Here is a 57,280-nt window from a genome sequence, read left to right as displayed (position 1 = left end):
GTCTATCTGCTCGGCGTGGCGATCGTCGCGCTGTTCTTCGGCCGCTGGCCGTCGGTGCTGGCGGCGGTGATCAACGTCGCCAGTTTCGATCTGTTCTTCGTTCAGCCCGAATGGTCGTTCGCCGTCAGCGACATGCAGTACCTATTGACCTTCGGCGTAATGCTCGCCGTCGGCATCATCATCGGTAACCTGACCGCCGGGGTGCGTTATCAGGCCCGGGTGGCGCGCTACCGCGAGCAGCGGGCGCGTCATCTGTATGAAATGTCGCGCGGGCTGAGCCGTGCGCTGACGGTGGCCGACATCGCCAACACCAGCCGCCACTTCCTCTCCAGCAGCTTCCAGGCGAAAACCGTGCTGCTGCTGCCGCAGGAAGACGGCCGCCTGCAACAGATGGTCGGCGAGGAAGGTGGGCTGCTGTCGGTAGATGAAGCCATCGCGCGCTGGAGCTTCGACAAAGGCCTGCCGGCCGGCGCCGGCACCGACACCCTGCCCGGCGTGCCTTACCAGCTGCTGCCGCTCAATACCCCCAAGCAGACCTTCGGCCTGCTGGCGATCGAGCCCAACAACCTGCGCCAGCTGATGGTGCCGGAACAGCAGCGGCTGCTGCAGACCTTCGCGGTGCTGATCGCCAGCGCGCTGGAGCGGCTGCACCTGGCGCGCAGCGCCGAAGAAGCCAAGCTGGACGCCGAGCGCGAACAGCTGCGCAACTCGCTGCTGGCGGCGCTGTCGCACGATCTGCGCACGCCGCTGACCGTGCTGTTCGGCCAGGCGGAAATCCTCACGCTGGATCTGGCGGCCGAAGGCTCCAATCACGCCACCCAGGCCAGCCAGATCCGCCAGCAGGTGCTGAGCACCACCCGGCTGGTGAATAACCTGCTGGATATGGCGCGCATCCAGTCCGGCGGTTTCAGCCTGCGTAAAGAGTGGCAGTCGCTGGAAGAGATCGTCGGCGCCTCGCTGCACATGCTGGAGCCGCTGCTCAGCCAGCATCCGATCGTGGTCGAGCTGCCGCCGGAACAGATCCTGGTGAACTGCGACGGCAGCCTGCTGGAGCGGGTGTTCACCAACCTGTTGGAAAACGCCAATAAATACGCCGGCGCCGAGGCCACCATCGGCATTCGCGCCCGCACGCTGCCCGAGTGGCTGGAAGTCGAGGTCTGGGATAACGGCCCCGGCATCCCCGCCGATCAGCTGCAGCTGATTTTCGACAAGTTTTCACGCGGCAATAAAGAGTCGGCAATCCCCGGTGTCGGCTTGGGGTTAGCGATTTGCCGTGCCATTATTGAAGTGCATGATGGCCGCATCTGGGCGGAAAACGGCGCCAACGGCGGCGCCAGCTTCCGCTTCGTGCTGCCGCTGGAAAAACCGCCCGAGATCGACGGCGACGCCTTCGATCTGTAATCAACGCAGGGGAAACGTGAGCATAACGCCAACCAACATTCTGATTGTTGAAGATGAAAAAGAGATCCGCCGCTTCGTGCGCACCGCGCTGGAGAGCGAAGGCCTGCGGGTGTTTGAAAGTGAAACGCTGCAGCGTGGGCTGATTGAAGCCGGCACGCGCAAACCGGATCTGATCATTCTTGATTTGGGCTTACCGGACGGCGACGGGCTGAGCTACATCCGCGATCTGCGGCAGTGGAGCGCCATTCCGGTGATCGTGCTGTCGGCGCGCAACGCCGAAGAGGACAAAATTGCCGCGCTGGACGCCGGCGCTGACGACTACCTCAGCAAACCGTTCGGCATCGGTGAGCTGCTGGCGCGGGTGCGGGTCGCGCTGCGCCGCCACTCCGCCAGCCAACAGGAAAGCCCGCTGGTGAGTTTTTCGGCGATCACTGTCGATCTGGTGAATCGCCGGGTGCTGCGCAACGACGAAGATCTGCATCTGACGCCGATCGAGTTTCGCCTGTTGGCGGAGCTGCTGGCCAACGCCGGCAAAGTGATCACCCAACGCCAGCTGTTGAGTCACGTCTGGGGGCCGAACTACGTGGAGCACAGCCACTATCTGCGCATCTACATGGGCCACCTGCGGCAGAAGCTCGAAGCCGATCCGGCCCGGCCCAAACACCTGCTGACCGAAACCGGCGTCGGCTATCGCTTCATGCCTTAACCCCGGCGGGCGCGGTGTGCCGCGCCTTTACGCCGCCGGGCCCTTCTTCAATCCGACCATAAATTCCTTAAACGCATCGCGCAGCGGAGCGAACACCGGGTGTTTGCGGTTTTCGATCATCACTTCGGAAAACAGCTTCAATCCTACGGCGAAGGCCGCGCTCTGCTCGGGGCCGAAGTTCAGATCGTCACGCGCCCGGATGCGCTCGACGATGTCGAGAATATCGTCGTGGTTGGTCACTTCAAAACTCAGCGGCGCTTTCTCGACGGGATTGCCCTGGCGATCGCTCAGGGCTTCAACGGTAATAGTAAAACGGTGGCCGGGCATCAGTTCTTCTCCTGCTGCGTGGGTTGAATATGCATTTCGCTTTCGATCGCCGCCACGGCGGTCAGCAACGCGGCGTTGATGCGCTCCACCTGCTGCGGCGTGAGATCGGCGCGCATCACGTTGCCGCGCAGCAGGCTGCGCAGGCGGTTCATGGCATCATAAATGCCTTCCGCCAGATTGCCGTGCCGATGATGCTCGCGGCCGGCGCCCGCCAGGCGCGCCAGAATGACGTCAACCACCTGTTGATGCTTTTGCAGCTCGCCCTCGCCCGCGGCGGTGATGCGGTAGCTTTTGCGGCCGTTGCCGGTGGTGAGCGGCTCAAGGAAATCCTGCTCTTCCAGCAGCGTCAGCGTGGGGTAAATCACCCCCGGGCTCGGCACGTACAGGCCGGATGACGCTTCCTCAATCGCCTTGATCAGCTCATAGCCGTGGCTGGGCTTGCGCGCCACCAGCGCCAACAGCACCAGGCGCAGATCGCCGTGCTCGAACAGACGGTGACGCCCGCCCCGGCCGCCGCGCCCACCCCGACCGTGCTCTTCGCCTTCGCCGCCGAAGTGATGGCGCCCACCGCGATGACGGCGGCCCTCTTCGCATTCATGATGGTGGTGGTGATGCCGGTGTAAACCTAATCGATGAAACATAGGGTGATACCTCGCTTTAACAGTGAACATCAATACGAGGTTGTTTAGATATATCTAAACAGCGTCGATAACGCTAATCTAGATCGATATATCTAAATGCGCAAGCGTGCGCCGATAAAAAGATATATCTAAATTTCAGGCATAAAAAAAGCGCTGTAAAAACAGCGCTTTTTATCAATCAAGAAAAGCGATTACTTGGCGGAAGCCAGCACTTCGCTGACGATCTCGACCGCCTCGTGCTCAATCTTCTCGCGGTGTTCCGCTCCGAGGAAGCTCTCGCAGTAGATCTTGTAAGCCTCTTCGGTACCGGAAGGACGGGCCGCGAACCAGCCGTTGTCGGTCATGACTTTCAGGCCGCCGATCGACGCACCGTTGCCCGGTGCTGCAGTCAGACGTGCGGTGATCGGGTCCCCGCCCAGCGTACTGGCCTTGACCATCTCCGGCGACAGTTTGGACAGCGCCGCTTTCTGCGCATGGGTTGCCGGCGCCTGGATGCGGTTATAGCTTGGTGCACCGAAGCGCTTGGCCAGATCGTCATAGTGATGCTGCGGGTTCTCACCGGTTACAGCGGTGATTTCAGCCGCCAGCAGGCACATGATGATACCGTCTTTGTCGGTCGACCACGGCTGGCCGTTGAAGCGCAGGAACGAGGCCCCGGCGCTTTCTTCGCCGCCGAAGCCCAGGCTGCCGTCGAACAGGCCATCCACGAACCATTTGAAACCGACCGGCACTTCCACCAGCTTGCGGCCCAAATCGGCCACCACGCGGTCAATCATCGCGCTGGACACCAGCGTTTTACCTACCGCCACATCGGCGCCCCACTGTGGGCGATGCTGGAACAGGTAGTTGATGGCTACCGCCAGATAATGGTTCGGGTTCATCAGGCCCTTCGGGGTGACGATGCCATGACGGTCGTAATCCGGATCGTTGGCGAACGCCAGATCGAATTTGTCGCGCAGCGCCAGCAGGCCGGCCATCGCCGACTCGGACGAACAGTCCATGCGGATGATGCCGTCGTGGTCCAGGTGCATAAAACGGAAGGTCTGATCGAGGGAATCGTTCACCAGCGTCAGATCCAGCTTGTAGTGCTCCGCCACGCGCTGCCAATAGGCGATGCCGGAACCGCCGAGCGGATCCACGCCCAGCTTCAGGCCGGCGCGTTGGATGGCCGGCATGTCGACCACCTCAACCAGGCCTTCGACATAAGGCTGCACCAGATCTTTGGCATGCAGGTGGCCGCTGTTCCAGGCCTTATCCAGCGACTGACGCTGAACGCCTTTCAGCTGCTGCGCCAGCAGTTCGTTGGCACGCTTTTCGATCACCGACGTCAGGTTGGTGTCGGCCGGGCCACCGTTCGGCGGATTGTACTTGATGCCACCGTCTTCCGGTGGGTTATGGGACGGCGTAATGACGATGCCATCGGCCTGCGCGCCGCCGCGGCGGTTGTGGCAAAGAATGGCGTGCGATACCGCCGGCGTTGGCGTGAAGCCGTTGTTTTCCTGCACGATCACATCGACGCCGTTGGCGGTCAGCACTTCCAGCACGGAAATGAAGGCCGGCTCGGACAGCGCATGGGTATCTTTGCCCACGTAGCACGGGCCGGTGGTGCCCTGCTGATGACGAACTTCGGCGATCGCCTGAGCGATGGCGAGGATGTGCGCTTCGTTGAAGCTGTGGCGCTGCGCGCTGCCGCGGTGGCCGGAGGTGCCAAACTTCACCGCGTGTGCGGCATTGCCGGCTTCCGGTTGCAGCACATAGTACTGCGACGTCAGCTGGGCTACGTTGATCAGATCGCTTTGGCGGGCGGGCTGCCCGGCACGTGGATTATTCGCCATCGACATATCTCCCTCATCCCTGTCGGTGACCGGGCAGATACGTCGCGCACGGCCAGCATGACGGGCTGTTCGCTAAATTAGACGGTACCGCAAACTTTCTCGATCAGTTCCGCCGGGAACTGCATCGCCTGCATGATGTGTTCGATCATGCTGCGTTTGCGGCCGGTATTGGTATTGGTGATCACCCAGTAAGGGGTGCCCGGTACATGCTTCGGCTTGGTGTGCGTGCCGTTGGCCAGCAGGGTCTGCTGATCGCCGGCGAAATAGGTGCGGGTACGGCCGGTCAACGCCTCGGTAGCGGCGGCGAAACCGGCGGCATCGAGGGTATACAGCGTGGACAGCACCAGCATGAAACGGTTGACCGCTTTGTTCTGCTCGGCATATTCATCCGACAGCAGCAGCTCACGCACGGCGCGTACGCGATCGCGTGGGCGCTGCGCCGGCGCCGCTTTTTCCAGCTCGACGGACTGCGGTGCACTGGCAGCAGGCAACGCGCGCACCGGCTGCCCGGCGGTGAATTTCAACATGCGGCGTAAAATATCGGACGCGCTTTCACCGATGTGTTGCGTGTGACTGGCAATATAACGGTAAAGCTCTTCGTCGACTTCAATAGTTTTCATCTTTATCCAATACTGTTTTTTCTACTTAGAACCTGAAGCCAGATCCTGCATTCAAGCCATGGGATTATAAGGTTAAAAGCGCTGGAGCGAACACAACAATGTGCCTCCGGACGGCAAATGCAGACTAATACCTATAGCCGGCACTGCCAAGCCCGCGCCGCGAAAATTCCGCATGATTCATCGTGCGATTCAATCATGATACCCTAATCTGAATCTCTCTCAGTATGAACTTCGCCATGAAATTACATTATCAACTGCTGGCCGCCGAGTCAGACGCGCTGCCGGTGCTGCTGATCCACGGGCTGTTCGGCAATCTGGACAACCTGGGCGTGCTGGCGCGCGATCTGCATAAACAGCACACCGTGATCAAGGTCGATCTGCGCAACCACGGCCTCTCCCCGCGCGCCGACGACATGAACTACCCCGCCATGGCGCAGGATCTGCTGGCGCTGCTCGACGAACTGCAGCTGGAGAAAGCGATCGTCATCGGTCATTCGATGGGCGGCAAAGCGGCGATGGCGCTGACCGCCATCGCGCCCGAGCGCATAGCCAGGCTGATCGTCATCGACGTCGCGCCGGTGGATTACCAGACCCGCCGTCACGACGAGATCTTCGCCGCGCTGAAGGCCGTCAGCGCCGCCGGCATCACCCAGCGCCAGGCGGCCGCCCAGCTGATGCGCGACTATCTGCAGGAAGAAGGCGTAATCCAGTTCCTGCTGAAGTCCTTCCACAACGGCGAATGGCGCTTCAACCTGCCGGTGCTGATCGAACGTTACGAAGACATCACCGGCTGGCAGGATGTGCCGGCCTGGCCGCACCCAATCCTGTTCATTCGCGGCGGCCTGTCGCCGTACGTGCAGGACAGTTACCGTGCAGACATCGCGCGCCAGTTCCCTCAGGCCCGCGCGCACGTCGTTGCCGGCACCGGCCATTGGGTGCACGCCGAAAAGCCGGAGGCGGTGCTGCGCGCCATCCACCGTTTTCTCGACGAAGCCTGAAAAGTGCGCTCATCTGGCGAAAAAACGCGCTAAAGATAACGGCTTAGCGCGTTTAGCCCGCAGTTAGGCATTGTCGCCGCTCCATCTGCTGGGGTAATATGGCGCGCTATAATTTTGCCGCCGCGCCAGCGCGTTCGCGAACGCCGGTTCGGGGGTGAATTTGGGTTAGGGTTTATTGGCCCGAAGTGTGTTAACCGATGCCTCCGGAAGCGTGCGAGCGCTTTTTGATGCAAACTCCCTTGCAGTACCGCTACCTATGGCAAAAGAACAAACGGATCGCACGACGCTGGATCTGTTCGCAGATGAACGCCGTCCGGGGCGCCCGAAAACCAACCCGCTTTCCCGCGATGAACAGCTTAGAATCAATAAGCGCAATCAGTTACGGCGCGATAAAGTGCGTGGATTGCGGCGCGTAGAGCTGAAAATCAACGCGGATGCGGTGGACGCCCTGAACAAACTGGCGGAACAGCGCAACATCAGCCGCAGCGAACTCATCGAGCAGATGCTGTTGGCACAACTGGCGGAAGAACAGCCGGAACATTGATCTCTTCGGCCGCACGCGCGGCGCGGCGTTAAGGACAACGCCGGATCGACCACGCTTTTCTTCATTCTCCGGCATCGCATAAATGCGATAAAACCCCGGCGCCACTTTCTGGCATGATACGCATTTACCGGTAAGAGACTGCGCCTGTCGGCGCCCGCCCCGGAGGCGAAAGGCTCTTGCCATGGCATCATTTTAATCGGCGTCAGCGGCGGCAGTGCCGGCGTCGAGTAATGCAATTACTTGAATTTAAAGGTTATACGCGATATGGCTACTGTAGGCATTTTCTTTGGCAGCGACACTGGCAATACCGAAAACATTGCCAAAATGATCCAGAAAATTCTCCAGAAACAGTTTGGCGACGACGTCTCTGAAGTGCATGACATCGCTAAAAGCAGCAAAGAAGACCTGGAAGGGTTCGATATCCTGCTGCTGGGTATCCCGACCTGGTATTACGGTGAAGCGCAGTGTGACTGGGATGATTTCTTCCCGACGCTGGAAGAAGTCGACTTCAACGGCAAACTGGTGGCGCTGTTCGGCTGCGGCGACCAGGAAGACTACGCGGAATACTTCTGTGACGCGATGGGCACCATTCGCGACATCATCGAACCGCGCGGCGCGGCCATCGTGGGCCACTGGCCGACCAAAGGCTACCACTTCGAGGCCTCCAAAGGCCTGGCGGACGACGACCACTTCATCGGTTTGGCGATCGACGAAGACCGTCAGCCGGAGCTGACCAACGAGCGCGTGGACGCTTGGGTCAAACAGATCGTCGAAGAGCTGAGCCTGGCCGATATCGTCGGCTAAGCCCCGGCACTGGCGAAAGGTTGAACAAAGGCCCTGTAAAGTGCATAGTGTGCCCACAGGGCCGTCATCGGCAGCAGGGATTGCTGCGATAGAAGCTACAGATTTGTAACTTCCCACCCCGTCACGGTAGACTGAGGTATCGGTTTATCCCATCCATCAAGGCGTTGCATGCAAAACATGCAATAGTGCAATTATATCTTTGTTAACAACCGGCGGTTTCCATTTAGTACAACCGGTTCTATAATGAGACGCATTAACTCTTTGTGCCGACCGATGCCACAGGCGAGTACGCCTCAACTTGATTAGCATAGTAACAGGACTGAATTCGCATGACCGACAACAACATCGCATTGAAGAAGGCCGGCTTAAAAGTCACGCTTCCGCGACTCAAAATCCTGGAAGTACTGCAAAATCCGGAATGCCATCACGTCAGTGCGGAAGATTTGTACAAAAAACTGATTGATATGGGCGAAGAGATCGGGCTGGCAACGGTTTATCGCGTACTGAACCAGTTTGACGATGCGGGCATTGTGACACGTCACAATTTCGAAGGCGGCAAGTCCGTGTTCGAGCTGACCCAACAGCATCACCACGATCACCTGATTTGCCTGGACTGCGGCAAAGTGATCGAATTCAGCGACGAATCCATCGAAGTGCGCCAGCGTGATATCGCCAAGCAGCACGGCATCAAGCTCACCAACCACAGCCTGTACCTGTACGGCCACTGTGAAACCGGTGACTGCCGCGAAGACGAAACGCTGCACGACAAGAAATAAGCCTGACCGGCTATGAAAAACCGCCTCCCACCGAGGCGGTTTTTTTATGCCCTCCGTGCAACGGGCAAAAAAATCCCCGGACAAGCCGGGGGAAAATCATGTCATGAAATATCACAATTGCAGCGGCACAGCGACTCCACGTACTCCTCTCACTACAACGTCCGCCCTACGCCGACACGCGCGGGCGAACGCATTCCCCCTTCGTTATACGGCCGCCGCCAGGACAGCAGGCCGTTGCACCGGGCTTAGACCTTTTCGGCGCGGCTGTAGCGTTTGCCGTCCGGGCTGACCGACCGCACCTGAACGTCACCCGAGACCGCCGGCTTGGCCTTGGCGTCATAGCGCTGCCACTGCTTGCCACCGTCGGTGGAGTACTCGATGCCCAATCCCGGCAGCGCGATATTCGCCTCCAGCTTGCCGCCCGCTACGCGTGCGCCCGGCACCGGCAGACGGTAAGCGACGCCGCCCTTATCCAGCTTGGCCAGTTCGCGCTGACCCAGGATATTGGCGAAGCGCAGCCAGTCTTTCTCCAGCATCTTGGTATCGACAAAGTGGGTTTCCCCGCCTTTGTATTCGCGGCCTGCGCGGTAGTCCTGTTCCCAACCGGCGCGGTGCCAGGCGCGTTCTGCCACCGACAGCGCGCGTGGGAAGATCATGTATTCCATCTGCGGATCGGTGCGCTGGGTTTCGCTCCACAGCTGAGCGGACAGCCCGTAGGCGCCCGGCCACGGCTTGTCGCTCTTGGCGCTGAAGTGGTTGCCGTCGCGGTCGACCGAAGTTTCCGCGTTCTGCGGCATGTTGTCCGGCGCGAAGCTGAACACCTTGCGCTCGTCGCTGAAGCGGGTACCCCAGTAGTAACCGCGCTCGTCCGGGTTCACCTCGTAAGGGAAGTCCATATAGACGTAGTCCGGGTTGGAAACCACCACTTCATACCCTTTGTTGGCCCAGTCGTTGACGCTATCGAAACCGCCCCAGTACAGGGTATCCCAGAAGTTGACGCCCACGCGCGAGGTGGCGAACGCCTTCGCGTTCTCGGCGTCTTTCAGGCCATCCTGCCAGGCCTGCATTCTGTCGATGCCATGCGCCTTCACCAGCTTGCTGACCTCTTGGCCGAAGTAGCTTGGCAGATGCTCCATGTCGGCCACCTTGCCTTCTTTGATCATCGTCTGGCACACCTGCGACTTGGCCCACGGCTTGTCTTCGTTGCTCTGATCGATGATGCCTTTGCCCGGCTCCGGTTTCGCCTTGTCGGTGTAGCCGGCGCCCAGGCGAATGTTTTTCGCTTCGTCGCCGCCGAAGTGCCAGGTCTTGATCGGCTGGCCGGCCTCTTTATGCATCTGGGCGATCTCGCCGATCACCTTGTCGACAAAACGCTGGGAAGAATCCAGGCACGGGTTCAGGTAGCTCTGGCGGTTAAAGAACTGCACGGAGGTGGTGTTGGAGGTATCGGTCGGATCCACCAGGCGGAATTCGTTGGCCTCCTGCTCTTTCCCGGCGGCATGCAGCTTTTTATAGCGCGCTTCCATCGAGACCACCGCGGCGCGGGCGTGTGCCGGCATGTCGATCTCCGGGATCACCTCAATCTGGCGCGCCTGGGCATATTTTATGATGTCGATATAGTCCTGACGGCTGAAGAAGCCGCCGTAGACGTCCGGCCCTTGGCCGTACTGCGGCAGCAGGCAGGTGGTTTCGCTCAGATCGTGGCAGCGCTGGCCACCGACTTCCGTCAGCTCAGGCAAACCGGGGATCTCGATGCGCCAGCCTTCGTCATCGCTCAGGTGGAAGTGGAATTTGTTGAGCTTGTAGGCCGCCATCTGATCCAGCAGGCGCAGCACCGCGTCCTTCTTATGGAAGTTGCGCGCCACGTCGAGGAAAATGCCGCGATACTGGAAGCGCGGCGCATCGCTGGCGTCCAGCGTGGCAATCTTGCCGCTGCCGTCGCTCGGCACTAACGACAGGATCGACTGCAGCCCGTAGAACACCCCGGCCTGATCGAAGCCGATCACCCGCGCCTCTTTCTTGCCGATTTTCAGCTCATAGGCGCCCGGCACCGCCATCGCGCCTTTAAACTTGCCCGGCTGGATGTCGGTCTTGATTGGATAGCCGTTGGCCTGAACCGGCACGCCCAGCAGCGCGAAGCGCTGGTTGACGACGTCCGCCGCCGGCTTGACCAACGTGCTCAGATCCGGCGATACCCCTTTGCGCAAATCGACGTCCTGCGCGTGAACCTTCACCTGCATCGGCGTCGGCACGATCTGGCCGCGCAGCGCGCCGGCAGGCAGCGTCTGCAGATCGGCATTGCTGACAAAGCGCGAAGCCGGCGTCATCAGAATGTTTTTGTCGTCCTTGGTGCGCTTCCACTGGTCGCCGGTGAACGGCGCCACGAACTGGTCCAGGTTTTCGGTGTCGGTATTCGCCAGCATTTTCGGCTTGGCGTCGCCGGACGTGGCATACCAGCGTGGCAGGAAGTCGTTTCTGAACAGCTGCCAGTATTCGGCGACCACCGGGATTTCCACCGCCTTACCGGCCGGGAAGCCGCTGAATTTGGCGGTCGGCTCCAGCTTGTACAGATCGCCGGTGAGGTGAGCAATCTTGAACTGGTCGTTGTCTACCCGCAGGGTCTGGCGCGGGCTGTGGAAATAGATGACCCAGTCTTTGCCGTCGATCGCCTGGCCGTCGTTGCTGAGGGTGAATAACACCCGGTTGCATGAGGCCCAGTCGGCGCCCAGCGCCGCGCAATCCACGCCGTTTTCACCGGCGCGGTTATCCAGCATTTTTACGTTCAGCTTCAGCTGGCTCAGCTGATCCACCCGCTGTTGATCGGCCATGGCGTTTCCCATGCCGCCCAGGAATCCCATCGTTGCCGTCAACGCGGCTAATGCGCTCAGTTTGAATGCGTTCATGTTCTTGTCCTTCTTAATTATTGTTATCGCGAATTTCTTGCCACAGCTTGCCGCACTTGGCGTCGTAAGCCTGACCGTTACCGCTGTGCACCGCCATAATGCAGTTCTGATAATCCATCACCCGCACCGTTTCCTGCGCGGCGAACTGCTGGTGCTGCTTCTCTTGTTTCAACACGTTCAGCACCGCCTTGCAGGGCTGCAGACGCTCCGGCGAACCTTCGGCGGTGTTGATACAGGCGCTATACGCCTGTTTCAATTTGGCGTCTTCCGGCGGCGCGGCGGGTTGCGCGCAGGCGCTCAAGGCCGCGGCGGCCGCCAACATCAGCATGATTTTTTTCATCGTTGAATTCCCTTAACTGCCCCCGGCGGCGAGGCCGGGGAATGCATCAGAAGATGGTGAATGGCGCGATGACCATGAACTTGACGTCTTTCTCGTCCTGGAAGATGTTGCCGTAACCGCCGCCCCAGCTCGGGATGTTGGTGTGGTTGTCATACTGGGTGTAGTGCAGTTTGATCAGGGTGCCCTTGGCGCGCCCTTCCTGGATGGTGTACATCGCATCCAGGCTCCAGGCGCTCTCTTTCAGGCGCTGGCTCTGATCGTAGATCGGGTTGGTGCTCGGCTTGGCGTCCCAGGCGTAAACGTAGGAGCCACCGACCGCCATGCCCGGCAGGTTCCAGTTGCTGAGGTCATACATCACGCCGGCGTACACTGCTTTCTCGCCGTTGGCGTTAAAGTCGGAGCGGTTATCCCACCACACGTCCAGACGACCGTTGGACGAGGCGTAGGTCGGGGTCATGCGCTGCAGGAAGAAGCCCTGGTTGCCTTCCGCCTTGACCATGGTGCCTTCCAGACGCCAGTTGAATTGACCGGTGGTGTAACCGAAGGTCAGCGCCTGCAGCCAGGCCAGGCCGTCGTAGATGCTGTTCGGATCGTTCTTGTTACTGATGCGGTCTTCCGCACCGTAGAACTGGTAACTGGTGGTCAGCGGGTTGCCGAGCACATCGAATTTGTAAGACGCCTTGGTGAAGTATTGATTCACATAACCCTGCGCCTGGCCGAAGGCGGCTTCCAGCACCAGATCGTTTTTGAAATCGTACTTGGCACCCAGCGAGTGCAGGTAGGAGACGCGCGTTTTCTTATCGTTCTGGCGGAAGTCGTCCATCTCGATATGCCACGGCGCCTTGTATTTGTCGGTCCACATGTAGGAGAAGCTCAACGCACCGGCGTCGCCGTAGTCGAACTTGGCGCCGGCTTCGGCCCCCTGATAGGTGCCCGGCATAAAGCTCCAGTGCGGCGCCAGCAGGGTTTGGCCGCTCGGCTGAATATAGCCGGCGCGCGCCCAGACCGGGCCGTATTTGAATTTGGCGGCGGCTTTGTACAGGCTCACGCCGCCTTTGTCACCGGAATAGTCTTCGTCGTAGGTACGGTTTTTCGAGGAGAACGCGATCTCGTTCGGGTGGCCGCTGGCGCTGGATTCTGCCAGCTCGATGGCGGTAAAGGCACCGACGTCCAAACCAAACATGTCCCAGGCGTAGCCCGAAGCGAAATCCAGGCTCAGGTTGGCGGTGGAGTGCGACAGGTTGGTGGTGTATTGGTTGTAATCCTTGCTGTCCGGATTGAGATCTTTACGGTCGCGCTCACGTTGCCAGTAATAAATGCCGCCGGTCAGCGTGGAATCATCGATAAACCCTGCGGCTTTCGCCTCAGGCGCCATGGCAAACCCTGTTCCCAACAGCGCGCCCGCGACTGCGAGCGCCAGCGTTTTACGCTGAGCACCGTGCGTACCCATATTGAAATTCCTCTTTGACTTAACTTAAAAGTTGCAGCCGCCTGTGTTCACCACTGCCCTGCACGACTGCCAATAAAAAACCCGAACGGGTAAAAAATATTGCCGACGAGATGTTATTCCCACAGCACTAATTGCTACAGACAGACTATTTTTCGCGACGCGAATTATCAAATGAAAAATGCGGGAGATTTGTCAAAGTATGACAAGGAGCACATATCAGTGAGATTTTGTTACGCCGGTGATCATGGAAGGTGTCGAATAAAAAATTCAATTAAATCAGAATAAATTGAGATACAGGGTCAACCAGAGACGATTAATGGTTTCAGCCTGACTAAATCCGTCAGTCAGAAGATAAAAACTGAGAGCGCTCTCTAAATGAAATTAATTCGCATCACGAATATATAAGAGAAAATGAAGACTAATAGGACCAATATAAGAGAACCAATGGGTTAATGCGTCGCTATTAATTAAACGCATCCCGGATAAAATGAGGGAGGAATAGATCGCGAGCTGAGTGCAGGCATAAAAAAGCGCGGCTTAAAGCCGCGCTGATTCATTAATTTTCCAGGCGAATAAGATTAGCCTTCGATTTTCGCCCAGGTGTCACGCAGGCCGACGGTGCGGTTAAACACCAGATGCTCGGCCGACGAGTGACGGCTGTCGGCGCAGAAGTAACCTTCACGCTCGAACTGATAGGCTTTCTCCGGCTGTGCGGCCGCCAGGCTCGGCTCGACGAAGCCGTGCTTGATGACCAGCGATTCCGGGTTGATGGTGGAGAGGAAATCCTCCGCCGCGCCCGGATTAGGCACGCTGAACAGGCGATCGTACAGGCGAATTTCCGCCGGCAGCGCGTGCGCCGCTGACACCCAGTGGATCACGCCCTTCACCTTGCGGCCGTCGGCAGGATCTTTGCTCAGCGTTTCCGCATCGTAGCTGCAGAAGAGGGTGGTGATCTCGCCCGCTTCGTCCTTCTCGACGCGCTCGGCCTTGATCACGTAGGCATTGCGCAGACGCACTTCCTTGCCCAGCACCAGACGCTTGTATTGCTTGTTGGCTTCTTCGCGGAAGTCGGCGCGATCGATATAGATCTCGCGGCTGAACGGCACTTCGCGGCTGCCCATTTCCGGCTTGTTCGGGTGGTTAGGCATGGTGACCATTTCCACCGCATCGCCCATGTTCTCGATGACGATTTTCACCGGATCCAGCACCGCCATGGCGCGCGGGGCGTTCTCGTTCAGATCGTCGCGGATGCAGGATTCCAACGCCACCATCTCGACGTTGTTGTCTTGCTTGGTCACGCCGATGCGCAGGCAGAACTCGCGAATCGAGGCGGCGGTATAACCACGGCGACGCAGACCGGAGACGGTCGGCATACGCGGATCGTCCCAGCCTTCGACGATCTTCTCGGCCACCAGCTGGTGCAGCTTGCGCTTCGACATGATGGCGTATTCGAGGTTGAGGCGCGAAAACTCGTACTGACGCGGGTGGCAAGGAATGGTGATGTTATCCAGCACCCAGTCATACAGACGGCGGTTATCCTGGAATTCCAGGGTGCACAGCGAATGGGTGATCCCTTCGAGCGCATCGGAAATGCAGTGGGTGAAATCGTACATCGGATAGATGCACCATTTATTGCCGGTCTGGTGGTGTTCGGCGAACTTGATGCGGTACAGCACCGGATCGCGCATCACGATAAACGGCGAAGCCATATCGATCTTGGCGCGCAGGCAGGCGGCGCCTTCGGCGAACTCGCCGTTGCGCATCTTCTCGAACAGCGCCAGGTTCTCTTCCACGCTGCGGCCGCGGTACGGGCTGTCTTTGCCCGGCGCGGTCAGGGTGCCGCGATATTCACGGATCTGCTCCGGCGACAGCTCATCGACGTAGGCCAGCCCCTTGGTGATCAGCTCAACCGCATACTGGTGCAGCTGATCGAAATAGTCTGAGGAGTAACGAACGTTGCCGCTCCACTCAAAGCCCAGCCACTCCACGTCGTGCTTGATTGACTCCACGAACTCGATGTCTTCTTTCACCGGGTTGGTGTCATCGAAACGCAGGTTGCACTGGCCCTGATAGTCCTTGGCGATGCCGAAGTTCAGGCAGATGGACTTGGCGTGGCCGATATGCAGATAGCCGTTAGGCTCCGGCGGGAAGCGGGTATGTACCGACGTGTGTTTCCCCGACGCCAGATCTTCATCGACGATCTGACGGATAAAATTGGTTGGGCGGGCTTCAGCCTCACTCATTTCACTGTTCCTCAATGCAAAGCGCTACACATAACCGCCTATGATCCAACAAGCCACGTCTGGAAACAACCGTTTGTTTCACGAAAAATGCGGCGCGTTGCGCCATAGGCGCACAGCGCACCGCCGTGGAGCGAAAGGGGATAAAAAAAGCGGGAAGAGATCGCTCTCTTCCCGCCAAGTCGGGGCACACTCCGCCATGATGCGTGACCGGCCCCCGGTACTACTCAGGTAAAAACGGCCTTACTTTTGGATCTCGTACAGCTTGGTCTGACCGGCGACCACAGAGCCGCTGGCCAGCGCCGCCAGGCCGGCGTAGTCGTCAGAGTTGCTGACCACCACCGGACTTATCATCGAACGCGCATTGGCGTTGAGATAATCCAGATCCAGTTCCAGAATCGGTTGACCGGCTTTCACTTCCGCGCCCTCTTCCACCAGGCGTTTGAAGCCCTGCCCTTCCAGCGCGACGGTGTCGATCCCCATGTGCACCACGATCTCGGCGCCCTTGTCGGTTTCCAGGCAGAACGCGTGGTTGGTATTGAAGATTTTCACCACGGTGCCGTCCGCCGGCGCCACGACGAGCTTGTCGGTCGGGCGAATCGCCAGGCCGTCGCCTACCGCCTTGCTGGCGAAAGCTTCGTCCGGCACCTGATCGAGCGCCACGACTTCACCGGTCACCGGCGCCACCAGCGTTTCAAACGCGGTTTTCGGTGCGTTCGGTACCGCCTGCGGTTTGGCTTCTGCGGCAGGTGCCGCCGCCGGGGCCACCGCTGCCGCTACCGGGCCGGCTGCAATCACGTTGCGCATTGCGCTGGCAATCAGCTCGGCACGGGTGCCGACGATCACTTGCACGCTCTGCTTGTTCAGGCGGATAACGCCGGATGCGCCGAGGCGTTTCGCCAATGCGTCGTTCACCAGCGCGGAGTCTTTCACGTTCAAACGCAGGCGAGTGATGCAGGCATCGATACCGGTCAGGTTGTCGGAACCGCCGATCGCGCCGACGTAGCGACGGGCCAGCGTGGTGGTTTCGTTCTCGTCTTTACCGCCGTTGCTGTTGACGTTGACGTCGTAACCGTCGGTTTCGTCACCGGCAACCGCCAGCTCGCGGCCCGGGGTCATCAGGTTGAATTTGTTGATGGTGAAGCGGAACACCACGTAGTAGATAACGAAGAACACCAGGCCCTGCGGGATCAGCATGTACCAGTGGGTCGCCAGCGGGTTACGCACCCACAGCATCATATCCACCAGGCCGGCGCTGAAGCCGAAGCCTGAAATCCAATGCATGTTAGCGGCAATGAACACCGAGATACCGGTCAACACGGCGTGGATCACATACAGCACCGGCGCCACAAACATGAAGGAGAATTCCAGCGGTTCGGTGATGCCGGTAAAGAAGGCAGCGAATGCCCCCGCCATCATGATCCCCAGCACTTTCGCCTTATTCTCAGGGCGTGCGCAGTGATAAATGGCCAGCGCCGCCCCCGGCAGACCGAACATCATGATCGGGAAGAAGCCCGCCTGATAACGACCGGTGATGCCGACGACCGCTTTACCCGCGTCGATCGACTGCTGGCCGCCGAGGAAGTTAGGGATATCGTTGATGCCGGCCACGTCGAACCAGAACACTGAGTTCAGCGCGTGGTGCAGGCCGACCGGGATCAGCAGGCGGTTGAAGAAGGCATAGATGCCCGCGCCGACCGAGCCCAATTTCTGGATGTGTTCACCGAAGCTCACCAGAGCGCCGAACACCACTGGCCAGACGAACATCAGGATGTAAGCGACCAGGATCATCAGGAAGGAAATGAGGATCGGCACCAGGCGGCGGCCGCTGAAGAACGACAGCGCCTTAGGCAGCTCGACGCCGCTGAAGCGGTTGTACACTTCGGCAGAGATGATACCCACCAGAATACCGACGAACTGGTTTTCAATCTTGCCGAACGCGGCAGGCACCTGATCGAGCGGGATCTTCTGAATCATCGACACGGCGGCCGGTGAACAGAGGGTGGTCAACACGAGAAAACCGACGAAGCCGGTCAGTGCGGCAGAGCCGTCCTTGTCTTTGGACATGCCGTAGGCCACACCAACGGCGAACAACACGGCCATATGATCGATAATCGCAGAGCCGGATTTAATCAATAAAGCGGCGAAAGCGTTGTCGCCGCCCCAACCAACAGGGTCAATCCAGTACCCGACGCCCATCAAGATGGCGGCGGCGGGCAGCGTGGCGACCGGCACCATCAGCGCCCGTCCCACCTTTTGCAAATAACTAAGAATGTTCACCTTTTCCCCCTATGTTGTCCGCGGACGGACCCTATTAGTAGTTTATTTGGAGCTCTCACTACCTTTTTAGAAAAAACGCATGGCACGTATCACTCATGCCGAGTGTAAAAAATTTATTTTGTATCGCAAATTAAAACCTCCCTTTTTGTGATAAATATCACCAAAAAGTAGTCTTTCCCTCCCAGATTGCTGGCCATCACACAAAACTTATTTTATCATTCAAAAAATCAACCGGACGGACGATTCACGCGAGAATCATAAAGCTGGGTTACGCTTAGGACTCCCGCAGGCCCGTACAGTATAGCTTTAGTTTACTTATCCCAAGAGGTGTTAGATGAGACTTATCCCACTGAAAGATACCGCACAAGTCGGCAAATGGGCCGCGCGTCATATCGTTCAACGCATCAACGCATTCAAGCCAACCGCAGAGCGCCCGTTTGTCCTCGGCCTGCCCACCGGCGGCACGCCGCTGGAAGCCTACAAACATCTGATTGCGATGCACAAAGCAGGTGAAGTAAGCTTTAAGCATGTTGTGACTTTCAACATGGACGAGTACGTTGGCCTGCCGCAGGAACACCCGGAAAGCTACCACACCTTCATGTACCGCAACTTCTTTGACCACGTTGATATCCCTCGTGAGAATATCAACCTGCTGAACGGCAACGCCGCGGATGTCGACGCCGAGTGCCGCCAGTACGAAGAGAAGATCAAGTCTTACGGCAAAATTAACCTGTTCATGGGCGGCGTGGGCATCGACGGCCATATCGCGTTCAACGAGCCGGCTTCGTCCCTGGCTTCACGCACCCGCATCAAAACGCTGACCGAAGACACCCGCATCGCCAACTCGCGCTTCTTCGGCGGCGACGTCAGCCTGGTGCCGAAATATGCGTTGACCGTCGGCGTGGGCACGCTGCTGGATGCCGAAGAAGTGATGATCCTGGTGACTGGCCACGCCAAGGCGCAGGCGCTGGAAGCCGCGGTGGAAGGCAACATCAACCACATGTGGACCATCAGCTGCCTGCAGCTGCACGCCAAAGCGGTGGTGGTGTGCGACGAGCCGGCCACCATGGAGCTGAAAGTCAAAACCGTCAAATATTTCCGCGAGTTAGAAGCGGAAAGCGTGAAAAGTCTTTAATCTTTGCAGGGGGCTACGATGTTCGCTTTAACCCACGGCCGAATCTATACCGGCCACGACGTACTTGATGACCATGCAGTCATTATCGCTGATGGGCTGATCGAGAGAGTCTGCCCGGCGGCTGAATTGCCCGCCGGCATCGAAACGCGCGACCTGGGTGGCGCCATCCTGGCCCCCGGGCTGATCGACGTGCAGCTGAACGGCTGCGGCGGCGTCCAGTTCAACGATTCGCTGGAAGCGATTTCGGAAGAAACGCTGGAGATCATGCAGCGCGCCAACGAGAAATCCGGCTGCACCAGCTATCTGCCGACGCTGATCACCAGCAGCGACGAATTCATGAAGCACAGCGTCGACGTGATGCGTGCTTATCTGAAAAAGCACCAAAACCAGGCGCTGGGCCTGCACCTGGAAGGGCCGTACCTCAGCCCGGTGAAAAAAGGCACCCATAACCCGGCGTTCATTCGCAAGCCAACTCAGGACATGATCGATTACCTGTGCGCCAACGCCGACGTGATCACCAAGGTGACGCTGGCGCCGGAAATGGTTGAGCCGCACGTTATCAAGCAGCTGACCGAGGCCGGCATCGTGGTCTCCGCCGGCCACTCGAACGCCACCTACGATCAGGCGCGCACCGGCTTCGCCGCCGGCATCAGCTTCGCCACCCACCTGTACAACGCCATGCCGTATATCACCGGCCGCGAACCGGGGCTGATGGGGGCGATCTTCGATACGCCGGAGGTCTATACCGGCATCATCGCCGACGGCCATCACGTGGCCTGGGCGAGTATCCGTAACGCCAAACGCCTGAAAGGTGATAAATTGGTATTGGTCACCGACGCGACCGCACCGGCAGGTGCAGATATTGACCAATTTATTTTCGCCGGTAAAACAATATACTATCGGGATGGGCTGTGCGTGGATGAGAACGGTACCCTGAGCGGTTCCGCACTGACCATGATCGAAGCGGTGCAAAACAGCGTCGAGCATGTCGGCATCGCGCTGGACGAAGCGCTGCGTATGGCGACGCTGTATCCGGCGCGCGCCATCGGCGTCGAGCAGCGTCTGGGCACCATCGAAGCCGGCAAGGTGGCTAACCTGACCGCCTTCACCCGTGATTTCAAGATCACCAAAACGCTCGTTAACGGTAACGAGGTTTAATTCAATGAACAGCGAGTAACATTATTGATGAGCACTGGCGGACAAGCACAAATAGGGAACGTTGACTTAGTCAAACAGCTTAACGGCGCGGCAGTTTACCGCCTGATCGACCAGCAGGGCCCGATCTCGCGCATTCAAATTGCCGAACTCAGCCAGCTTGCCCCCGCCAGCGTCACCAAAATTACTCGCCAGCTGCTGGAGCGCGGGCTGATCAAAGAAGTCGATCAGCAAGCCTCCACCGGCGGTCGCCGTGCGATTTCCATCGTGTCGGAAACCCGTCATTTCCATACCGTCGCGGTGCGTCTCGGCCGCCACGACGCCACCATCACCCTGTATGACATGAGCGGTAAATCGCTCGGCGAAGAACACTATCCGCTGCCGGAACGCACCCAGGAAACGCTGGAAAATGCGCTGTTCGCCGCCATCGCCCAATTCATCGAAGCGAACCAACGCCGCCTGCGCGAGCTGATCGCCATCGCGGTGATCCTGCCCGGCCTGGTGGATCCGGCGCTGGGCGTGGTGCGCTACATGCCGCACATCAGCGTCAGCAACTGGGCGCTGGTGGACAACCTGCAGCAGCGCTTCAACGTCACCAGTTTCGTCGGCCACGACATCCGCAGCCTGGCGCTGGCGGAACACTACTTCGGCGCCACCCGCGACTGCGAAGACTCAATTCTGGTGCGCCTGCACCGCGGCACCGGCGCCGGGATCATCGTCAACGGGCAAATTTTTCTCGGCAATAACGGCAACGTCGGCGAGATCGGCCATATCCAGATCGATCCGCTGGGTGAACGCTGCCACTGCGGCAACTTCGGCTGCCTGGAAACCGTGGCCGCCAACGCGGCGATCGAACAGCGTGTGCGCCAACTGCTGAGCCAGGGCTACCCGAGCAAACTGACGCTGGAAGACTGCGGCATCAACGCCATCTGCAAGGCCGCCAACCGCGGCGATCTGCTGGCCAGCGAAGTGATCGAACACGTCGGCCGCTATCTGGGCAAGGCGGTGGCCATCGCCATCAACCTGTTCAATCCGCAGAAGGTGGTGATCGCCGGTGAGATCACCGAGGCAGACAAGGTGCTGCTGCCGGCGATCCAGAGCTGCATCAATACACAGGTGCTGAAGGACTTCCGCAAAAATCTGCCGGTGGTGATCTCCGAACTTAATCATCGCTCGGCGATCGGCGCTTTCGCCCTGGCCAAACGCGCGATGCTCAACGGCGTGCTCTTGCAGCGATTACTGGAAAGCTGATCCGCCGCTTCTGGCAGGTGTGTTATCGTCACCCCTTGCCTGCCGTAATCATGAGAAACAGCGACAAATGAAAATCAAAAACGTTATATGCGATATCGACGGCGTGCTGCTGCATGACAATACGCCGGTGCCCGGCGCCGATCTGTTCCTGGCGCGCATCCAGGAACAAGGCATGCCGCTGGTGGTGCTGACCAACTACCCGTCACAGACCGCGCAGGATCTGGCGAACCGCTTTGCCGCCGCCGGGCTGGAAGTGCCGGAGAGCGCGTTCTATACCTCGGCGATGGCCACCGCCGATTTCCTGCGTCGCCAGGAAGGCAAAAAAGCCTACGTGGTCGGCGAAGGCGCCCTGATCCATGAGCTGTACAAAGCCGGTTTCACCATCACCGACATCAACCCGGATTTCGTGATCGTCGGTGAAACCCGCTCTTACAACTGGGACATGATGCACAAGGCCGCCTACTTCGTCAGTAACGGCGCGCGCTTTATCGCCACCAACCCGGATAGCCACGGCCACGGCTTCTCGCCGGCCTGCGGCGCGCTGTGCGCCCCCATCGAGAAGATCACCGGCCGCAAGCCGTTTTACGTCGGCAAGCCCAGCCCGTGGATCATTCGCGCCGCCTTGAACAAAATGCAGGCGCACTCGGAAGAGACGGTGATCGTCGGCGACAACCTGCGCACCGACATTCTGGCGGGCTTCCAGGCCGGTCTGGAAACCGTGCTGGTGCTGTCCGGCGTCTCCACGCTGAGCGACATCGAAACCATGCCGTTCCGCCCGAGCTACGTCTACCCTTCCGTTGCCGATATCACCATTTTCTGATGCATTATGGCGGCTGCCCGGCCGCCATTATTTCTCTCTTCCTGACCGCAGTTTGAATTTAATTCGTTCATGACCGCAAAAGGTTTCAGCCTGCCTGCGCTAAAAATCCTCATTATAACCTTACGCCCCGCCAATAGCTGATATTGCCGGCCAGCGGAAAACCTTTACCCCTAATTAATGAGGCTACCATGAGCACAAATAACATGATTAATGCCGCCGCCGATGACGCAGCCATTATGCCGACTATCGCCAATAAAAAAATCCTGATGGGTTTTTGGCACAACTGGGCCGCCGGCGCCAGTGACGGCTATCAGCAAGGCCAGTTCGCCAATATGAACCTGACCGACATTCCCGCCGAATACAATGTGGTGGCCGTCGCCTTTATGAAAGGCCAGGGCATCCCAACCTTCAAACCTTACAACCTGTCCGACGCCGAGTTCCGCCGACAGGTGGGCGTGCTGAACAGCCAGGGCCGCGCGGTGCTGATCTCCCTCGGCGGCGCAGACGCGCATATCGAACTGAAGACCGGCGACGAAGATAAGCTGAAAGACGAGATTATTCGCCTGGTGGAAGTCTATGGCTTCGACGGCCTGGATATCGATCTGGAACAGGCGGCGATCGGTGCAGCCAATAATAAAACTGTCTTGCCTGCGGCGTTGAAAAAAGTAAAAGACTATTACGCTGCGCAGGGGAAGAACTTTATTATCAGCATGGCGCCGGAATTCCCGTATTTGCGCACCAACGGCACCTACCTGGATTATATCAACACCCTCGAAGGCTATTACGACTTTATCGCGCCGCAATATTATAACCAGGGCGGCGACGGTATTTGGGTGGATGAACTCAATGCCTGGATCACGCAGAATAACGACGCCATGAAAGAGGACTTCCTCTACTACCTGACGGAAAGCCTGGTTACCGGCACCCGCGGCTATGCGAAGATCCCGGCGGCGAAATTCGTCATCGGCCTGCCGAGCAACAACGACGCCGCCGCCACCGGCTACGTGATCGATAAACAGGCGGTATATAACGCTTTCTCGCGTCTCGACGCCAAGAACCTGTCGATCAAGGGCCTGATGACCTGGTCAATCAACTGGGACAACGGCAAGAGCAAAGCCGGCGTGGCCTACAACTGGGAATTCAAAACCCGCTACGCGCCGCTGATTCAGGGCGGCGTTACCCCACCGCCGGGAAAACCTAATGCACCGACTGCGCTGACGGTCGCCGAGCTGGGCGCCACCTCGCTGAAGCTGAGCTGGGCCGCCGCCACCGGCACCTTACCGATCGCCAGCTACACCGTCTACCGCAACGGCACCCCGATCGGCCAGACCGCCGGCCTGTCGCTGGCCGACAGCGGCCTGACCCCGGTCACCCAGTACAGCTACTTCGTTACCGCCACCGACAGCCAGGACAATACCTCGCTGCCGAGCAGCGCGCTGGCGGTTAAAACCGCCAACGACGGTACGCCACCCGATCCGGGGGCGCCCGAGTGGCAGAACAACCACAGCTACAAAGCCGGCGACGTGGTGAGTTATAAAGGCAAGAAATACACCTGTATCCAGGCGCACACTTCCAACGCCGGCTGGACGCCGGACGCCGCCTTCACCCTGTGGCAGCTCATCGCCTAATCGCCAATCGATTGCCGGCCAAACCGGCCGGCAATCCCGTCATCGCGTTAAAAATTGCATAATCGCTAATTTTTCCCGCCGATAACTGGAAATCCGTTAAAAACCACGCCCTCGCAAACAACTATTTCTCAGCGTATGGCTAAAACGCTTGCATCTCCTGCAGCTTTAGGCGCATTTTCATAACCACAGCGCAGCAAAACCGCGTTATCGCTGATGAATCGGCAATGCTGCCCATAACAGTAAAAAACAACATCACAGTCATAAAAGCCCGTTAGGAGAGTTGTATGTGTTCTATTTTCGGTGTGCTCGATCTGAAGTCCGATCCCGTTGAACTGCGTAAGAAAGCGCTGGAGCTGTCGCGCCTGATGCGCCACCGCGGCCCGGATTGGTCCGGCGTTTACGCCAGCGACAAAGCCATTTTGGCTCACGAACGCCTGTCGATCGTCGACGTCAACAACGGCGCTCAACCGCTGTACAACGCTGCGCACACCCACGTTCTGGCGGTCAACGGCGAAATTTACAACCACCAGGCGCTGCGCCAACAGCTGAGCGACCGCTACGCGTTCCAGACCGGTTCCGACTGTGAAGTGATCCTGGCGCTGTATCAGGAGAAAGGCCCGGATTTCCTCGACGACCTGCAAGGCATGTTCGCCTTCGCCTTGTATGACACCGAAAAAGACGCCTATCTGATCGGCCGCGATCATCTGGGCATCATCCCGCTGTACATGGGCCACGACGAGCACGGCAACCTGTATGTCGCCTCGGAAATGAAAGCGCTGGTGCCGGTGTGCCGCACCATCAAGGAATTCCCGGCTGGCAGCTACCTGTGGAGCCAGGACGGTGAGATCCGCGAATACTATCGCCGCGACTGGTTCGATTACGACAGCGTCAAAGACAACGTGACCGACGCCACCGCCCTGCGCACCGCGCTGGAAGAGTCGGTGAAAAGCCACCTGATGTCCGACGTGCCTTACGGCGTGCTGCTGTCGGGCGGGCTGGATTCCTCGGTCATCTCGGCGATCACCAAGAAGTACGCCGCGCGCCGCGTGGAAGATCAGGAACGCAGCGAGGCCTGGTGGCCACAGCTGCACTCCTTCGCCGTCGGCCTGGAAGGCTCGCCGGATCTGCGCGCCGCGCAAGAGGTGGCTAACCACCTGGGCACCGTGCACCATGAGATCCACTTCACCGTGCAGGAAGGCCTGGACGCCATCCGCGACGTGATTTACCACATCGAAACCTATGACGTCACCACCATTCGCGCCTCGACGCCGATGTACCTGATGTCGCGAAAAATCAAGGCGATGGGTATCAAGATGGTGCTTTCCGGCGAAGGCGCGGACGAAGTGTTCGGCGGCTACCTCTACTTCCATAAGGCGCCGGACGCCCGCGAATTCCACGAAGAAACCGTGCGTAAACTGCTGGCGCTGCATATGTTCGACTGCGCGCGCGCCAACAAGGCGATGTCGGCCTGGGGCGTCGAAGCCCGCGTGCCGTTCCTGGACAAGAAATTCCTCGACGTGGCGATGCGCATCAACCCGAAAGATAAAATGTGCGGCAACGGCAAAATGGAAAAGCACATCGTTCGCGAATGTTTCGAGTCCTATTTGCCGGCCAGCGTGGCCTGGCGCCAAAAAGAGCAGTTCTCCGACGGCGTCGGCTACAGCTGGATCGACACGCTAAAAGAGGTCGCTGCGCAGCAAATCAGCGATCAACAGCTCGAAACCGCGCGTTTCCGCTTCCCGTACAACACGCCAACGTCTAAAGAAGGCTACCTGTACCGCGAGATCTTTGAAGAGTTGTTCCCGCTGCCGAGCGCCGCCGAATGCGTGCCGGGCGGCCCGTCCGTCGCCTGCTCGTCCGCCAAGGCCATCGAATGGGACGAATCGTTTAAGAAGATGGACGATCCTTCCGGCCGCGCCGTCGGCGTGCACCAGGCCGCCTATAAATAATCACGCGGCGTTTTCCCTCGGGGCGGGCCTTTTGGCCCGCCTTTTTGTTGCCTTTCTCCCCCGCCAACTGCCTGAATTGCCGATTTTATCGCCATAATGTTCACAAGCCAGACAAACGGCGCTTCCGGGCGCTTTTTCGGGAAAAAACTTGTTGACGCAAATCGGTCATATACGCATAATGCGCCCCGCAACGCCGATGAAGGCAAAGCAAAAAAGAGGGCTACGTAGCTCAGCTGGTTAGAGCACATCACTCATAATGATGGGGTCACAGGTTCGAATCCCGTCGTAGCCACCATCTCTTTTTTGCATTTGCGGGAGTGGCGAAATTGGTAGACGCACCAGATTTAGGTTCTGGCGCCGCAAGGTGTGCGAGTTCAAGTCTCGCCTCCCGCACCATTTCTCTTCATCGTCGGCGCAGTATGTTGATGGGGTATCGCCAAGCGGTAAGGCACCGGTTTTTGATACCGGCATTCCCTGGTTCGAATCCAGGTACCCCAGCCATATTCTTTCGGGAACGGGGTTTCAACATAAGATTTGTTTGCAGGTGGGGTATCGCCAAGCGGTAAGGCACCGGTTTTTGATACCGGCATTCCCTGGTTCGAATCCAGGTACCCCAGCCATCACAAACTGCTTGCAAATCAAAGAAGTAAAAAGTAACATCGGCTACGTAGCTCAGCTGGTTAGAGCACATCACTCATAATGATGGGGTCACAGGTTCAAATCCCGTCGTAGCCACCATAATTGGGGTGTCGCCAAGCGGTAAGGCTCTGGTTTCTGATACCAGCATACCCAGGTTCGAATCCTGGCACCCCAGCCATATTTAGAAAAGCCCGCTTCGGCGGGCTTTTTGCTGTCTGGCGTTCAGCCAATTCTAACGGGCCCAGCCGCAGCTGAGCCCTGTCGGTTACAATCCCAAGGCGTACTTCAACGCATGCTCTTTCAGCTTGCCCGCCCGCTGCGCGGCCATCAGCGCCAGATTGCGCGCCACGTTCAGCGGCGCCAGGTTATTGCTGAAGGCGGTATAAAACAGATCCATGCCGCTCTGCATCAGCAGATTGTCGGTACGGCGGCGGCGCTGATAACGCAGCAGTACCGTCTCGCTGCTCCAGTCCTCTCCCTGCTCCCGCGCATCGTTCAATACGTCCAACAAGGCATCCACGTCGCGATACCCCAGATTGACGCCCTGCCCCGCCAGCGGGTTGATGGTATGCGCCGCATCCCCCAGCAGCGCCAGCCCCGGTAGCACGTAACGCTGCGCATGGCGCCGCGTCAGCGGGAACGAACCGGCGGCGTGCACCTTGACCGGGCCCAGGCGCGCCGGGAAAGCGGCGGCGATTTCGCGCTCCAGCTGCGCCGGCGGCATCGCCTGCAGCTGGCGAATGCGCTGCGGGCTGTCATACCACACCAGCGATGCCCAGCTGTCGTACAGCGGCAGGAAGGCGCGCGGCCCGGACGGGAAGAAACGCTGCCAGGTCACATCCTGCTGCGGCGCGCCGGTATCGACGGTGATCAACATACACGCCTGACGATACTGCCAACCGTTGGTGCCGATCGCCGCCAGCTTGCGCACCTGCGAGTTGGCGCCGTCGGCGCCGACAACCAGGCGCGCCTGCAGCGTTTCACCGCCGTCCAGCGTCAGTTGCCAGGCATTGTCCGCCCGGTGCAGCGATTGCAGCCTGGCGGGGCACAGCAGCGTCAGATTGGCGCACTGCGCGAACTGCTGCCACAGCGCCAGCTGCAGAACGCGGTTTTCGACCATAAAGCCCAGCTCCGGCAGCCCCAGGGACACCGCGTCGAACGCCACGCGTGACGACGCCCATTCCCAGGTCTCCAGCCGGCGATACGGCGCCGTGCGCATCGCCGTCACGGCGGGCCAGGCGCCGAGCTGTTTCAGCAGCCCCACCGAGGTACAGCCGATAGCGGAAATGCGCAGGTCCGGCGGGCTTTGCGCTTCAAACGCCTGCGGCGCCTGATGTTCCAGCAACGCCACCGACCAGCCCGCCTGCGCCAGCCCCAGGGCCGCCGCTGCGCCGACCATGCCGCCGCCCACCACCACCGCGTCATACCGATTTTGAGATGTCTTCATATTGGCTATGTTTTCTGTGTGAATGCTCGCCATCCCACCCGGCATGGCGTTTTGCGCAGTGTACCGGATTTTCGCTTCGGCTTCAGGTCGCGTGCCATTTTCCCCCGCGCTGGTCACAACGGCGGCAAATGATTACAATACGCGCCCTGCATGTCGCGTAACGCAACTTTCGCTCCGCACTGAGTAATGGCAAGTCAATGACGAAAAAACTACATATCAAAACCTGGGGCTGCCAGATGAATGAGTACGATTCATCAAAAATGGCCGACCTGTTGAACAGCACACACGGCTTCGAGTGGACCGAAAACGCCGAAGAGGCGGACGTGTTGCTGCTGAACACCTGCTCGATCCGTGAAAAAGCGCAGGAGAAAGTTTTCGCCATGCTGGGGCGCTGGCGCTTGCTGAAAGAAAAGAACCCGTCGGTGATCATCGGCGTCGGCGGTTGCGTGGCCTCGCAAGAAGGCGAACTGATCCGCAGCCGCGCGCCCTGCGTCGACGTGGTATTCGGCCCGCAGACCCTGCACCGCCTGCCGGAAATGATCAACCACGTTCAGGGCACCCGCAGCCCGGTGGTCGACATCAGCTTCCCGGAGATCGAAAAATTCGACCGCCTGCCGGAACCGCGCGCCGAAGGCCCGACCGCGTTCGTGTCGATCATGGAAGGCTGCAACAAATACTGCACCTTCTGCGTGGTGCCATACACCCGCGGCGAGGAAGTGAGCCGCCCGAGCGACGACGTGCTGTTCGAAATCGCCCAACTGGCGGCGCAGGGCGTGCGCGAGGTCAACCTGCTCGGCCAAAACGTCAACGCTTACCGCGGCGCTACGCATGACGGCGATATCTGCTCGTTCGCCGAACTGCTGCGCCTGGTGGCGGCCATCGACGGCATCGATCGCATTCGCTTCACCACCAGCCACCCGATCGAATTCACCGACGATATCATCGCGGTGTACGAAGACACGCCGGAGCTGGTCAGCTTCCTGCATCTGCCGGTGCAGAGCGGTTCGGACCGCATCCTGACCATGATGAAACGCGCGCACACCGCGCTGGAGTATAAGGCGATTATCCGCAAGCTGCGCAAGGCGCGGCCGGCCATCCAGCTCAGCTCCGATTTCATCGTCGGTTTCCCGGGCGAAAGCCAGGCCGACTTCGAACAGACCATGAACCTGATCGCCGACGTCAATTTCGACGTCAGCTTCAGCTTCATCTATTCGTCGCGCCCGGGCACCCCGGCGGCGGACATGGTCGACGACGTCAGCGAAGAAGAGAAAAAGCAGCGGCTGTATATTCTGCAGGATCGCATCAACCAGCAGGCGCTGCAGTTCAGCCGCCGCATGCTCGGCACCGTCCAACGCATTCTGGTGGAGGGCACCTCGCGCAAAAGCGTGATGGAGCTGGCCGGGCGCACGGAGTGCAACCGTGTGGTAAACTTCGAGGGCACGCCCGACATGATCGGCCAGTTCGTCGACGTGGAAATTACCGAGGTGCTGACCAACACCCTGCGTGGCGCAGTGGTGCGCACCGAACAGCAGATGGATCTGCGCGTACATGAATCCCCGCAGTCGGTGATCGCCCGTACCCGCAAAGAAAACGCGCTGGGCGTCGGCATTTACCAGCCCTGACGCCGCGGTGGCCGCCTTATCGCCGCCCATTCGCGCTACTCCTTACCGTTTCTCCGCCGGGCGCCCGCGCCCGGTGATTTTCTTTTTTATTTTTTTATTGTTGAAGAGGCGACATAACATGCAACTCCCACACTGCCCGAAGTGCAACTCCGAATACACCTACCAGGACAATGCCCTGTTCATCTGCCCTGAGTGCGCCCACGAGTGGAGCGACAGCGCCCCGGCGGAAGATCAGGACGCGCTGATCGTCAAAGACGCCAACGGCAACCTGCTGGCAGACGGCGATGCGGTCACCGTGATCAAAGACCTGAAGGTCAAAGGCAGCTCCTCGATGCTGAAGATCGGCACCAAGGTGAAAAACATTCGCCTGGTCGAAGGCGATCACAACATCGACTGCAAAATCGACGGCTTCGGCCCGATGAAGCTGAAATCCGAGTTCGTGAAAAAGAACTGATTCACGTCGGCCTTGTTCAGTGATGACGCGGCGGGCTTTGCGCCCCGCCGCGTTTTTTCCTTATCTTCCCTTGAATTCCGCCGACGGCGCACAGATAGATCAGCGGTAAACTTGCGCCGTTGCGGCGCACCATGAATAATTCAAGAAAGAGAGTATTCAGGCTCGCCCTGAACGCGCGCGTCCCAGACGCGCTATGTGACATCAACCAGGCCCGATGTGACCTAGAGGAATAGTTTGAACGTCGCAACACAAGAAATTTTGTTAGAGCCCGCAGACAACAAGCGTTTGCTCAGCCTGTGCGGCCCGTTTGATGACAACATCAAGCAACTCGAGCGCCGATTGGGCATCGAAATCAATCGCCGCGACAACCGTTTCAAGCTGGTCGGCAAAAACCTGTGCGTGGTTGCCGCCGCCGATATCCTGCGTCATCTGTACGTGGATACCGCGCCGATTCGCGGCGTGATCCCGGATATCGATCCGGAACAAATCCACCTGGCTATCAAAGAGAGCCGGGTGCTGGAACAGGTAGCCGACAGCGTGCCGGATTACGGCAAGGCAGTCACCATCAAAACCAAGCGCGGCATGGTGAAACCGCGTACGCCTAACCAGGCGCAGTACATCGCCAACATTCTCGATCACGACATCACCTTCGGCATCGGCCCGGCGGGCACCGGCAAAACCTACCTGGCGGTCGCCGCCGCGGTGGATGCGCTGGAGCGCCAGGAAATTCGCCGTATTCTGTTGACCCGCCCTGCGGTCGAAGCCGGCGAAAAACTGGGCTTCCTGCCCGGCGATCTGAGCCAGAAGGTCGATCCATATCTGCGACCGTTGTACGACGCCCTGTTCGAAATGCTGGGCTTCGAGCGCGTGGAGAAACTCATCGAGCGCAACGTGATCGAAGTCGCGCCACTGGCCTATATGCGCGGCCGCACGCTGAACGACGCCTTTATCATTCTGGATGAGAGCCAGAACACCACCATCGAACAGATGAAGATGTTCCTGACGCGCATCGGCTTCAACTCGAAGGCGGTCATCACCGGCGACGTCACCCAGATCGACCTGCCGCGCAACCAGAAATCCGGCCTGCGCCACGCGGTGGAAGTGCTGTCGGACGTGGAAGAACTGAGCTTCAACTTCTTCCATAGCGAAGACGTGGTGCGCCACCCGGTGGTGGCCCGCGTAGTCATCGCCTATGAGGCCTGGGAAGCGGCCGAACAGAAACGCAAAGACGCGATTGCCGAACAACGTAAGCGCGAGGCGCTCGCCGCCTCCGAGCAGGAGACACCATGAGTCAGGTGATTTTGGATCTGCAGATTGCCTGTGAAAACGGCGACGGCCTGCCGGATGAGGCCACCTTCCAGCGCTGGCTGGAAGGCGTGCTGCCGCAATTTCAGGAAGAGGCCGAGGTGACCGTGCGTCTGGTAGACGAAGCGGAAAGCCACGAGCTGAACCTGACCTACCGCGGCAAAGACAAGCCGACTAACGTGCTCTCTTTCCCGTTCGAGGCCCCGCCGGGCATCGAGCTGCCGTTGCTCGGCGATCTGATCATCTGCCGCCAGGTGGTTGAACAGGAAGCGATTGAGCAAGGCAAGGCGCTGGAGGCCCACTGGGCGCATATGGTTGTCCACGGCAGCCTTCATCTGCTAGGGTATGACCACATCGAAGACGATGAAGCCGAAGAAATGGAGTCTTTGGAAACCGAAATCATGCACGGACTGGGCTATCCTGATCCGTACCTGGCGGAAAAAGACCCCGTCTGACGTCAGCCGTTTACCCTACAGCCCCCTGCGGGGCTGTCGCTGACGCCCCTTAACTCTGACATGAGTGACAGTAACGAAAACGCCATGAGCGACGACCATTCACAAAGCAATGACAGCCCCAGTCCCAAGAAGGGGTTCTTTACTCTTATCCTTAACCAGCTGTTCCACGGCGAGCCCAAAAACCGTGGCGATCTGGTCGAGCTGATCCGTGATTCCGAACAAAACGACCTGATCGATCCCGATACCCGCGACATGCTGGAAGGCGTGATGGATATCGCCGAGCAGCGCGTGCGCGACATCATGATCCCCCGCTCCCAGATGGTGACGCTCAAGCGCAACCAGACGCTGGAAGAGTGCCTGGACGTGATTATCGACTCCGCCCACTCGCGCTTCCCGGTGATCAGCGAAGACAAAGATCACATCGAAGGCATCCTGATGGCCAAGGATCTGCTGCCGTTCATGCGCGCAGACTCCGAGCCGTTCAGCATCGACAAGGTGCTGCGCACCGCGGTGGTAGTGCCGGAAAGCAAGCGCGTCGACCGGATGCTGAAAGAGTTCCGCTCCCAGCGCTATCACATGGCGATTGTCATTGACGAATTCGGCGGCGTATCCGGCCTGGTCACCATCGAAGACATTCTGGAACTGATCGTCGGCGAGATCGAAGACGAATACGACGACGAAGACGATCTGGATATCCGCCAGCTCAGCCGCCACATGTACACCGTGCGCGCGCTGGCCCCGATCGAAGACTTCAATGAAGCCTTCGGCACCCATTTCAGCGACGACGAGGTCGATACCATCGGCGGTCTGGTGATGCAGGCCTTCGGTCACCTGCCGGCGCGCGGGGAAACCATTGAAATCGAAGGTTACCTATTTAAAGTTGCCATGGCCGACAGTCGACGTATTATCCAGGTTCATGTAAAAATTCCGGACGATTCTCCCCCACCGAAACTGGAAGATTAAATCCAACATGGCTAAAGCCTCATTACTTGAACGCCAGCGGGTTCGCGCCCTGCTGGCGCTGTTGTCAGGTGCCGGCGGGACGCTGGCGTTCTCGCCCTACGACTTCTGGCCCGCGGCCATCGTCTCCCTGTTCGGCCTGCTGGCCGTTACCCTCAATCGCACCACCAAACAGTCTGCCCTGCTCGGCTTTGTCTGGGGCTTCGGGCTGTTCGGCAGTGGCATCAACTGGGTGTATGTCAGCATCGCCGATTTCGGCGGCATGCCTTTCGCCGTCAACGTCTTCCTGGTGGTGCTGCTCGCCGCTTACCTGTCGCTGTATACCGGGCTGTTCGCCGGGCTGCTGACGCGCCTGTGGCCGACCACCCGCTGGTGGCGGCTGGCCATCGCCGCGCCGGCGCTGTGGCAGGTGACCGAATTCCTGCGCGGCTGGGTGCTGACCGGCTTCCCGTGGCTGCAGTTCGGCTACAGCCAGATCAACGGCCCGCTGAAGGGCATCGCGCCGCTGCTGGGCGTCGACGCCATCACCTTTGTGCTGATGGCCATCGCCGGCCTGCTGGTGTACGCCGTCAATCAGCGCCGCCTGTCGGCTGCGGTCATCGCCGCCGCGCTGCTGCTGTTGCCGTGGCCGCTGCGCCAGCTGCATTGGTTTACTCCGCAGCCGGAGAAAGCGGTGAACGTCGCCATGGTGCAAGGCAACATCGCCCAGTCGATGAAATGGGATCCGAAAGCGCTGGTCAGCACGCTGCAAACCTATCTGGACGAAACCCGTCCGTACGTGGGCAAGGCGCCGATCGTTATCTGGCCGGAGTCCGCCATCCCGGATTATGAAGCCAACCAGAACGGCTTCCTGACCATGATGGACGACCTGATGCGGGCGAAGAACAGCAGCCTGATCACCGGCATCGTCGACGTGCGCGCCACGCCACAGGGCCAGCAGATCTACAACAGCGCCATCGTGCTCGGCGAACCGACGCCGTACAGCTACCCGGCCAAGGATCGCTACAACAAGCACCACCTGGTGCCGTTCGGCGAGTTCGTGCCGCTGGAAACCCTGCTGCGGCCGCTGGCGCCGTTCTTCGATCTGCCGATGTCCTCCTTCAGCCGCGGCGACTACGTGCAGCCGCAGCTCAGCGTACGCGGGTACAACCTGACGGCGGCCATCTGCTACGAAATCGTGCTGGGCCAGCAGGTTCGCGATAACTTCCGCCCGGACACCAATTTCCTGCTGACCATCTCCAACGATGCCTGGTTCGGCCACTCCATCGGCCCGTGGCAGCACTTCCAGATGGCGCGCATGCGGGCGCTGGAGCTCGGTCGGCCGCTGCTGCGCAGCACCAACAACGGCGTTACCGCCGCGGTGGATGCGAACGGCGAGGTGATCGCCGAGATCCCGCAGTTTACCCGTCAGGTGCTCGAAGTGAAGGTCACGCCGACCACCGGCGTCACGCCTTACGCGCGCTTCGGCGCCACGCCGCTGTGGGCGATAACCCTGCTGCTGGGCGGCTGGGCGCTGATGTTGGGCCTGCGCCGCAAATAGTCCTCTTCGCCGGGGCGCGCCCGCCGCGCCCCGCTTTCCCGTCACTATCCCCACCTCAGTCAGAAAACGCCGTTAAATCAACGCGGCTGGCACACTCTTTGCTTTTATCTATGGCGACATCGCGCGCCGATTTACTTTTGCTGACGTTTTGTCGCACCTGCGCACATTTTGGGTGCATTGAGCGCACCGCGCGGGTGCGTCAAAGTTTTGTTGCATTGATTTGGTGCGCGTGGCGTCTCAAAAAATGAAACATTTTAGTTTCAAGGTGTTCACAATCGGTTATTTTTTAACAGCGTTCAGTTCATAAGACTATCTTTATAACTTGAGCAATAAACAGTCGATTTAACCTGACGCTCTTTAGTCAGAGCCACAACAACAGCAAAGGAGTTGGACCATGCAAATGCGTAAATTGGCGTTATCGTTACTGCTGCTCGGTGCGGCAGGTAGCGTGGCGCACGCGGAAGACCTGACCGGTACGCTGAAGAAAATCAAAGACAATGGCGTGATCGTTGTCGGCCACCGCGAATCGTCAGTGCCGTTCTCCTACTACGACAACCAACAAAAAGTTGTGGGCTACTCTCAGGACTACTCCAACCAAATCGTTGAAGCCGTTAAGAAAAAGCTGAATGCACCGAATCTGCAGGTGAAAATGCTGCCGATTACCTCGCAGAACCGCATCCCGCTGCTGCAAAACGGCACCTATGATTTCGAGTGCGGCTCCACCACCAATAACCTCGAGCGCCAGAAACAGGCCGCCTTCTCCGACACCATTTTCGTGGTCGGCACCCGCTTGCTGGTGAAAAAAGGCTCCGACATCAAAGACTTTAAAGACCTGGCCGGCAAACCGGTGGTGGTCACCTCCGGCACCACCTCCGAAGTGCTGCTGAACAAGCTGAACGACAGCGGCAAGATGAACATGCGCATCATCAGCGCCAAAGACCACGGTGACTCCTTCCGCACTCTGGAAAGCGGCCGCGCGGTGGCCTTCATGATGGACGACGCCCTGCTGGCGGGCGAGCGCGCCAAGGCCAAGAAACCGGATCAGTGGGAAATCATCGGCACGCCGCAGTCGAAAGAGGCCTACGGCTGTATGTTGCGTAAAGACGATCCTGAGTTCAAAAAGCTGGTCGATGACACCATCGCCCAGGCGCAAACTTCCGGTGAAGCGGCCAAGTGGTTTGATAAATGGTTCAAGCAGCCTATTCCACCGAAAAACCTCAACATGAACTTCGAACTGTCGGACGACATGAAGCAGCTGTTCAAAGAGCCTAACGACAAAGCGTTGAACTAAATAGAACAAAAGCCGGGGCGGCCGCCAGGCCAAACCGGCCCAGTTGATGACTGGGACAGACAGGAATGAGGGGGGCCGTTCCCCTCCCTCATTTTCCCCAAGGCGCGCCACCGACATCCGTACACAACAAGCCAGCCAGACTGGCCGCGCGGCGATCGGCGCTCATCAAGTCATCAATCTTCGGCGCCCTGCGCCCGTTTACCGGAGTTTGTTATGTCAATAGATTGGAACTGGGGTATCTTCCTGCAGCAGGCCCCGTTTGGGAACACCACTTACCTCGGCTGGATATGGTCCGGCTTTCAGGTCACGGTGGCCCTCTCCGTCTGTGCATGGATTATCGCTTTCTTCGTCGGTTCGCTGTTCGGTATCTTGCGTACCGTGCCCAACCGCTTTCTTTCCACCCTCGGCACCTGTTACGTCGAACTGTTCCGCAACGTGCCGCTGATCGTGCAATTCTTTACCTGGTATCTGGTGATCCCCGAGCTGCTGCCAGCCAATATCGGCACCTGGTTTAAAAGCGAGCTGGATCCCAACGTGCAGTTCTTCGTCTCCTCCATGCTCTGCCTGGGGCTGTTTACCGCCGCCCGCGTTTGCGAGCAGGTGCGCGCCGCCATCCAGTCCCTGCCGCGCGGCCAGAAAGCCGCCGGGCTGGCGATGGGCCTGACGCTGCCGCAAACCTACCGCTACGTGCTGCTGCCGAACGCCTACCGGGTGATCGTGCCGCCGATGACCTCTGAGATGCTCAACCTGGTCAAAAACTCCGCCATCGCCTCCACCATCGGGCTGGTGGACATGGCCGCGCAGGCCGGCAAGCTGTTGGATTACTCCGCACACGCCTATGAATCCTTTACTGCCATCACGCTGGCTTATATCGGCATCAACGTCGTTATCATGCTGTTTATGCGTCTGGTCGAAAAGAAAGTGCAGTTGCCTGGCAACCTGGGGAGTAAATAATGTACGAATTTGACTGGGCGTCGATCGTCCCAAGCTTCCCTTATTTGCTGCAGGGCATGGTGATCACGCTGAAGATCACCGTGACCGCCATCGTGGTTGGCATTCTGTGGGGTACCGTGCTGGCGGTGATGCGCCTGTCGCCGTTCAAACCGATCAGCTGGTTCGCCACCCTGTACGTCAACCTGTTCCGTTCGGTGCCGTTGGTGATGGTGCTGCTGTGGTTCTATCTGGTGGTTCCAAGCTTATTACAACAGGTTCTAGGGCTGTCGCCGAAAACCGATATTCGCCTGATCTCGGCTATGGTAGCCTTTTCCCTGTTTGAAGCGGCCTATTATTCGGAAATCATCCGCGCCGGCATTATCAGCATCTCGCGCGGCCAATCCTCCGCCGCGCTGGCGCTGGGCATGACCCACTGGCAGTCCATGCGGCTGGTGATCCTGCCGCAGGCGTTCCGCGCCATGGTGCCGCTGCTGCTGACCCAGGGCATCGTACTGTTCCAGGATACCTCGCTGGTTTACGTACTGAGCCTGGCCGACTTCTTCCGCACCGCGTCGACCATCGGCGAACGCGACGGCACCCAGGTTGAAATGATCCTGTTCGCCGGCTTTGTCTATTTTGTTATCAGTCTCGCCGCCTCGGCGCTGGTAAGCTATTTGAAGAAAAGGACTGTTTGATGATATCCCTGAAAAATGTTTCTAAGTGGTACGGTCACTTTCAGGTGTTGACCGATTGCACCACCGAAGTGAAAAAAGGCGAAGTGGTCGTCGTCTGCGGTCCTTCAGGTTCCGGCAAGTCCACCCTGATCAAAACCGTCAACGGCCTCGAGCCGATCCAGCAGGGCGACATCCTGGTGAACGGCACGCCGGTCAACGACAAGAAAACCAACCTGGCGCAGCTGCGTGCCAAGGTCGGCATGGTGTTCCAACACTTCGAGCTGTTCCCGCACCTGTCTATCATCGACAACCTGACGCTGGCGCAGGTGAAAGTGCTCAAGCGCGACAAGACCGCCTCGCGCGAGAAGGGCCTGAAGCTGCTGGAACGCGTCGGCCTCTCCGCCCATGCCAACAAGTTCCCCGGTCAGCTGTCCGGCGGCCAGCAGCAGCGCGTCGCCATCGCCCGCGCGCTGTGCATGGATCCTATCGCCATGCTGTTCGATGAACCGACCTCGGCGCTCGATCCGGAAATGATCAACGAAGTGCTGGACGTGATGGTCGAACTGGCGAACGAAGGCATGACCATGATGGTGGTAACCCACGAAATGGGCTTCGCCCGCAAGGTGGCGAATCGGGTGATCTTTATGGACGAAGGCAAAATCGTCGAAGACCGCAACAAAGACGATTTCTTCAACAACCCCGAGTCCGATCGCGCCAAGGACTTCCTGGCCAAGATCCTGCACTAAACGCTTTGCCTATGCGCCCCCCAGGGGCGCATCTTTTCTCCCGGCACTAAAAGCGCTTGTTTCTCCCCGGTTTTGATCCGATGCTCGCTGGATAACAAACAGAGGAGAAAGAACATGCCCCGCCCTATTATCATCGATTGCGATCCCGGCCTCGACGACGCCATCGCGCTGGCGATGGCGCTGCGTTCGCCGGAGCTGGACGTCAAAGCCATTACCACTTCCGCCGGCAACCAGACGCCGGAGAAAACCCTGCATAACGCGCTGGGCCTGTTGACCCTGATGCAGCGCGAGGACATACCGGTCGCCGCCGGCGCCGGCGGCCCGCTGATGCGCGAGCTGGTGATCGCCGACTATGTCCACGGCAAAACCGGCATGGGCAACACCCACCTGCCGACGCCGACCCTCAAACCCGATCCCCGCGGTGCCGTCGAGCTGATCGCCGACCTGCTGCGCGCCAGCCCGCAGCCGATAACCCTGGTGGTGACCGGCCCGATGACCAACATCGCCCTGCTGCTGGCCCAGCATGCCGAGCTGAAAAGCCGCATCGAACGCATCGTATTCATGGGCGGCGGCATGAACGCCGGCAATACCACGCCGGTCGCGGAGTTCAACATGTTCGTCGATCCCGAAGCCGCCGAAATGGTGCTGAAATCCGGCGTGCCGCTGACCATGGCCGGGCTGAACGTCACCCATCAGGCGCTGGTGTTGCCACAGGATATCGAGCGTATTCACCAGATAGACAATCCGGTCGCGCAGGCGGTCGCGGAGATGCTCGATTTTTACCTGCCGCTGTACCTCAGCCATCCTCGCGGCCTGCCCGGCGCGGCGATGCACGATCCCTGCACCATCGCCTGGCTGCTGGCGCCACAGCTGTTCACCGGCGTAGAACGCTGGGTCGGGGTGGAAACCAAAGGGGAATACACCGTCGGCATGACGGTGGTGGACTATTTCCAGCAAACCGGCAACGCAGCCAACGTGGAAGTGCTGACCGGCATCAACCGCGAAGGCTTTATCGACCTGCTGGCCGAGCGCGTAGCGCGTTATTGATCCCATCGGGGTGCGCTCGCGCCCCTCATTCAAGTTTTTTGATTTAACTCAGCGAATTTTTGCGCTATCACTGTTCATGGCTTGCCTCTACCATGCGTTTACACCGACTGACATCGTCACCGATTAGACTTCGCCTGGAGATAAGCCAATGAGCCGCGTACTGGTCCTGAAATCAAGCATTCTGGGTGAATATTCCCAGTCTGGAAAATTAGTCGATTTTTTTGTTGAACAATGGCGTGAAACTCACCCTGAAGACACGTTCACCGTGCGCGACTTGGCCAACCCGACGCTGCCGGAGCTGGATGGTGAAGTGATGGCCGGTTTTACCGCCGGCGATAAACCGCTGACGCCGCACCAGCAAAGCACCCTGGCGCTGTCCGATGAGCTGATTGCCGAGCTGAAGTCGCACGACACGCTGATCATCAGCGCCCCGATGTACAACTTCAACATCCCGACGCAGCTGAAGATCTACTTCGATCTGATCGCCCGCGCCGGCCAGACGTTCCGCTACACCTCCGCCGGCGCCGAAGGGCTGGTGACGGGCAAAAAAGCGATCGTCATCTCCAGCCGCGGCGGCATCCACGCCGACACGCCGACGGATCTGATCACGCCGTACGTAAAGCTGTTCCTGGGCTTTATCGGCATCACCGACGTTGAGTTCGTGCTGGCGGAAGGCTTCGCCTACGGCCCGGAAGCGGCAGAGAAAGCCGCCCAGGACAGCCGCATCGCGGTCGCGCAGAAAATCCCGGCCGGCGTCGCCGTAGCGGCCAGCGCACCGGCGCAGGCGCAAGCCGCCCCGGCAGCCATCAGCGGCGGTTTCCTCAGCAACCTGCTGAAGAAACTGTTCCGTTAAACGCCCCCTTAGCGTTCCCCGCCGCAGCGGGGAACGTCATCAAGGTTCAAACGGCCGGCGCTGGAACTGGTCGTGGCCGCATTTCGGGCAGAGCGGCAGCACCTCCGGCGTGTAGAACGCCAGGTGGTAGTGGCACTGCTCGCACACCAGATTGCCCAGCCCCACCACTTCACCGCTGTGATAAACGCCGTGGTGGCTGACATCCTTGAACACCTCGCGCCACTCCAGCTGGGTTTTGTCGGTGATATCCGCCAGTTCCTGCCACAGGCTCTCTTTGATCACCCGCATAAACACGCTGTCGGTAAATTCGTCCCGGCTTTCCTGATAGCTGCGAGCGAACTCTTCCAGATCGCGCCGCACCGCCTGCGTCACCTGCCGCACCTCGTCGCGGGTCAGATCTTCGGCTTCGTTCAACCGCCGCTCCGCGCTGGCCACCAGTTCGTCGATATCGCGTTCACCGTTTTTCAGGCGTTCGGTCAGCAATGCCACCAATTCGCGGTAATACTGAGCAACCTTGTTCATAGACTCTCCTCGTAAACGCTGCGCCGGACTTGGCTGTAGGGATACCCCTAAGCTACTTGTTCTTATTTTAGCCGTAAATGACTGATGTCACTTGGCAAGACGCGGGATCCGCAGGTTGTGAGCCGCGTCATGGCGGCGTTTTTTTTAAATGCGCCGAGTCAGGCGCTTGGAGTTGTTGCCGGGAGGTCTTATCAGCTATGCTATGCGGATCTACGAATACTAAATGTTCATTGCGTTGCCTCTGACCGGGGCAACGGTTTACACCTACAGGACCACCGGCCGCCATGCAAGAGCAATACCGTCCAGAAGACATAGAATCGAACGTACAGCTTCACTGGCAAGAGAAGCAGACTTTCAAAGTTACCGAAGACGACAGCAAGGAAAAGTACTACTGCCTATCCATGCTGCCTTACCCGTCCGGCCGACTGCACATGGGCCACGTTCGTAACTACACTATCGGCGACGTGATCTCGCGCTATCAGCGCATGCTGGGCAAAAACGTACTGCAGCCGATCGGCTGGGATGCGTTCGGCCTGCCGGCGGAAGGCGCGGCAGTGAAAAACAACACCGCACCGGCCCCGTGGACCTACGACAACATCGAATACATGAAGAACCAGCTGAAACTGCTGGGCTTCGGCTACGACTGGGATCGCGAAATCGCCACCTGCCAGCCGGAATACTACCGCTGGGAACAGTGGTTCTTCACCAAGCTGTATGAAAAAGGCCTGGTCTACAAGAAGACCTCGGCGGTGAACTGGTGCCCGCACGATCTGACCGTGCTGGCCAACGAACAGGTTATCGACGGCTGCTGCTGGCGCTGCGACACCAAGGTCGAGCGTAAAGAGATCCCGCAGTGGTTCATCAAAATCACCGCCTACGCCGATCAGCTGCTGAACGATCTGGACACGCTGGAAAGCTGGCCGGAGCAGGTGAAAACCATGCAGCGCAACTGGATTGGCCGCTCCGAAGGCGTGGAAATCACCTTCGACGTGGCGGACAGCGAAGAGAAGCTAACGGTTTACACCACCCGTCCCGACACCTTCATGGGCGCCACCTACGTGGCGGTCGCCGCGGGCCACCCGCTGGCGCAACAGGGCGCGCGCAATAACCCGGCGCTGACCGACTTCATCGACGAATGTCGCAACACCAAAGTTGCCGAAGCCGAAATGGCGACGATGGAGAAGAAAGGCATGCCGACCGGCCTGTTCGTGGTCCATCCGCTGAGCGGCGAGAAGCTGCCGGTGTGGGTCGCCAACTTCGTGCTGATGGAATACGGCACCGGCGCCGTGATGGCGGTACCGGCGCACGACCAGCGCGACTGGGAGTTCGCCACCAAATACGATTTGCCGATCAAGCCGGTGATCCTGAACCTCGACGGCAGCCGGCCTGACGTGAGCACCGAAGCGATGACCGACAAAGGCGCGCTGTTCAACTCCGGCGAGTTCGACGGCCTGGACAATGAAGCGGGCTTCAACGCCATCGCCGACAAACTGGTCGCCAAGGGCGTAGGCCAGCGTAAGGTCAACTACCGTCTGCGCGACTGGGGTGTCTCCCGTCAGCGATACTGGGGCGCGCCAATCCCGATGGTGACGCTGGAAGACGGCACCGTGATGCCGACGCCGGAAGACCAACTGCCGGTGATCCTGCCGGAAGACGTGGTCATGGACGGCATCACCAGCCCGATCAAGGCCGATCCCGAGTGGGCGAAGACCACCGTCGACGGCCAGCCGGCGCTGCGTGAAACCGACACCTTTGACACCTTTATGGAGTCTTCCTGGTACTACGCCCGCTACACTTGCCCGCAGTATGACCAGGGCATGCTGGATCCGGCCGCCGCCAACTACTGGCTGCCGGTCGATCAATATATCGGCGGCATCGAACACGCCATCATGCACCTGATGTACTTCCGCTTCTTCCACAAGCTGATGCGCGATGCAGGCCTGGTGGATTCCGACGAGCCGGCCAAGCGCCTGCTGTGTCAGGGCATGGTGCTGGCCGACGCCTTCTACTACACCGGCAACAGCGGCGAGCGCGTCTGGGTGTCCCCTGTTGACGCCACCGTCGAGCGCGACGACAAGGGCCGCATCATCAAAGCCACCGATCCGCAAGGCCGCGAACTGGTCTATGCTGGCATGAGCAAAATGTCGAAGTCGAAAAACAACGGCATCGACCCGCAGGAGATGGTGGAAAAATACGGCGCGGATACCGTACGTCTGTTCATGATGTTCGCTTCACCGGCAGAAATGACGCTGGAGTGGCAGGAATCCGGCGTGGAAGGGGCTAACCGCTTCCTGAAACGCGTGTGGAAACTGGCCTACGATCACGTGGAAAAAGGCGCGGTACAGCCGCTCGACGTAGCGGCGCTGACTGAAGATCAGAAAGCGCTGCGCCGCGATCTGCACAAAACCATCGCCAAGGTAACCGACGATATCGGCCGCCGTCAGACCTTCAACACCGCGATCGCCGCCGTGATGGAGCTGATGAACAAGCTGGCCCGCGCGCCGCAGGAGAGTGAGCAGGATCGCGCGCTGCTGCAGGAAGCGCTGCTGGCCGTGGTTCGCATGCTGTATCCGTTCACCCCGCACGTGTGCTTCACCCTGTGGCAGGCGCTGGCCGGCGAAGGCGACGTGGACACCGCGCCATGGCCGGTTGCCGACGAGCAGGCGATGGTCGAAGACTCCAAGCTGGTGGTGGTGCAGGTGAACGGCAAGGTTCGCGCTAAAATCACCGTATCTGCCGATGCGACCGAAGAGCAAGTGCGCGCGCGCGCTGCCGAAGAGCATCTGGTGGCTAAATATCTGGACGGCGTCACGATTCGTAAAGTGATCTACGTTCCGGGCAAACTGCTTAACCTGGTTGTGGGTTAACACAAGGAGGAGTTGTGCGACAACGTATTCTGACGCTGTTGCTGGGGTTGGCGGTGCTGGTCACCGCCGGCTGCGGTTTTCACCTGCGTGGCACCACGCAGGTGCCGAATGAAATGAAAACGCTGATCCTGGACAGCGCTGACCCTTACGGCCCGTTGACGCGCGCGGTGCGTGAGCAGTTGCGTCTGAACGACGTGACTATCGTCAGCGATCCGAAGCGTAAAGACGTGCCTTCCCTGCGCATCCTCGGCGCGACGGAAAGCCAGGACACCGCTTCGATCTTCCAGGACGGTAAAACCGCCGAGTACCAGCTGGTACTGACCGTGCAGGCGCAGGTGCTGATCCCGGGCCATGACCTGTATCCGCTGTCGGTGAAAGTGTTCCGTTCCTTCTTCGACAACCCGCTGACCGCGCTGGCCAAGGACTCCGAACAGGAGATCATTCGCCAGGAAATGCGTGAGCAGGCGGCGCAACAGCTGGTGCGCAAACTGCTGACCGTGCATGCGGCGGAAGAAGAGAACCGGCAGAAAGCCGCTGCCGCCGGCGAACGAGCGGCAAGCCAAACCGCACAATGATCCGCATTTATCCGGAACAACTTGCCGCGCAGCTCCGAGAGGGGCTGCGCGCTTGTTATTTATTGAGCGGCAATGAACCGCTGCTGCTGCAGGAAAGCCAGGATTTGCTCCGGCAGGCCGCGCAACAGCAGCAGTTCAGCGAGCACTACAGCATTTCCCTCGACGCCCATACCGACTGGGACGCCATCTTCGGCATCTGCCAGGCGATGAGCCTGTTCGCCAGCCGCCAGACGCTGCTGCTGATCTTCCCGGAAAACGGCCCGACGGCGCCGATCGGCGAACAGCTGACCAAACTCGCCACGCTGCTGCACGAGGATATTCTGCTGATCCTGCGCGGCCCGCGCCTCACCAAAGCGCAGGAAAACAGCGCCTGGTTCAAGGCGCTCAGCCCAAACGGTGCCCTCGTCAGTTGCCAGACGCCGGAACAGGCGCAGCTGCCGCGCTGGGTCGCCACGCGCGCCAAGGCGATGAAGCTGGAGCTGGACGATGCCGCCAATCAGCTGTTGTGCTACTGCTACGAAGGCAACCTGCTGGCACTGTCGCAGGCGCTGGAGCGGCTGTCGCTGCTGCACCCGGACGGCAAGCTCACGCTGCCGCGCGTCGAACAGGCGGTGAACGACGCCGCCCACTTCACGCCGTTCCACTGGCTGGATGCTCTGCTGGCCGGCAAGAGCAAGCGCGCCTGGCATATCTTGCAACAGCTGCAGCAAGAGGATGTGGAGCCGGTGATCCTGCTGCGCACTCTGCAGCGCGAACTGCTGCTGCTGTTGACGCTGCAGCGCCGCATGGCTTCCGCGCCGCTGCGCACGCTGTTCGATCAGCACAAGGTCTGGCAGAACCGCCGCCCGCTGGTGACCCAGGCGCTGCAACGCCTGTCCGGCCCCCAGCTGCAGCAGGCGGTACAGCTGCTGACGCAAATCGAGCTGACCCTCAAGCAGGACTATGGCCAGTCGGTCTGGCCGGAACTGGAAACCCTGTCGATGCTGCTGTGCGGCAAACCCCTGGCCACGAGTTTTAGCGATGCCCACTAATCCGGAACACCCCACCGTTTTGCACGCGCTGTTTGGCGGCACCTTTGACCCGATCCACTACGGCCACCTGCGGCCGGTGGAAGCGTTGGCCGCCGAAGTGGGCCTGAATCGCGTCACGCTGCTGCCTAACCATGTGCCGCCGCACCGCCCGCAGCCGGAGGCCAATGCGCAGCAGCGCCTGAAGATGGTCGAGCTGGCGATCGCCGGCAACCCGCTGTTTGCGGTCGACGATCGCGAACTGCACCGCACCACCCCCTCCTACACCATCGAGACGTTGGAAACGATTCGTAAAGAGCGTGGCGCCGCCCAGCCGCTGGCGTTTATTATTGGCCAGGACTCGCTGCTGACGCTGCATAAGTGGCACCGCTGGCAGGCGCTGTTGGACGTCTGCCATCTGCTGGTGCTGGCGCGCCCGGGCTATAACGATCGCATGGACACGCCGGAGCTGCAGCAGTGGCTGGAACGCCATCGCACCGCCGACCCGGCGCTGCTCAGCCGTCGCCCGCACGGCCATATCTATTTGGCCGATACGCCGGAGCTGGAAATTTCCGCTACCGAGATCCGCCAGCGCCGCCATCAGGGCCTCAACTGCGACGACCTGCTGCCACGCCCGGTGCAGCGCTATATCGAGTTGCAGGGTTTATATCGCTAGCGAAAGGTGCGTGATATACTGCGCCGCTATTTTTCAGGTATCCGCTGAAAACCCCGGAAACCTTAGCTGGCCGGGCAGTCACCAGTTAGCTGGCTTTCAGCGGCAGCCTGCCGAAACCATTATCCGGTTACGCTGCGGCGCGCGCATTTTGCCCGCCGCAGCCGACTGAACAGAACACACCCGAGGGGGAACCTTTGCAAGGTAAAGCGCTCCAAGATTTCGTCATCGATAAAATCGATGACCTGAAAGGCCAAGACATTATCGCTCTGGACGTCCAGGGCAAATCCAGCATCACCGATTGCATGATCATCTGCACCGGCACCTCGACTCGCCACGTGATGTCGATCGCCAACCACGTGGTGCAGGAATCCCGTGCTGCAGGCATGGAGCTGTACGGCATGAAAGGCCAGGAAGCCTCCGACTGGATCGTGGTCGATCTGGGCGAAGTGATCGTGCACGTGATGCAGGAAGAAAGCCGTCGCCTGTACGAGCTGGAAAAACTCTGGAGCTAAGCGGTGAAACTGCAATTGGTGGCGGTCGGCACCAAAATGCCAGACTGGGTGCAAACCGGCTTTATGGATTACCTGCACCGCTTTCCCAAAGATATGCCGTTTGAGCTGACCGAGATCCCGGCGGGAAAACGCGGAAAAAACGCCGACATCAAGCGCATTCTGGACAAGGAAGGCGAACAGATGCTGGCGGCGGTGGGCAAAGGCAACCGCATCGTTACGCTGGATATTCCAGGCACGCCGTGGGAAACGCCGCAGTTGGCGCAGCAGCTTGAGCGCTGGAAGCAAGATGGCCGCAACGTCAGCTTGCTGATCGGCGGCCCGGAAGGGCTGGCGCCCGCCTGCAAAGCCGCTGCCGAGCAGAGCTGGTCACTTTCTCCGTTGACGCTGCCGCATCCTTTGGTGCGCGTCCTGGTGGCCGAAAGCCTCTACCGCGCCTGGAGTATTACTACAAATCATCCTTACCACCGGGAATAGCCGGTGGTGACCGTGACAGAGTGAAATAAAGCAGCGGGATGAAAATAGAACGTAACCCTTTTCGCGACTATACGGCTGAATCCGCCCTGTTTGTACGCCGCGCCCTGGTGGCGTTCCTGGTCATCCTGGTGCTGTCCGGCATCCTGATCGCCAACCTGTATAATCTGCAAGTGGTCCGCGTCGAGGATTACCGCACCCGCTCCAACGAAAACCGCATCAAGCTGGTGCCCATCGCGCCCAGCCGCGGCATTATCTACGATCGTAACGGCACCCCGCTGGCGCTCAACCGCACCATTTATCAGCTGGAGCTGATGCCGGAGAAGGTCGACGATCTCAAAGCCACGCTGCAGGCGCTGCGCACGGTGGTCGATCTGACCGACGACGACATCACCAATTTCGAAAAAGAGCGCAAGCGTTCGCGCCGCTTCGTCTCCATTCCGGTGAAAACCGCGCTGACCGAAGTGCAGGTCGCCCGCTTTGCGGTCAATCAGTTCCGCTTCCCCGGCGTGGAAGTGAAAGGCTACCAGCGCCGCTACTATCCTTACGGATCCGCCCTCACCCACGTCACCGGCTACGTGTCGAAGATCAACGACCGCGACGTCGAACGCCTGGACAAAGACGGCAAGCTGGCCAACTACGCCGCCACCCACGATATCGGCAAGCTGGGCATCGAACGCTATTACGAAGACACGCTGCACGGCAAAACCGGCTATGAAGAGGTCGAGGTCAACAACCGCGGCCGGGTGATCCGCCAATTGCACGAGCAGCCGCCCTCCGCCGGTCAGGACGTCTACCTGACGCTCGATCTCAACCTGCAGCGCTACATCGAACAGCTGCTGGTGGGCAGCCGCGCCGCGGTGGTGGTGAGCGATCCGCGCACCGGCGCCATCCTGGCGATGGTGTCCAACCCGAGTTACGACCCGAACCTGTTCGTGGACGGCATTTCCAGCAAGGACTATCAGGGGCTGCTGAACGATCCGAATCGCCCGCTGATCAACCGCGCCACGCAGGGGGTTTACCCACCCGCGTCGACGGTGAAACCTTATATCGCGGTGTCGGCGCTCAGCGCCGGGGTGATCACCAAGAACACAGTGGTGTTCGATCCCGGCTGGTGGCAGTTGCCCGGCTCGGAAAAACGCTTCCGCGACTGGAAAAAATGGGGCCACGGCCGGCTGAACGTCACCAAGGCGCTGGAAGAGTCCGCAGATACCTATTTCTATCAGGTCGCTTATGACATGGGGATCGATCGGCTGTCGACCTGGCTGACCAAATTCGGTTACGGCCAGTACACCGGCATCGATCTGTCCGAAGAGCGTTCCGGCCTGATGCCGACGCGCGAGTGGAAGCTGAAGCGCTATAAAAAACCGTGGTATCAGGGCGACACCATTCCGGTAGGCATTGGCCAGGGTTACTGGACCGCCACGCCGATCCAGATGGCCAAAGCGCTGAACACCCTGATCAACGACGGCACCGTCAAAACGCCTCACCTGCTGCAGAGCACCCGCGTCAACGGCGCGCTGGTGCCGTTCAAACAAGAAGAGAGTACGCAGATCGGCGATATTCACTCCGGCTTCTGGGAAATCGCCAAAGACGGCATGTACGGGGTGGCCAACCGTCCGAACGGGACGGCGCGCAAGTACTTTGCGGACGCACCTTACAAAGCCGCGGCAAAATCGGGTACCGCACAGGTATTCGGCTACGAAACCTACAACGCCCACAAACTGGCGGAGCACCTGCGCGATCACAAACTGATGACCGCCTTCGCGCCGTTCAACAACCCGACGGTGTCGGTCGCCATCATTCTGGAAAACGGCGGCTCCGGTCCGGCGGTGGGCACCATCACCCGCCAGATCCTCGACCATATCATGCTGGGCGACAACAATACGCAATTGCCAAGCGAGGCCCCGCTGCCGCCTGGCGTAGAAGGTGACTAAGGTAGAACATGACTGAAAGCCAACAAAAAGGCTCGATCTGGACCAAAATCCACATCGACCCGACGTTCCTGCTGCTGATATTGGCCCTGCTGGTCTACAGCGCCTTCGTGATGTGGAGCGCCAGTGGCCAGGACATCGGCATGATGGAGCGCAAGATCGGGCAGATCGTCATGGGGCTGATCGTAATGGCCGTCATGGCGCAAATCCCGCCGCGCGTGTACGAAAGCTGGGCGCCCTATCTGTATATCTTCTGCGTGATTTTGCTGATCCTGGTGGACGCCTTCGGGCAGATCAGTAAAGGCGCGCAGCGCTGGCTGGATCTCGGCGTGGTGCGCTTCCAGCCGTCGGAAATCGCCAAGATCGCCGTGCCGCTGATGGTGGCGCGCTTTATGAACCGCGACGTCTGCCCGCCTTCGCTGAAAAACACCGCCATCGCCCTGGTGCTAATCTTCCTGCCGACGCTGCTGGTGGCCGCGCAGCCGGATCTGGGCACCTCGATCCTGATCGCCGCCTCCGGCCTGTTCGTGCTGTTCCTGTCGGGCATGAGCTGGAAACTGATCGCCGTCGCCGCCGTCGCGCTGGCGGCCTTTATCCCGGTGCTGTGGTTCTTCCTGATGCATGGCTATCAACGCGACCGCGTAATGATGCTGCTCGATCCGGAAAGCGACCCGCTCGGCGCCGGCTATCACATCATTCAGTCGAAGATCGCCATCGGCTCCGGCGGCCTGTCCGGCAAAGGCTGGCTGCACGGCACCCAGTCGCAGCTGGAGTTCCTGCCGGAGCGCCATACCGACTTTATCTTCGCCGTGTTGGCCGAAGAGCTGGGGTTGATCGGGGTGTTGGTGCTGCTGGCGCTCTACCTGCTGGTGATCATTCGCGGGCTGATGATCGCCGCCAAGGCGCAAACCACCTTCGGCCGCGTGATGGTCGGCGGCTTGATGCTGATTTTGTTCGTTTATGTCTTTGTTAACATCGGTATGGTCAGTGGCATTTTGCCGGTAGTTGGCGTACCTTTGCCTCTGGTCAGTTACGGGGGTTCGGCGCTGATAGTGTTGATGGCCGGTTTCGGCATCATCATGTCGATCCACACGCATCGGAAAATGCTGTCTAAAAGTTTATAAGAGGTGAGTAATGCGTAAGGAATGGCTTTGGATCGGCGTCGCGGCGGTGTTGCTCTCCGCCTGTACCGCCCCGACCACGGAACAACAGGCGCCACAGCAGCCGTATAACGGCCCGGTGGTGGAAATCGGTGGCGTCGAGCCTCAATATGAACCCTATAACCCTAACAACATGCAGGATTATAAGGTTAATGGCGATACTTACCGCATCGTAAAAGATCCGCAGAACTTCTCGCAGACCGGCCTGGCGGCCTGGTATGGCGAAGAAGCCAACGGTAACACCACCGCGCTGGGCGAGCAGTTCGATCCGAACGGCCTGACCGCGGCGCACCCGACCTTACCGATCCCGAGCTATGTACGCGTCACCAACCTGGCCAATGGCCGCCAACTTGTGGTGCGCGTCAACGATCGCGGGCCTTACACTAAGGGCCGCATCATCGATCTGTCGAAAGCCGCCGCCGATCGCCTCAACCTGTCCAACAACACCAAGGTCAAAGTCGATTTCATCAACGTGGCGCCGGACGGCACGCTGAGCGGCCCGGGCACCATCGGCACCATCGTGGCGAAACAGAGTTATGCCCTGCCGTCGCGCCCGGATCTCGGCGCCAGCGGCATGGGTACCCCAATCCAACAGGACGTGCCGGTCGCCAGCGGCGCGGCGGTGCGCCCGATTGATAACAGTACCCTGCGCACCGACGACAACAACGCGCCAGCCGCCGGCGGCAACGCCGCCAACGGCCGCAGCGGTTTCCTCGGCGCGCCAAGCGCATTACCGGCCGGCGTGCTGGAAGGTTCCGAGCCTGAAGCCGCCTCCGTGGCCGCCCCGGTCGCGCCCGGGGCCGCAGCCGCCGGCATGGCTGCCGCGTCCTCCTCCGGCGGTTACGTGGTGCAGGTCGGTGCGCTGAGCAGCGCCGAGCGCGCCCAGAGCTGGCAGCAAAGCCTGAGCCAACAGTTTGGCGTGCCGGGCAAAGTGGCCGCCAACGGCAACGTTTATCGCGTCCAGCTCGGCCCGTTCAGCAGCCGTCAGCAGGCGGCTCAGCTGCAGCAACGCCTGGCCAGCGAAGCGCAACAACAGTCTTTCGTTACTGCTGCACCCTGAGCGTTAAGCCCGGCGGGCATTCGCGGCTGATAAGCGGTTATTTAGCTGAAACATTTTCTTGCAGCTAAAAGTTCTCTAACCGCAATTAGTCAGATGAATGGGTAATGCCTGCCGGGATCGCATCTGCTATAGTGTGGCTCGTTTTTTAACTTTACTTTCACGGATGTTGTAGTCCCGATCATGAAACAAGTAACTTCTTTTCGCTTAATCAAAAGCATCGCCCTCGGCACCGTTATCGCAATGAGCGCAGCCTCCGTTGCACATGCCGATGACGTTAACATCAAAACCATGATCCCAGGTGTCCCGCAGATCGATGCGGAAGCGTACATCCTGATTGATTACAACTCCGGCAAGGTGCTGGCCGAGATGAACGCCGACGCGCGTCGCGATCCGGCCAGCCTGACCAAAATGATGACCAGCTACGTCATCGGCCAGGCGCTGAAAGCGGGTAAAATTGGCCAGGACGATCTGGTGACCGTCGGCCAGGACGCCTGGGCGACCGGCAACCCTGTGTTCAAAGGCTCCTCGCTGATGTTCCTGAAGCCGGGCGATCGCGTGCCGGTCTCTAAACTGACCCGCGGCATCAACCTGCAATCCGGTAACGACGCCTGCGTGGCGATGGCCGACTACGTCGCTGGCAGCCAAGACGCGTTCGTTAACCTGATGAACACCTACGTCAGCAAGCTGGGCCTGCAGAACACCCACTTCCAGACGGTACACGGCCTGGATGCCCAGGGCCAATACAGCTCGGCGCGCGACATGGCGCTGATCGGCCAGGCGCTGATCCGCGACGTGCCGGAAGAGTACGCGATTTACAAAGAAAAAGAGTTCACCTTCAACAATATCCGCCAGATGAACCGCAACGGTCTGCTGTGGGATAACAGCCTGAACGTCGACGGCATCAAAACCGGCCACACCGACGCGGCGGGTTACAACCTGGTGGCTTCGGCGACCGAAGGCCAGATGCGTCTGATCTCCGCTGTGATGGGCGGCCGCACCTACAAAGGCCGCGAAGCCGAAAGCAAGAAACTGCTGACCTGGGGCTTCCGCTTCTTTGAAACCGTGGCACCGCTGAAAGTCGGTAAAGAGTTCGCTTCCGAGCCGGTCTGGTTCGGCGATGCCGACCGCGTTGAGCTGGGCGTGGACAAAGACGTCTACCTGACTATCCCGCGCGGCCGCATGAAAGATCTGAAGGCCAGCTATGTGCTGAACACCCCTGAAATTCACGCGCCGCTGGCGAAAAACCAGGTGGTCGGCAGCATCAACTTCCAGCTGGACGGCAAAACCATCGACCAGCGTCCGCTGGTGGTGATGAACGAAGTGAAAGAAGGCGGTTTCTTCAGCCGCATCGTGGACTACATCAAACTGATGTTCCACCACTGGTTCGGTTAACGGTTGAAACGGGCGAAATTGCCCCCATATACTGAATAACATTAACTCCCGCCCCGGCGGGAGTTATAATTTATAGATTAGCTAGCACTCTGGAGCGCACGCACATGCAAAAAACTAAACTGAACGAACTGCTCGAATTCCCTTGCTCGTTTACCTACAAGGTGATGGGCCTGGCGCAGCCTGAGCTGGTTGACCAGGTAGTTGAAGTGGTGCAGCGCCATGCACCGGGCGATTACAACCCGCAGGTTAAGCCGAGCAGCAAAGGCAACTACCACTCGGTCTCCATCACCATCAACGCCACTCACATCGAGCAGGTCGAAACCCTGTACGAAGAGTTGGGCAATATTGAAATTGTTCGCATGGTGCTGTAATCCCAGCATAAAACCCTGCTTATCAACCCGGGATGGCGCAGCGTCTTCCCGGGTTGCGCATTTTTGGTCAGCGAAAGGCTGGCCGCAGACCGGAGCGCCCGGTATAATGGCTTTACCACTTCTGTAACCTGACGATGACTCTTTTGCAACCAGACAAGATCATTTTGCGTCAGCTGGGGTTGCAGCCCTACGCGCCTGTATCCCAAGCCATGCATAACTTCACCGACAGACGTACCGAGACTACGCCGGACGAACTGTGGCTGGTGCAGCATCACCCGGTGTTCACCCAGGGCCAGGCCGGCAAAGCCGAACACGTGCTGATGCCCGGCGATATCCCGGTTGTCCAGAGCGATCGCGGCGGCCAGGTGACCTACCACGGGCCGGGCCAGCAGGTGATGTACGTGATGGTCGATCTGAAACGCAACAAGGTCGGCGTACGCCAATTGGTCACGGCAATAGAAGATACGGTTATCAACACCCTCGCCCACTTCCGCCTCGAATCGCGCGCCCGTCCGGATGCGCCGGGCGTGTACGTGGGGGAGCAGAAAATCTGTTCGTTGGGTTTGCGGATCCGCAAAGGCAGCTCATTCCACGGCCTGGCCCTGAATGTGGCGATGGATCTCAGCCCCTTCCAACGCATCAACCCTTGTGGTTACGCCGGCATGCAAATGACGCAGGTCAGCGCGCTGGCGCCCGGCGTTGGCATTGAAGACATACACCCAATCCTGGTACAGGAATTTGTTCATTTACTCGGCTACCAGACGGTCGAGCTTCGTAACTGGAACCTGCACGATTATGAGTAAACCAATTCAGATGGAACGCGGCGTCAAATACCGCGATGCTGACAAAATGGCGCTGATCCCGGTCAAAACGGTGGTCACCGAACGGCAGGAGCTGTTGCGTAAACCCGAGTGGATGAAGATCAAACTGCCTGCCGATTCAACGCGCATTCAAGGCATCAAAGCCGCCATGCGTAAGAACGGCCTGCACTCCGTCTGTGAGGAAGCTTCGTGCCCTAACCTGTCCGAGTGCTTCAACCACGGCACCGCCACCTTCATGATCCTCGGTGCTATCTGCACCCGCCGCTGTCCGTTCTGCGACGTGGCCCACGGCCGCCCGATCGCGCCGGACGCCAACGAGCCGGAAAAGCTGGCGCAAACCATCGCCGACATGGCGCTGCGTTACGTGGTAATCACCTCGGTTGACCGCGACGATCTGCGCGACGGCGGTGCTCAGCACTTTGCCGACTGCATCTCGGCCATCCGCGCCAAGAGCCCGAACATCAAAATTGAAACGCTGGTGCCGGACTTCCGCGGCCGTATGGATCGCGCGCTGGAGATCATCACCGCCACGCCGCCGGACGTGTTCAACCACAACCTGGAAAACGTGCCGCGCGTATATCGCCAGGTGCGCCCGGGCGCCAACTACGAGTGGTCGCTGAAGCTGCTGGAGCGCTTTAAAGAAGCGCACCCGGATATCCCGACCAAATCCGGCCTGATGGTCGGCCTGGGTGAAACCAATGCGGAAATCGTCGAAGTGATGCGCGATCTGCGCCGCCACGGCGTGACCATGCTGACGCTGGGCCAATACCTGCAGCCGAGCCGTCACCACCTGCCGGTGCAGCGCTACGTCAGCCCAGCCGAGTTCGACGAGATGAAAGAAGAAGCGATGGCGATGGGCTTCACCCACGCCGCCTGCGGCCCGTTCGTGCGTTCGTCTTACCACGCCGATCTACAGGCCAAAGGGATGGAAGTGAAATAACGCGTAATAGTTTGTTACGCTAAAGACGGCGGAAACGCCAAAAAACGGATGTCCGCAAGGCATCCGTTTTTTATTGCGCGCCGTCAGACGGGACTAAACGTCTTTCTTTTCGACGCTCTGCTGAGCGGACTGGCTCTCGGCGGTGTTGTTGCCGGCGGCCGGCGGCGTGCTGTCGTCGCCCACGGCTTTTTTAAAGCCTTTCAGCGCCGCGCCAAGATCGGCACCGAGCGTGCGCAGTTTGCTGGTGCCGAACAGTAAAATCACCAATACCGCAATCACCAGAAGTTTGGTAATACTGATACCTTCCATACTCACCTTCTTATCATAGAGCGCTGCGTGAACAGCGAGAAAAACTGACCTTGCCTGCGAATATTTAGCGACTTTCCCCCCGCTCGCACAACCGCAACATGTAACAGAGTGAGATCCGTCGCAGGAATGCCACGCGGCCCCGCGGCATGAATCCCAGACTATTCTTAGTTTATCACCCGCATGATACGCTGCCGTGATACTTATCAGGGAGAGGCCGGATGTATATTGCTCCACCCATTTTCGATGCCCGAAAATCCGGCCTCAGCTTCGCCAAACGCACCTATCTGCCCCGCGTCGCCGGCCTGGGGCTCGGCTTTATTTGCGTTTGCGCCGCGCTCTACCCCTTGGCCCCGCCCACAGCGGTCTGGCTATTGCTGGCCTTTCACGGTTTTCTCTGGCCGCATCTCGCCTACCGCCTGGCCTGCCGCGCCAAAGATCCGTTCAAAGCCGAGATCCGCAATCTGCTGATTGACTCCGCCTTCGGCGGCTTCTGGGCCGCGATGATGGCGTTCAACGCGCTGCCAGCGATTGTCATCCTGTCGATGATGAGCATGAACAACATCGCTTCGGCCGGTAAGGCACTGTTTGTCAAAGGCTTGGCGATTCAATTGGCCGCAGCGGCGCTGACCGGCGCGCTGCTCGGCTTCCCGTTCCACCCGCACAGCACGCCGCTACAAATCTATCTGTGCCTGCCGATGATCTACCTTTACCCGACGCTGCTCGGCCTGGTGACCTACCGCACCGCCAAGCGGCTGGCGGAAAAGAAACAGGAGCTGCAACGCATCAGCACCCGCGATGGGCTGACCGGCTTGTACAACCGCCGCCACTGGGAGCATCTGCTGCATCGCCAGTTCGACAGCTGCCGCCGCTACCAGGACAACGCCACGCTGATTCTGATGGATATCGATCGCTTCAAAACCATCAACGACACCTTCGGCCATGCGCTGGGGGATGAAGCCCTGGCGGCGCTGGCGGAAGAGCTGCTGATCGGCTTGCGCAACGTGGATATCGTCGGGCGCTACGGCGGCGACGAGTTTGGCGCGGTGCTGCCGAACACCAGCGCTGAACAGGCGGAAATCGTCCTGCGGCGCATCCAACAGCGGCTGGACGCCGTTATCTTCAAAGAGGCGCCACAGCTGCGGCTGCAGATCAGCGCCGGCATCGCCAACTACCACCCCACGCTGGGCGGTTATCTGGACTGGCTGAAAGCGGCCGACGGCGCGCTTTACCGGGCCAAGCAAAATGGCCGCAATCGGCTGGAAACGGCGGCGCCGACGGGCGACTAACTTACTGGTTTAATAATTTGGCAAAATACTTCGGCGCTTCGACAAAGCCTTCGCGCCGGTAAAACGCATGCGCCCGCTCGCGGCGGCTGTGGCAATGGACCTCCAAGCGATCGCAGCCGCGACGGCGTGCCAGCATCTCGCCCTCCACCAGCAACCGCCGCCCTACCCCCGCGCCGCGCGCCCGATCGTCGACGCAAAAATAGCTGATGCGGCCAATGTCGCCGGCCAACGCCAGCTGCGGCAGAAAATGCAGCGACAGCACGCCCAGCACCTGCTCGCCTTCCACCGCCACCAGCAGCGCCTCGTCCGGATGCGCCAGCAGCTGGCGCATCCGCTGCGTCAGAAACGCTTCGGTGCCGGGATAATCCAACGCCGTCATTAATTCGGCGATAGCCTGGCGATCGCTCAGGCGCGCCGTTCTGATTTCCATGGGGTGACCTCGCAGGTTGTCGATACTACAAAATAGGCGGCGTTAGGTGTAACATCCAACGGGTACGGCAAAAAGGCCGTGCGGCACGCTGGAGATGACATTCCTCCCTAACCGCCTTCACAGGCTGATGATGTCTACGTAACCTCTCGGAGAGAGGCGCGTAGCGTTACGCCTGTCCCTTTCCGAGTCCCGTGAATTTCTCTGATTGAAAGGTAGTTGCCCCATGTTGAGCTCTTTACTGGCCGTATTTATCGGCGGCGGCGTCGGCAGCGTTTTACGCTGGGCGGTAAGCATGAAAATGAATCCGCTGAACGCCCATATTCCGCTCGGTACGCTGATGGTCAATCTGATCGGCGGTTTTATCATCGGCCTGGCGATGGCGATTTTCACCCGCATGACGCATCTGGATCCCACCTGGAAATTACTGATCACCACCGGGTTCTGCGGCGGCCTGACCACCTTCTCCACCTTTTCGCTGGAGGTGGTGTACCTGATGCAGGATGGCCGCTTCGGCTGGGCGCTGGCCAATATGCTGCTCAACCTGGCCGGATCGCTGGCGATGACGCTGCTGGCTTTCATGCTGGTGATGTGGGTCAACGGGCGCTAAGCCTTAATGTTTCCTTAATCTTGCATGCGCATAATCTCATCCAGTACTCCTGACTGGATGAGAAACCGCTATGTTTAGCCTGCCGAAAACCGCCGCCGAAGCGATTGCCGTTGCGCTGTGCGTGCTGATCGTCGCCGCCTTTATCAAATCCTACCTGTTCGCTTAAGCGCCTTTTCCCCGCAGCACGCGTTCATCTTGCGTCTTTCCGGCCGATTACACTACAATTGAGAATGAACGTTCACACCCAAAAATGTGAACCCGGCTCACGCGTAGCAAAGGATCGGGCAGATGCTCTCCCCCAACGACAGTAAACAGGCCAAGGTGCAGGCCCGTCGCGATCAGATCGTCGAAGCGGCGAAAACCAGCTTCCGCCGCCACGGCTTCCACGCCGCCAGCATGGCGGAAATCGCCCAGGGCTCGCAGCTCAGCGTCGGGCAAATCTACCGCTATTTCGCCAATAAAGACGCGATTATCGAGGAGATCGTCAACCGCATCATCGCCAGCAAGATGCAGCGACTGGTAAACCTTGGCGATCACATCAACCTGATCGCCGGCACGCTGGCGGCGCGCA

General features: G+C 59.5%; 53 protein-coding genes, 6 tRNA genes and 1 riboswitch (2 of these 60 only partly in view). Of the genes, 46 read left to right on the top strand and 13 right to left on the bottom strand.

From position 1 onward, the window contains the following. Positions 1-1,401: the 3' portion of a two-component system sensor histidine kinase KdpD gene (kdpD, locus tag QDT79_RS10140; RefSeq protein WP_308316458.1), read on the top strand. The gene continues 1,296 nt to the left of window position 1, outside the view; 1,401 of the gene's 2,697 nt are visible here — the last part of the coding sequence; its start codon lies beyond the left edge, outside the window; it ends in the stop codon at positions 1,399-1,401. A 16-nt stretch (positions 1,402-1,417) separates the two neighbouring features. After that, the gene (gene kdpE / locus QDT79_RS10135; RefSeq protein ID WP_033637458.1) at positions 1,418-2,107 is read left to right on the top strand and encodes a two-component system response regulator KdpE; all 690 of its coding nucleotides are present in this window, start codon (positions 1,418-1,420) and stop codon (positions 2,105-2,107) included. A 27-nt stretch (positions 2,108-2,134) separates the two neighbouring features. Here the strand turns inward: kdpE and QDT79_RS10130 are convergent, their stop codons facing one another. The 4 genes from QDT79_RS10130 to seqA all read right to left on the bottom strand — a co-directional run bounded on the left by QDT79_RS10130 (position 2,135) and on the right by seqA (position 5,530). Further along, positions 2,135-2,434, bottom strand: a complete 300-nt coding sequence (locus tag QDT79_RS10130; RefSeq protein WP_038877504.1) for a DUF3861 domain-containing protein — start codon at positions 2,432-2,434, stop codon at positions 2,135-2,137. Further along, positions 2,434-3,075: a PadR family transcriptional regulator gene (locus tag QDT79_RS10125; protein ID WP_049208644.1), complete on the bottom strand. Its 642-nt coding sequence runs from the start codon at positions 3,073-3,075 to the stop codon at positions 2,434-2,436. The genes QDT79_RS10130 and QDT79_RS10125 overlap by 1 nt, the downstream gene beginning before the upstream one ends. A 191-nt stretch (positions 3,076-3,266) precedes the next feature. Beyond that, positions 3,267-4,910: a phosphoglucomutase (alpha-D-glucose-1,6-bisphosphate-dependent) gene (gene pgm, locus QDT79_RS10120; protein ID WP_063991180.1), complete on the bottom strand. Its 1,644-nt coding sequence runs from the start codon at positions 4,908-4,910 to the stop codon at positions 3,267-3,269. A gap of 77 nt (positions 4,911-4,987) precedes the next feature. Next, positions 4,988-5,530, bottom strand: coding sequence for a replication initiation negative regulator SeqA (gene seqA, locus QDT79_RS10115; RefSeq protein ID WP_063991104.1), 543 nt, complete (start codon positions 5,528-5,530; stop codon positions 4,988-4,990). A 224-nt stretch (positions 5,531-5,754) separates the two neighbouring features. On the opposite strand from seqA, the gene ybfF reads away from it, so the two are divergent. From ybfF to fur, 4 genes are all read left to right on the top strand, one after another. Then, entirely contained in the window at positions 5,755-6,528 is a 774-nt protein-coding gene (gene ybfF / locus QDT79_RS10110; protein ID WP_308316457.1) for an esterase, read from the top strand. Between the two features lie 256 nt (positions 6,529-6,784). Then, positions 6,785-7,072 (top strand): LexA regulated protein, encoded by a 288-nt coding sequence (gene ybfE / locus QDT79_RS10105; RefSeq protein WP_004939936.1) that lies wholly within the window; start codon positions 6,785-6,787, stop codon positions 7,070-7,072. A 264-nt stretch (positions 7,073-7,336) separates the two neighbouring features. Next, complete coding sequence (fldA, locus tag QDT79_RS10100) at positions 7,337-7,876, top strand: flavodoxin FldA (RefSeq protein WP_025301862.1); 540 nt, start codon at positions 7,337-7,339, stop codon at positions 7,874-7,876. A gap of 329 nt (positions 7,877-8,205) precedes the next feature. After that, on the top strand, positions 8,206-8,652 hold the full coding sequence (gene fur / locus QDT79_RS10095; protein WP_019454058.1) for a ferric iron uptake transcriptional regulator: 447 nt from the start codon (positions 8,206-8,208) through the stop codon (positions 8,650-8,652). 245 nt (positions 8,653-8,897) lie between these two features. Here fur and QDT79_RS10090 read toward each other — a convergent pair whose 3' ends face one another. The 5 genes from QDT79_RS10090 to nagE all read right to left on the bottom strand — a co-directional run bounded on the left by QDT79_RS10090 (position 8,898) and on the right by nagE (position 17,865). Further along, complete coding sequence (locus QDT79_RS10090; RefSeq protein WP_308316456.1) at positions 8,898-11,555, bottom strand: beta-N-acetylhexosaminidase; 2,658 nt, start codon at positions 11,553-11,555, stop codon at positions 8,898-8,900. A 13-nt stretch (positions 11,556-11,568) separates the two neighbouring features. Further along, positions 11,569-11,895 carry a ChiQ/YbfN family lipoprotein gene (chiQ, locus tag QDT79_RS10085; protein WP_004939944.1) on the bottom strand — a complete coding sequence of 109 codons (327 nt, stop codon included), beginning with the start codon at positions 11,893-11,895 and terminating at the stop codon, positions 11,569-11,571. 46 nt (positions 11,896-11,941) lie between these two features. After that, a complete protein-coding gene (gene chiP / locus QDT79_RS10080) occupies positions 11,942-13,345 on the bottom strand; it encodes a chitoporin ChiP (protein ID WP_019454060.1) in 1,404 nt (467 codons plus the stop codon). Between the two features lie 578 nt (positions 13,346-13,923). Then, on the bottom strand, positions 13,924-15,588 hold the full coding sequence (gene glnS, locus QDT79_RS10075; RefSeq protein WP_107227277.1) for a glutamine--tRNA ligase: 1,665 nt from the start codon (positions 15,586-15,588) through the stop codon (positions 13,924-13,926). 240 nt (positions 15,589-15,828) lie between these two features. Continuing rightward, the gene (nagE, locus tag QDT79_RS10070) at positions 15,829-17,865 is read right to left on the bottom strand and encodes an N-acetylglucosamine-specific PTS transporter subunit IIBC (protein WP_308316455.1); all 2,037 of its coding nucleotides are present in this window, start codon (positions 17,863-17,865) and stop codon (positions 15,829-15,831) included. A gap of 334 nt (positions 17,866-18,199) precedes the next feature. On the opposite strand from nagE, the gene nagB reads away from it, so the two are divergent. The 12 genes from nagB (at position 18,200) to QDT79_RS10010 (ending at position 26,620) form a co-directional block, all read left to right on the top strand. Further along, the gene (gene nagB, locus QDT79_RS10065) at positions 18,200-19,000 is read left to right on the top strand and encodes a glucosamine-6-phosphate deaminase (RefSeq protein ID WP_004939952.1); all 801 of its coding nucleotides are present in this window, start codon (positions 18,200-18,202) and stop codon (positions 18,998-19,000) included. An 18-nt stretch (positions 19,001-19,018) separates the two neighbouring features. Next, positions 19,019-20,158: an N-acetylglucosamine-6-phosphate deacetylase gene (nagA, locus tag QDT79_RS10060; RefSeq protein ID WP_126171405.1), complete on the top strand. Its 1,140-nt coding sequence runs from the start codon at positions 19,019-19,021 to the stop codon at positions 20,156-20,158. Between the two features lie 27 nt (positions 20,159-20,185). Further along, complete coding sequence (gene nagC / locus QDT79_RS10055) at positions 20,186-21,406, top strand: DNA-binding transcriptional regulator NagC (protein ID WP_308316454.1); 1,221 nt, start codon at positions 20,186-20,188, stop codon at positions 21,404-21,406. 67 nt (positions 21,407-21,473) lie between these two features. Continuing rightward, entirely contained in the window at positions 21,474-22,226 is a 753-nt protein-coding gene (locus QDT79_RS10050; protein WP_004939957.1) for an HAD-IIA family hydrolase, read from the top strand. Between the two features lie 188 nt (positions 22,227-22,414). Then, the gene (chiC, locus tag QDT79_RS10045; RefSeq protein WP_308316453.1) at positions 22,415-23,854 is read left to right on the top strand and encodes a chitinase ChiC; all 1,440 of its coding nucleotides are present in this window, start codon (positions 22,415-22,417) and stop codon (positions 23,852-23,854) included. Positions 23,855-24,138: 284 nt separating this feature from the next. After that, positions 24,139-25,803: an asparagine synthase B gene (gene asnB / locus QDT79_RS10040; RefSeq protein ID WP_033637446.1), complete on the top strand. Its 1,665-nt coding sequence runs from the start codon at positions 24,139-24,141 to the stop codon at positions 25,801-25,803. Between the two features lie 218 nt (positions 25,804-26,021). Beyond that, positions 26,022-26,098 (top strand) — tRNA-Met (locus QDT79_RS10035). Between the two features lie 16 nt (positions 26,099-26,114). Continuing rightward, a tRNA-Leu gene (locus tag QDT79_RS10030) sits at positions 26,115-26,199 on the top strand. Positions 26,200-26,229: 30 nt separating this feature from the next. Beyond that, positions 26,230-26,304, top strand: a tRNA-Gln gene (locus QDT79_RS10025). 44 nt (positions 26,305-26,348) lie between these two features. Then, a tRNA-Gln gene (locus tag QDT79_RS10020) sits at positions 26,349-26,423 on the top strand. 41 nt (positions 26,424-26,464) lie between these two features. Next, a tRNA-Met gene (locus QDT79_RS10015) sits at positions 26,465-26,541 on the top strand. A gap of 4 nt (positions 26,542-26,545) precedes the next feature. Further along, a tRNA-Gln gene (locus QDT79_RS10010) sits at positions 26,546-26,620 on the top strand. A gap of 87 nt (positions 26,621-26,707) precedes the next feature. Here QDT79_RS10010 and ubiF read toward each other — a convergent pair. After that, complete coding sequence (gene ubiF / locus QDT79_RS10005) at positions 26,708-27,889, bottom strand: 3-demethoxyubiquinol 3-hydroxylase (protein WP_107227275.1); 1,182 nt, start codon at positions 27,887-27,889, stop codon at positions 26,708-26,710. A 197-nt stretch (positions 27,890-28,086) separates the two neighbouring features. On the opposite strand from ubiF, the gene miaB reads away from it, so the two are divergent. The 12 genes from miaB to QDT79_RS09945 all read left to right on the top strand — a co-directional run bounded on the left by miaB (position 28,087) and on the right by QDT79_RS09945 (position 39,769). After that, positions 28,087-29,511 (top strand): tRNA (N6-isopentenyl adenosine(37)-C2)-methylthiotransferase MiaB, encoded by a 1,425-nt coding sequence (miaB, locus tag QDT79_RS10000; protein ID WP_049195581.1) that lies wholly within the window; start codon positions 28,087-28,089, stop codon positions 29,509-29,511. 118 nt (positions 29,512-29,629) lie between these two features. Then, positions 29,630-29,965, top strand: a complete 336-nt coding sequence (locus QDT79_RS09995) for a zinc ribbon domain-containing protein YjdM (protein WP_004939967.1) — start codon at positions 29,630-29,632, stop codon at positions 29,963-29,965. A gap of 234 nt (positions 29,966-30,199) precedes the next feature. Further along, positions 30,200-31,255, top strand: a complete 1,056-nt coding sequence (locus QDT79_RS09990; RefSeq protein WP_025301852.1) for a PhoH family protein — start codon at positions 30,200-30,202, stop codon at positions 31,253-31,255. After that, positions 31,252-31,725 carry an rRNA maturation RNase YbeY gene (ybeY, locus tag QDT79_RS09985; protein WP_063991096.1) on the top strand — a complete coding sequence of 158 codons (474 nt, stop codon included), beginning with the start codon at positions 31,252-31,254 and terminating at the stop codon, positions 31,723-31,725. Before QDT79_RS09990 ends, ybeY begins: the two co-directional genes overlap by 4 nt. An 84-nt stretch (positions 31,726-31,809) precedes the next feature. Then, positions 31,810-32,688 (top strand): CNNM family magnesium/cobalt transport protein CorC, encoded by an 879-nt coding sequence (gene corC / locus QDT79_RS09980; protein WP_004939973.1) that lies wholly within the window; start codon positions 31,810-31,812, stop codon positions 32,686-32,688. Positions 32,689-32,695: 7 nt separating this feature from the next. Then, positions 32,696-34,225: an apolipoprotein N-acyltransferase gene (lnt, locus tag QDT79_RS09975; protein WP_107227274.1), complete on the top strand. Its 1,530-nt coding sequence runs from the start codon at positions 32,696-32,698 to the stop codon at positions 34,223-34,225. Positions 34,226-34,619: 394 nt separating this feature from the next. Beyond that, positions 34,620-35,516, top strand: a complete 897-nt coding sequence (locus QDT79_RS09970) for an amino acid ABC transporter substrate-binding protein (RefSeq protein WP_063991094.1) — start codon at positions 34,620-34,622, stop codon at positions 35,514-35,516. A gap of 213 nt (positions 35,517-35,729) precedes the next feature. Next, entirely contained in the window at positions 35,730-36,470 is a 741-nt protein-coding gene (locus tag QDT79_RS09965) for an amino acid ABC transporter permease (RefSeq protein ID WP_063991093.1), read from the top strand. Then, positions 36,470-37,144: a glutamate/aspartate ABC transporter permease GltK gene (gene gltK, locus QDT79_RS09960; RefSeq protein WP_004939982.1), complete on the top strand. Its 675-nt coding sequence runs from the start codon at positions 36,470-36,472 to the stop codon at positions 37,142-37,144. The genes QDT79_RS09965 and gltK overlap by 1 nt, the downstream gene beginning before the upstream one ends. Beyond that, positions 37,144-37,869, top strand: coding sequence for an amino acid ABC transporter ATP-binding protein (locus QDT79_RS09955; RefSeq protein ID WP_063991092.1), 726 nt, complete (start codon positions 37,144-37,146; stop codon positions 37,867-37,869). The genes gltK and QDT79_RS09955 overlap by 1 nt, the downstream gene beginning before the upstream one ends. Positions 37,870-37,983: 114 nt before the next feature. After that, complete coding sequence (gene rihA, locus QDT79_RS09950; protein WP_308316452.1) at positions 37,984-38,916, top strand: pyrimidine-specific ribonucleoside hydrolase RihA; 933 nt, start codon at positions 37,984-37,986, stop codon at positions 38,914-38,916. 148 nt (positions 38,917-39,064) lie between these two features. Next, on the top strand, positions 39,065-39,769 hold the full coding sequence (locus QDT79_RS09945) for an FMN-dependent NADH-azoreductase (protein WP_308316451.1): 705 nt from the start codon (positions 39,065-39,067) through the stop codon (positions 39,767-39,769). A 39-nt stretch (positions 39,770-39,808) separates the two neighbouring features. Here the strand turns inward: QDT79_RS09945 and QDT79_RS09940 are convergent, their stop codons facing one another. Next, positions 39,809-40,291: a zinc ribbon-containing protein gene (locus tag QDT79_RS09940; RefSeq protein WP_308316450.1), complete on the bottom strand. Its 483-nt coding sequence runs from the start codon at positions 40,289-40,291 to the stop codon at positions 39,809-39,811. 284 nt (positions 40,292-40,575) lie between these two features. Here QDT79_RS09940 and leuS point away from each other — a divergent pair, with 284 nt between their 5' ends. The 13 genes from leuS to lipA all read left to right on the top strand — a co-directional run bounded on the left by leuS (position 40,576) and on the right by lipA (position 54,077). Then, complete coding sequence (gene leuS, locus QDT79_RS09935) at positions 40,576-43,158, top strand: leucine--tRNA ligase (protein WP_308316449.1); 2,583 nt, start codon at positions 40,576-40,578, stop codon at positions 43,156-43,158. 14 nt (positions 43,159-43,172) lie between these two features. Next, a complete protein-coding gene (gene lptE, locus QDT79_RS09930; RefSeq protein WP_060440523.1) occupies positions 43,173-43,733 on the top strand; it encodes an LPS assembly lipoprotein LptE in 561 nt (186 codons plus the stop codon). Continuing rightward, the gene (holA, locus tag QDT79_RS09925) at positions 43,730-44,764 is read left to right on the top strand and encodes a DNA polymerase III subunit delta (protein WP_063991088.1); all 1,035 of its coding nucleotides are present in this window, start codon (positions 43,730-43,732) and stop codon (positions 44,762-44,764) included. Before lptE ends, holA begins: the two co-directional genes overlap by 4 nt. Then, on the top strand, positions 44,754-45,416 hold the full coding sequence (gene nadD / locus QDT79_RS09920) for a nicotinate-nucleotide adenylyltransferase (RefSeq protein WP_015376938.1): 663 nt from the start codon (positions 44,754-44,756) through the stop codon (positions 45,414-45,416). The genes holA and nadD overlap by 11 nt, the downstream gene beginning before the upstream one ends. Positions 45,417-45,610: 194 nt before the next feature. Then, on the top strand, positions 45,611-45,928 hold the full coding sequence (rsfS, locus tag QDT79_RS09915) for a ribosome silencing factor (RefSeq protein WP_308316448.1): 318 nt from the start codon (positions 45,611-45,613) through the stop codon (positions 45,926-45,928). A 3-nt stretch (positions 45,929-45,931) separates the two neighbouring features. Continuing rightward, positions 45,932-46,402, top strand: a complete 471-nt coding sequence (gene rlmH / locus QDT79_RS09910) for a 23S rRNA (pseudouridine(1915)-N(3))-methyltransferase RlmH (RefSeq protein WP_004940002.1) — start codon at positions 45,932-45,934, stop codon at positions 46,400-46,402. Positions 46,403-46,440: 38 nt separating this feature from the next. Then, entirely contained in the window at positions 46,441-48,336 is a 1,896-nt protein-coding gene (mrdA, locus tag QDT79_RS09905; protein WP_107227271.1) for a peptidoglycan DD-transpeptidase MrdA, read from the top strand. A gap of 8 nt (positions 48,337-48,344) precedes the next feature. Continuing rightward, the gene (mrdB, locus tag QDT79_RS09900; RefSeq protein WP_004940006.1) at positions 48,345-49,457 is read left to right on the top strand and encodes a peptidoglycan glycosyltransferase MrdB; all 1,113 of its coding nucleotides are present in this window, start codon (positions 48,345-48,347) and stop codon (positions 49,455-49,457) included. A 10-nt stretch (positions 49,458-49,467) separates the two neighbouring features. Next, a complete protein-coding gene (gene rlpA / locus QDT79_RS09895) occupies positions 49,468-50,553 on the top strand; it encodes an endolytic peptidoglycan transglycosylase RlpA (protein ID WP_308316447.1) in 1,086 nt (361 codons plus the stop codon). A 180-nt stretch (positions 50,554-50,733) separates the two neighbouring features. Then, entirely contained in the window at positions 50,734-51,945 is a 1,212-nt protein-coding gene (gene dacA, locus QDT79_RS09890; protein ID WP_004940010.1) for a D-alanyl-D-alanine carboxypeptidase DacA, read from the top strand. Positions 51,946-52,049: 104 nt separating this feature from the next. Then, a complete protein-coding gene (gene ybeD, locus QDT79_RS09885; RefSeq protein WP_004940012.1) occupies positions 52,050-52,316 on the top strand; it encodes a DUF493 family protein YbeD in 267 nt (88 codons plus the stop codon). A 134-nt stretch (positions 52,317-52,450) separates the two neighbouring features. Beyond that, a complete protein-coding gene (gene lipB / locus QDT79_RS09880) occupies positions 52,451-53,119 on the top strand; it encodes a lipoyl(octanoyl) transferase LipB (protein ID WP_063991084.1) in 669 nt (222 codons plus the stop codon). Further along, positions 53,112-54,077, top strand: a complete 966-nt coding sequence (gene lipA, locus QDT79_RS09875; RefSeq protein ID WP_063991083.1) for a lipoyl synthase — start codon at positions 53,112-53,114, stop codon at positions 54,075-54,077. The genes lipB and lipA overlap by 8 nt, the downstream gene beginning before the upstream one ends. 93 nt (positions 54,078-54,170) lie before the next feature. Here lipA and tatA read toward each other — a convergent pair whose 3' ends face one another. Beyond that, the gene (tatA, locus tag QDT79_RS09870; RefSeq protein WP_060440524.1) at positions 54,171-54,386 is read right to left on the bottom strand and encodes a Sec-independent protein translocase subunit TatA; all 216 of its coding nucleotides are present in this window, start codon (positions 54,384-54,386) and stop codon (positions 54,171-54,173) included. Positions 54,387-54,604: 218 nt separating this feature from the next. On the opposite strand from tatA, the gene QDT79_RS09865 reads away from it, so the two are divergent. Continuing rightward, entirely contained in the window at positions 54,605-55,672 is a 1,068-nt protein-coding gene (locus QDT79_RS09865) for a diguanylate cyclase (RefSeq protein ID WP_308316446.1), read from the top strand. Between the two features lies 1 nt (position 55,673). Here the strand turns inward: QDT79_RS09865 and QDT79_RS09860 are convergent, their stop codons facing one another. Next, a complete protein-coding gene (locus QDT79_RS09860) occupies positions 55,674-56,102 on the bottom strand; it encodes a GNAT family N-acetyltransferase (RefSeq protein ID WP_063991081.1) in 429 nt (142 codons plus the stop codon). 81 nt (positions 56,103-56,183) lie between these two features. Next, positions 56,184-56,246: riboswitch (Fluoride riboswitch) on the top strand. A 79-nt stretch (positions 56,247-56,325) separates the two neighbouring features. Between QDT79_RS09860 and crcB the strand changes: the two genes are divergently transcribed. Both crcB and QDT79_RS09850 read left to right on the top strand, forming a co-directional pair. Then, on the top strand, positions 56,326-56,709 hold the full coding sequence (gene crcB, locus QDT79_RS09855; RefSeq protein WP_004940022.1) for a fluoride efflux transporter CrcB: 384 nt from the start codon (positions 56,326-56,328) through the stop codon (positions 56,707-56,709). Between the two features lie 288 nt (positions 56,710-56,997). Beyond that, positions 56,998-57,280 carry the 5' end (the start) of a TetR/AcrR family transcriptional regulator gene (locus QDT79_RS09850; RefSeq protein WP_308316445.1) on the top strand. It continues 314 nt past the right edge of the window, so 283 of the gene's 597 nt are visible here — the first part of the coding sequence; it begins with the start codon at positions 56,998-57,000; its stop codon lies off the right edge, out of view.

Source organism: Serratia marcescens (assembly GCF_029846115.1).
Lineage (GTDB): Bacteria > Pseudomonadota > Gammaproteobacteria > Enterobacterales > Enterobacteriaceae > Serratia > Serratia marcescens_L.
This window is presented reverse-complemented; position numbering and strand designations above follow the sequence as displayed.

Bases quoted from the DNA above. Each gene is read 5' to 3' on its own strand.
- QDT79_RS10130 (WP_038877504.1), bottom strand. From the start codon at position 2,434: ATGCCCGGCCACCGTTTTACTATTACCGTTGAAGCCCTGAGCGATCGC.
- QDT79_RS10125 (WP_049208644.1), bottom strand. From the start codon at position 3,075: ATGTTTCATCGATTAGGTTTACACCGGCATCACCACCACCATCATGAA.
- pgm (WP_063991180.1), bottom strand. From the start codon at position 4,910: ATGGCGAATAATCCACGTGCCGGGCAGCCCGCCCGCCAAAGCGATCTG.
- seqA (WP_063991104.1), bottom strand. From the start codon at position 5,530: ATGAAAACTATTGAAGTCGACGAAGAGCTTTACCGTTATATTGCCAGT.
- ybfF (WP_308316457.1), top strand. From the start codon at position 5,755: ATGAACTTCGCCATGAAATTACATTATCAACTGCTGGCCGCCGAGTCA.
- ybfE (WP_004939936.1), top strand. From the start codon at position 6,785: ATGGCAAAAGAACAAACGGATCGCACGACGCTGGATCTGTTCGCAGAT.
- fldA (WP_025301862.1), top strand. From the start codon at position 7,337: ATGGCTACTGTAGGCATTTTCTTTGGCAGCGACACTGGCAATACCGAA.
- fur (WP_019454058.1), top strand. From the start codon at position 8,206: ATGACCGACAACAACATCGCATTGAAGAAGGCCGGCTTAAAAGTCACG.
- QDT79_RS10090 (WP_308316456.1), bottom strand. From the start codon at position 11,555: ATGAACGCATTCAAACTGAGCGCATTAGCCGCGTTGACGGCAACGATG.
- chiQ (WP_004939944.1), bottom strand. From the start codon at position 11,895: ATGAAAAAAATCATGCTGATGTTGGCGGCCGCCGCGGCCTTGAGCGCC.
- chiP (WP_019454060.1), bottom strand. From the start codon at position 13,345: ATGGGTACGCACGGTGCTCAGCGTAAAACGCTGGCGCTCGCAGTCGCG.
- glnS (WP_107227277.1), bottom strand. From the start codon at position 15,588: ATGAGTGAGGCTGAAGCCCGCCCAACCAATTTTATCCGTCAGATCGTC.
- nagB (WP_004939952.1), top strand. From the start codon at position 18,200: ATGAGACTTATCCCACTGAAAGATACCGCACAAGTCGGCAAATGGGCC.
- nagA (WP_126171405.1), top strand. From the start codon at position 19,019: ATGTTCGCTTTAACCCACGGCCGAATCTATACCGGCCACGACGTACTT.
- nagC (WP_308316454.1), top strand. From the start codon at position 20,186: ATGAGCACTGGCGGACAAGCACAAATAGGGAACGTTGACTTAGTCAAA.
- QDT79_RS10050 (WP_004939957.1), top strand. From the start codon at position 21,474: ATGAAAATCAAAAACGTTATATGCGATATCGACGGCGTGCTGCTGCAT.
- chiC (WP_308316453.1), top strand. From the start codon at position 22,415: ATGAGCACAAATAACATGATTAATGCCGCCGCCGATGACGCAGCCATT.
- asnB (WP_033637446.1), top strand. From the start codon at position 24,139: ATGTGTTCTATTTTCGGTGTGCTCGATCTGAAGTCCGATCCCGTTGAA.
- ubiF (WP_107227275.1), bottom strand. From the start codon at position 27,889: ATGAAGACATCTCAAAATCGGTATGACGCGGTGGTGGTGGGCGGCGGC.
- miaB (WP_049195581.1), top strand. From the start codon at position 28,087: ATGACGAAAAAACTACATATCAAAACCTGGGGCTGCCAGATGAATGAG.
- QDT79_RS09995 (WP_004939967.1), top strand. From the start codon at position 29,630: ATGCAACTCCCACACTGCCCGAAGTGCAACTCCGAATACACCTACCAG.
- ybeY (WP_063991096.1), top strand. From the start codon at position 31,252: ATGAGTCAGGTGATTTTGGATCTGCAGATTGCCTGTGAAAACGGCGAC.
- corC (WP_004939973.1), top strand. From the start codon at position 31,810: ATGAGCGACGACCATTCACAAAGCAATGACAGCCCCAGTCCCAAGAAG.
- lnt (WP_107227274.1), top strand. From the start codon at position 32,696: ATGGCTAAAGCCTCATTACTTGAACGCCAGCGGGTTCGCGCCCTGCTG.
- QDT79_RS09970 (WP_063991094.1), top strand. From the start codon at position 34,620: ATGCAAATGCGTAAATTGGCGTTATCGTTACTGCTGCTCGGTGCGGCA.
- QDT79_RS09965 (WP_063991093.1), top strand. From the start codon at position 35,730: ATGTCAATAGATTGGAACTGGGGTATCTTCCTGCAGCAGGCCCCGTTT.
- gltK (WP_004939982.1), top strand. From the start codon at position 36,470: ATGTACGAATTTGACTGGGCGTCGATCGTCCCAAGCTTCCCTTATTTG.
- QDT79_RS09955 (WP_063991092.1), top strand. From the start codon at position 37,144: ATGATATCCCTGAAAAATGTTTCTAAGTGGTACGGTCACTTTCAGGTG.
- rihA (WP_308316452.1), top strand. From the start codon at position 37,984: ATGCCCCGCCCTATTATCATCGATTGCGATCCCGGCCTCGACGACGCC.
- QDT79_RS09945 (WP_308316451.1), top strand. From the start codon at position 39,065: ATGAGCCGCGTACTGGTCCTGAAATCAAGCATTCTGGGTGAATATTCC.
- QDT79_RS09940 (WP_308316450.1), bottom strand. From the start codon at position 40,291: ATGAACAAGGTTGCTCAGTATTACCGCGAATTGGTGGCATTGCTGACC.
- leuS (WP_308316449.1), top strand. From the start codon at position 40,576: ATGCAAGAGCAATACCGTCCAGAAGACATAGAATCGAACGTACAGCTT.
- holA (WP_063991088.1), top strand. From the start codon at position 43,730: ATGATCCGCATTTATCCGGAACAACTTGCCGCGCAGCTCCGAGAGGGG.
- nadD (WP_015376938.1), top strand. From the start codon at position 44,754: ATGCCCACTAATCCGGAACACCCCACCGTTTTGCACGCGCTGTTTGGC.
- mrdA (WP_107227271.1), top strand. From the start codon at position 46,441: ATGAAAATAGAACGTAACCCTTTTCGCGACTATACGGCTGAATCCGCC.
- mrdB (WP_004940006.1), top strand. From the start codon at position 48,345: ATGACTGAAAGCCAACAAAAAGGCTCGATCTGGACCAAAATCCACATC.
- rlpA (WP_308316447.1), top strand. From the start codon at position 49,468: ATGCGTAAGGAATGGCTTTGGATCGGCGTCGCGGCGGTGTTGCTCTCC.
- dacA (WP_004940010.1), top strand. From the start codon at position 50,734: ATGAAACAAGTAACTTCTTTTCGCTTAATCAAAAGCATCGCCCTCGGC.
- ybeD (WP_004940012.1), top strand. From the start codon at position 52,050: ATGCAAAAAACTAAACTGAACGAACTGCTCGAATTCCCTTGCTCGTTT.
- lipB (WP_063991084.1), top strand. From the start codon at position 52,451: ATGACTCTTTTGCAACCAGACAAGATCATTTTGCGTCAGCTGGGGTTG.
- lipA (WP_063991083.1), top strand. From the start codon at position 53,112: ATGAGTAAACCAATTCAGATGGAACGCGGCGTCAAATACCGCGATGCT.
- tatA (WP_060440524.1), bottom strand. From the start codon at position 54,386: ATGGAAGGTATCAGTATTACCAAACTTCTGGTGATTGCGGTATTGGTG.
- QDT79_RS09865 (WP_308316446.1), top strand. From the start codon at position 54,605: ATGTATATTGCTCCACCCATTTTCGATGCCCGAAAATCCGGCCTCAGC.
- QDT79_RS09860 (WP_063991081.1), bottom strand. From the start codon at position 56,102: ATGGAAATCAGAACGGCGCGCCTGAGCGATCGCCAGGCTATCGCCGAA.
- crcB (WP_004940022.1), top strand. From the start codon at position 56,326: ATGTTGAGCTCTTTACTGGCCGTATTTATCGGCGGCGGCGTCGGCAGC.